This window comes from Enterobacter sp. ECC_219_Taxon_10 (genome assembly GCF_058354905.1).
Genome location: NZ_CM178005.1, coordinates 2,164,016 through 2,220,904, shown reverse-complemented (window position 1 = coordinate 2,220,904; position 56,889 = coordinate 2,164,016). Strand labels below are relative to the sequence as shown.

Sequence of the window (56,889 nt, the reverse complement as noted above, 5' to 3'; positions counted from 1 at the left end):
GAAGCGCCATCGGCCGGGAAGGTGCGATGATCCTGCTTGCCGCCCTCGCCGCCTCCTTTTTCGCCCGTCGTTTTACGCCCAAATCGGAATGGAAGCTCTGGATCGCCTGTGGCGCCGCCGCCGGGATGGCCAGCGCCTACCATGCACCGTTAGCCGGAAGCCTGTTCATCGCTGAGATTCTGTTTGGCACGCTGATGCTGGCCTCGCTCGGTCCGGTGGTGATTGCGGCGGTGGTGGCGCTTCTCACCACGCAGCTTCTGGCTCCGGGCGCCGGTACGCTCTACGCGGTCCATCTGAGCGGCATTCTCACCGCGGCCGATTATGCTCTGCTGGTCGCCATGGGCCTGCTGGCGGGTCTCTGCGGGCCGCTGCTGATGTGGCTGATGGCCTTCAGCCACGGGCTTTTCCTGCGCCTCAGGCTTTCGCCACCGTGGCAGCTGGCGCTCGGCGGCTTGATCGTCGGGCTGCTGTCTCTACTGACGCCGAAGGTGTGGGGGAATGGCTACAGCGTGGTTCAGGCTTTTCTGCTCGCGCCGCCGCTGCTGTCGGTGATTGCCGGGGTGTTCATCTGTAAGCTGCTGGCGGTACTGGCGAGCAGCGGTTCGGGCGCGCCGGGCGGGGTGTTTACGCCCACGTTGTTTGTCGGCATGGCAACGGGGATGCTGTTCGCGCAGCTGTTCGCACTATGGCTGCCGGGCTCTGAGACGGCGATTCTGCTGGGGCTGGCAGGAATGGCAACGCTACTTGCCGCGACCACGCATGCGCCCATTATGTCGGCGCTGATGGTCAGTGAAATGACCGGGCAATATTTTTTACTGCCCGGTTTATTGGTCGCCTGCGTGATGGCGTCCGTGCTGTCGCGGACGTTACGCCACGACTCGATCTACGGTCAACACGCCACCGAGGGCAGAGAGATCGATGTACTGCGCTAGCTCGCGCTGCTCGGCGCGTGGCAGATAAGGCAGCTCGCCCACCAGCGGGCCAGGCAGCTTGGTGCTCAGCACGTCGATGATTTCAGCGTAGTGCGCGAGGCCCGGATTAATGCGGTTTGCCACCCAGCCAATCAGCGGCAGGCCGTCATTGGCAATCGCCTGCGCCGTCAGCAGCGCATGGTTGATGCACCCTTCCTGAATACCCACTACCATCACCACCGGCAGTTGCTCCTGCACGACCCATTCGGAGAGCGGGCGCAGGTCATTCATCAGGCTGCGCCAGCCGCCCGTCCCTTCCACCACCACGTGATCAACCTGCTCGCTCAGGTTCGCCAGCCCGTCGGACAACAGGGAGTAGTTAATCAGGCCGCTGTGCGCCACGCTGCTCTCCTCTTCGCTTAACGCAATGGGATTGACCGCGTGATAAGGCAGTTCCAGCGACGAGACGCTTTGCAGCACCAGGGCGTCTTTATTACGTAATCCCTCTGGCGTCTCTTTACTCCCTTTTGCGACCGGTTTGAACCCTGCAACGCGTCTACCGCTTGCTGCCAGCGCCTGCAGCAATGCGCGGGATACGACGGTCTTGCCGACAGAGGTATCTGTACCAGTAACAAAGAAACGCTTAAGCATGACTCACTCCACCTCTTGGGTATGCTTCGAAAATATAAACCAGGTAAATAATTCAGTGGGGGAAGTCTACGGGATGCGTGCGCTACCCGGCTTGAGATAGCGCAATTTTTCTTACATCAGCGGAAAAGAGTTAACCCTGTAACAGGCGGATAAGCAGCGAGCCGTTATACATGGCATCTTTGACCAGCGCCGCACCGGCCATCGTTCCCTGGTTGGAAAACTGAGTGCTTTCTACCGCAATATTTTTGCTGTAGGCGGGAAGCGACTGCTGCTGAATACAGGCCGTAATCGCCGGAAAAAGGATCTCCGCCGCCTGGCTGAGCGGTGAGCCAATCAGGATTTTTTGCGGGTTAAAGAGGTTCACCATGATAGCCAGAATGCGGCCAACGTTATTCCCCACTCCGGTAATGATGTCCTTCGCCAGCAGATCGCCCTGGCGCGCGGCGGCGCAGAGGGAGTCCACCGTTAAGGGCTGGCCGTGCAGCGAGGAGCTCATGGACTGACTGAGCCGGACCTGCGCCAGTTCCAGCACGCTTTCCACGCTGGCAATCGTCTCCAGACAACCGTGATTCCCGCAGTAGCAGCGCTTACCGTACGGGTCGACTTGGGTGTGGCCGATTTCCACCAGGCTGCTGCTGCCGGCGTGGAGAAGACGACCGTCGGTGATCACCCCCGCCCCGACGTTATGGTCGATGACCACCTGAATGACGTCCCGCGCACCGCGAGACGCGCCAAACAGCGCTTCCGCCATCGTCCAGGCGCTGATGTCGTGCTGAATATAGACCGGCACGCCGGTATGGTTTTTCAGCACCTCACCCAGCGGCATCTCTTTGACGTCGTCGTAAAACGGCATGCGGTGCACAATGCCGTTTTCGGTATCAATAATTCCCGGCATGGTGATGGCAATCGCCGTCAGGCGCTCAAGCCGCTGCTGATGGCGGATAAAGAAGCGATCGATGTGCGAGACAATCGCGTCAAGGAGCGGCTCCTCGGCATTGAGCGGTAGCTCAAGCCGGTCTTCCACCACCAGCTTGCTGCTGAGATCGCGCAGCGCAAGGAAGATCTCTCCGCGGCTAATGCGCAGTGAGAGGTAGTGCCAGGCTTCCGTCTCAACTACCAGCCCGACCGCCGGACGGCCACGGCTGCCCGGCTCCTGAATTTCCGTCTCCTGAACCAGGTGCGCTTCCAGCATTTCGCGGACAATCTTGGTGATACTGGCAGGTGCCAGCTGTGCCAGGCGCGACAGATCGATACGCGAAACCGGACCAAGCTGATCAATCAGGCGATACACCGCGCCAGCATTGGTCTGCTTAATCTGATCAATATGCCCTGGCTGACTATCAGCAACCACCTCGTACTCCCTTATTTTCGAGCTTCGAAATAAACTATTGGCTATGGTGAAGCACTTCCATGGGTGTCGTCAAATATTTACTTAGCCATGTGATTTACCGCACATTTTTACCCGTTTTCCCGGGAAAAATCAGGCTGCGGAGGCCTGGATTAACTGCTGTTTGAAGCGCTGCGCAGCATGACTCTGTTCGCGATGTTTTGACCACACCAGCCACATCTCCGAAACGGCATCCTCTTCGGCAATGGCAACCCAGCGCATTTCGCGCAGCTGTACCCGCTTAAAGGAGGCCGGGAGTATCGACACGCCCAGCCCGGCGGCGACCAGGCCAATAATGGTCATCGCCTCTCCCACTTCCTGGGTAATGACCGGCGCCAGATCGTAGCGGCGCATCAGCCCCAGAATATCGTCATACAGACCCGTTCCGACCTGCGGGTCAAAAAAAACAAACGGCTCTTTTGCCAGCTCTGCCAGCGAGACCGCCGGACGCGACGCCAGCGGGTGATCGAGCGGGATCATGGCCATCAGCGGTTCGCGCAGGATCACCTCCCACGCCAGCGTGTCCGGCAGTTGGGTATTACGCATCAGCCCCAGATCGAGCGCACCTTCATTCAGCGGCGCAATCTGCTCGCGGGTATTAATTTCGCGCGTCTGAATATGCACATCCGGAAAATGACGGCGGAATGACGAGAGCGTCTGCGAGACGGCGCTGATAAACGGCGCGGACGAGGTAAACCCGATTCGCAGCTCTCCGGCTTCCCCGAGATAAAGCCGTTCCGCCCGGGCGGCGGCGTCATCGACCATGCTCAGGATTTGTCGGCTGTCGATCAGAAACTGCTTCCCCGCCGCCGTCAGGCTCACGCTGCGGTTGGTGCGGGCCAGAAGGCGCGCCCCGACCTGCTGTTCCAGGATCTGAATCTGCTGGCTTAAGGGTGGCTGAGAGATATTCAGCCGCGCCGCCGCGCGACCAAAATGCAGCTCCTCAGCGACGGCGACAAAGTAGCGAAGATGACGCAGCTCGATATTCATATTTTTAAGGTATCATTTGAGATTATTAATATATTAGACAGAATATTTACATTTTCCTACCCTGAACAGGTGGTCATACCCGTCACCCGAAATCACGGGGATGTTTAAGCAAGGAAACTGTGTGAGTCGTACAACTACTATTGATATCGATCCGGCAAGAGATATCAATGATTTACCCGGAGCACCGCAGCCGGTCCAGTTCATTAAACGTGGTACCCCCCAGTTTATGCGCGTCACGCTGGCGCTCTTCTCCGCCGGTCTGGCAACATTTGCCCTGCTCTATTGCGTTCAGCCGATCCTGCCCGTTCTCTCTCATGAGTTTGGCGTATCGCCTGCCAGCAGCAGCGTTTCACTCTCTGTTTCTACCGGCATGCTGGCGATTGGCCTGCTTTTTACCGGGCCGCTGTCCGACGCCATTGGCCGTAAACCGGTGATGGTAACCGCCCTGATGCTGGCCTCGGTCTGCACGTTACTCTCGACCATGATGACCAGCTGGCACGGTATTCTGGTAATGCGCGCGCTGATTGGACTCTCGCTCAGCGGCGTAGCGGCGGTCGGGATGACCTACCTCAGCGAGGAGATCCACCCGAGCTTCGTTGCCTTCTCTATGGGGCTCTACATCAGCGGGAACTCGATTGGCGGGATGAGTGGACGCCTGCTGAGCGGGGTCTTCACGGATTTCTTTAGCTGGCGTATTGCGCTGGCGGTAATCGGGTGTTTTGCGCTGGCATCAGCCCTGATGTTCTGGAAAATTCTGCCGGAATCGCGCCATTTCCGCCCGACCTCTTTGCGCCCAAAAACGCTGTTTATCAACTTCCGCCTGCACTGGCGCGACAAAGGTTTGCCGCGACTGTTTCTGATGGGATTCCTGCTGATGGGCTCCTTCGTGACGCTGTTTAACTATATTGGCTATCGCCTGATGCTCTCGCCGTGGCATCTAAACCAGGCCGTTGTAGGTTTGCTTTCCGTGGCCTATCTCACCGGCACGTGGAGCTCGCCGAAAGCCGGGGCGATGACCGCGCGCTTCGGCCGCGGCCCGGTCATGCTGTTCTTCACGGTGGTGATGCTGGTCGGCCTGCTGCTGACGCTCTTCACCTCCCTGTGGCTGATTTTTGCCGGAATGCTGCTCTTCTCCGCAGGATTCTTCGCCGCACACTCGGTCGCCAGCAGCTGGATTGGCCCGCGCGCGCGTCGCGCCAAAGGGCAGGCATCGTCGCTGTATCTGTTTAGCTATTACCTGGGTTCCAGCATCGCCGGGACCCTCGGGGGCGTGTTCTGGCATCACTACGGCTGGAACGGCGTGGGCGGGTTTATCGCGCTGATGCTGTGCGCTGCGCTGCTGGTGGGAGCAAGTCTTCATAAACGTCTGAGATAGTAAGCCTGCGGGCTGATGCCCGGTAGATGAGCGATCCCGATAAACGGCACCAGCGTACTGGTGCCGTTTCACGTTCAGGAATCCCAGGCCTGCTCTATCTTACCGGCTTCAAACTGCGGAGGTGGTTTGCGGAAACGGCGCGTTAGCCATGCCAGGTAAAGGCCCCCCAGCGCCGCCCAGATGAGGCCAAGCGTCAGGGACGTCGCTTCGAGGTTTATCCACAGCACGCCGACCGTTACGGCACCAATGAGTGGCAGCAGGAAATAGTGGAACCGATCTTTCCACGTTTTGTTCAGCCCCTTACGCCGCCAGAAATGGTTGTACACCGAGAGATTAACAAACGTAAATGCCACCAGCGCGCCAAAGTTGATCAGCGCCGTCGCGGTCACGAGATCAAAGTAAAGGGCCGACAGTGCCACTATCCCTACCATAATGACGTTCAGAGCCGGAGTCCGCCATTTCGGATGCACATAGCCAAACACCCGCTCCGGAAAGACGTTGTCACGCCCCATCACATACAACAAGCGTGAGACGCTGGCGTGCGAGGCCAGGCCTGAAGCGAGCGTATTCACAAACGTGGTACACAGAAACACCGACTGGAAGAGCTTGCCGCCTACGTACAGCGCAATTTCCGGCAGCGCGGCGTCCGGGTTCTTGAAACGCGCGATCGTCGGGAAAAAGAGCTGCATGAAAAACGAGGCAACAATGAATATCAGCCCGCCATACAGTGCAGTCAGGAAAATGGCTTTGGGAATCACCCGCGCCGCGTTTGGCGTCTCTTCCGACAGCGTGGTGACCGCGTCAAAGCCGAGGAAAGAGAAGCAGACGATAGTCGCGCCGGTAATAATCGGGATCAGGTGGGCGTTCTCGCTGATAAACGGCTGCAGCGACCAGACGGTGCCGACGCCCTCACCCTTGTGCAGGCCATGCACCACGAGTATGACAAACACCACCATGATGGCGATCTGCACCAGCACAAACAGGGTGTTAAAGTTGGCGACCAAATTAACGCTCTTCAGGTTCGCCAGCGTCAGGATCGTCACAAACCCCACCACCCAGACCCACGGAGGGACTTCCGGGAACAACGCGGAAAGGTAGATCTTCGCCAGCAGCACGTTGATCATCGGCAGGAAGAGATAGTCCAGCAGCGATGACCAGCCGACCATAAAGCCCAGGTGGGGTCCGATCGATTTCTGCGTGTAGGTATACGCAGAGCCCGCTTCCGGGAACTGACGCACCAGTTTGCCGTAGCTGATGGCGGTAAACATGACGCCCGCCAGCGCCAGGAGATACGAGGCGGGCACGTGGCCATTGCTGATACCGGACACAATGCCGAAGGTATCAAACACGGTCATGGGGGTGAGGTAAGCCAGGCCCATCATGACCACCTGCCAGAGCTTGAGGGAACTGCGCAGCCGGGTTCTTCCGGCCATGCCCGGCGAATCAAGAGAGGTGTTAGTCGCCATAAACCGTCCCCCCCATGCTTACCGTGGTTTGCAATCGCGTTGTCCTTAACGCAAACCTGCTTAGCAAAGGGGGTAGTTGTAAAGAACATACGCGATCGTACCAGCGCAGCATCTCTCGCTCGCACTCACAGCAGGCGCCTGACTGGCCCCCTTCGCCCTGCGGATAGTTGAACATCTGCATCATTTCCTACCTCGTCACACAGTGTCGTTAAGAAAATCCCTGTGCCGCCTGCGCTCCATAACGCGACTCCCGGGAGATAGCTGGCATGCCAGCGAACAGTTAGGCCAGGCTCCGCGCAGGCCGTTTGGTGATACGTATGCGATGAAACAAAGCGGCCCCTTACCGGGGCTCGTCATCAGGCGTTTTTCAACATCCACTCAATTTCCGTTTCGGTAATCAGGCGTTCAAACTGCAGTAACTCATCATTTTTGCAGGCGTGATATACGTGGCAGAAACGTTCGCCCAGCCGCTCGCGAAGATGATCGTTTTGCATAAATTCCCACAGCGCATCGCTCTGACGGATCGGGAACGGCAGCCCGTCCTGCTCCAGACCATTGCCTTCCACTTCTTCCTGCAGTGGTAAATCGTTATCCAGCCCATGTAAAATGCCGGCAAAAATCGCCGCCATCACCAGATACGGATTTGCGTCTGCTCCCGCCACCCGGTACTCGACCCGATGGTTATGGCGATCGCCGCAGGGGATACGCAGGGCAACCGTGCGATTATTGTGTCCCCATGATGCCTGCGTCGGCACGTACATTCCCGGCTGGAAACGGCGGTAGGAGTTGACGTTAGGTGCCAGCAGCGCCATGGACGCCGGCATCAGATCGATCATCCCGGCCAGCGCGCGTTTCAGCAGCGCGGAATCCTCGCCGCTGGCGTCTGCGAGCACGTTTTCGCCTCTGTTGTTTTGTATGCTGATGTGAATATGCATCCCGCTGCCCGCATGCTCTTCATACGGCTTTGCCATAAACGTGGCGTGCATCTTATGTTTTTCCGCCATCTGCCTGACGAGACGCTTTAGCGCCAGCGCATCATCGCAGGCGTCGAGCACGTTTTCCGTATGGTGCAGGTTAATCTCAAACTGGCCCGGGGAGGCCTCAGCCACCGCCCCGTCGGCGGGGATCAGCTGCAGCTGCGCCAGCTCGTCAATGTCATTCAGCACGTCAGCAAAGTGGTTCAGGTTATCTACCGAGTAGACCTGGCTCTGCGTGTTACGCACGTCGGTGCCCGGCGCGCAGGGAGGCTGCAGATAGCCGTCGGCATCGCGTTGACGGTCAAGTAAATAGAACTCCAGCTCTACCGCTACCACGGGGAACAGACCGCGCTGGCGCAGCTGCTGCCAGAGTCGGTTGAGTACATTCCGCGGCTCAACGTCAAAGGGAGCGCCATCTTCATCAACCATGGTGAGCTGCACCTGACCAATGTATTCCGGGTCGGCGGCGGACGGTGTCAGGGTGCCCGGTACCGGTACGCAGATACAGTCCGGCTCGCCGAGCTCCTGCCCCAGCCCCGCCTCTTCCACGACGTTACCCAAAATGTCCATGGCGAAAACCGATGCCGGGAAATAGCAGCCTTTTTCAAGCTTGTTCAGTCCGGCAACCGGGATACGTTTGCCGCGAAAACAGCCGTTCAGGTCGGTCAGGAGGACATCAATAAACTGGGTGTCAGGATACTTTTCTAAATAGCGCTTCACTTCCTGCGTAAAGGCGCTGCCCCGCCTCTCGTCCGTGTGCTGCACAAAGTTCTCAACTTCTACGATATTGGTTTCCATGATTTACCACCGTTTTTGGGATTTGCGTTCGCTGCTCTGGACTGTCAAATATAATGTCCACCCTATCGAATCTGTATGCAAATAAAATGTTTGTCAAATGTTAAATTAAGTTTGCAAAAGGCAGATCTCGTTGCTAGATTGAGAAAATATTGAACGAAAAGGCCGTTTCACAGGCGAAAATGGCCTAAATTTAGTCCACTTTGTGAGGGCGATCATGGAAAATATAATGAACAAGCCAGTTATTGGCGTGGTGATGTGCAGAAACAGGCTTAAGGGTCATGAGACCCAGACCCTGCAAGAAAAGTACCTGAATGCCATTATTAACGCGGGGGGCTTACCCATTGCCTTACCGCATGCGCTGGCAGAGCCAGAGCTACTTACCGCTCTGCTGCCCACCCTGGACGGGATTTACCTGCCGGGCAGCCCAAGTAACGTTCAGCCGCACCTTTATGGTGAAAACGGCGATGAGCCTGACGCCGATCCCGGGCGAGATCTTCTGAGTATGGCGCTGATTGGTGCCGCGCTCGAAAGGCGCATCCCCATTTTCGCCATCTGCCGGGGGCTGCAGGAAATGGTTGTTGCGACGGGAGGGACGCTGTATCGCCGCCTGTTCGAGCAGAACGACCTGCTTGAGCACCGGGAAGACCCTGAACTGCCGGTTGAGCTACAATACGCCCCGTCTCATGAAGTTCAGGTTCAGGAGGGAGGACTGCTGTCTCAATTAATACCAGGCTGTAACACATTTTGGGTAAACTCGTTACACGGGCAAGGTGCACGAACGTTAGGACCACGGCTTCGCGTGGAGGCCCGCTCGACGGATGGGCTGGTCGAAGCGGTCAGCGTTCAGGACCACCCTTTTGCCCTCGGCGTGCAATGGCACCCCGAATGGAACAGCAGCGAGTACGCCCTGTCACGCATGTTGTTTGAAGGTTTTATCACCGCCTGTCAAAGCCACATTGCCGAGAAGCAACGGCTTTGACCTCTACCGTAAAGGAAATGCAACTATGAGCGATGACGGACTGGCGCCAGGGAAACGTCTGTCTGAGATCCGCCAGCAGCTGGGTCTCTCGCAGCGGCGTGCCGCCGAACTGTCTGGGTTAACACACAGTGCCATCAGCACCATTGAGCAGGACAAAGTCAGTCCTGCCATCAGTACGCTGCAAAAGCTGCTGAAAGTTTATGGGCTGTCGCTCTCGGAATTCTTTTCGGAACCGGAAAAACCTGATGAACCGCAGGTGGTTATTAATCAGGAAGACCTTATCGAAATAGGCAGTCAGGGGGTTTCGATGAAGCTGGTTCATAACGGAAATCCGAACCGTACGCTGGCGATGATTTTTGAAACTTACCAGCCTGGAACCACGACCGGAGAGAGGATCAAACACCAGGGTGAGGAGATCGGTACGATACTGGAAGGTGAAATAGTGCTGACCATTAATGGCCAGCCTTATCACCTGGTTGCGGGGCAGAGCTATGCCATCAATACCGGCATACCGCACAGCTTCAGCAACACCTCGGCAGGCATCTGCCGCATTATCAGTGCCCACACCCCCACCACGTTCTAATAACCACTCAGTCCCGGCGTAAGCACGCTTACGCCGGGACAAATAAAAACGATCAATGTCGGCATTCAACGGGTTAATTCCCGGGATGCCTCACGGCTTCGTATTGCCTGAAACGGCCATGCCTTTATTTATCTGATTGCGAAAGAAAGGAGTGAATATGCATTTTCAGCACCTGACTTACTGGCAGGATAAAGCAAAAAACAGCGCCATTGAGACCCGGTTATTTATTAACGGTGCCTATTGTGACGCCGCCGATAACGCCACGTTTGAAACCGTCAATCCTGCTACCCAACAGACGCTGGCGAACGTGGCCCGGGGAAAGCAAGCGGACGTGGACCGCGCAGTTCAGGCCGCGCGTGAGGTATTTGAGCGCGGTGACTGGTCGCAGGCGTCTCCGGCGCAGCGCAAGGCCGTGCTGAATAAGCTCGCCGATTTGATGGAACGCCACGGCGAAGAGCTGGCCTTACTGGAAACGCTGGACACCGGTAAACCCATCCGCCACAGCCTGCGCGACGATATTCCCGGCGCGGCTCGCGCCATTCGCTGGTACGCCGAAGCGGCGGATAAAGTCTACGGCGAAGTGGCGCCTACGGGTCCAGGCGAGCTGGCGATGATCGTGCGCGAGCCGATCGGGGTTGTCGCTGCCATCGTCCCCTGGAATTTCCCGCTGCTGCTGGCCTGCTGGAAGCTGGGCCCGGCGCTGATCGCGGGCAACAGCGTGGTATTGAAACCGTCGGAGAAATCGCCCCTCACCGCCCTGCGGCTGGCCGGGCTGGCGAAAGAGGCGGGCCTGCCTGACGGCGTGCTGAATGTGATAAGCGGTTACGGCCACGAAGCGGGCCAGGCGCTGGCACTGCATCCGGAGGTCGAGGTGCTGACGTTTACCGGCTCTACCCGTACCGGCAAGCAGCTGTTGAAGGACGCGGGAGAAAGCAACATGAAGCGCGTCTGGCTGGAGGCGGGCGGCAAGAGCGCCAACATTATCTTTGCCGACTGTCCGGACCTGGACAAGGCCGTGAGCGCGACCGCCGCCGGGATTTTTTATAACCAGGGGCAAGTCTGTATCGCCGGTACCCGCCTGCTGCTCGAAGACAGCATCGCCGATGACTTCCTGGCAAAGCTAAAAGCGCAGGCCCGTCACTGGCAGCCGGGCGATCCGCTCGACCCCGACAGCACGATGGGAATGCTCATCGACGCTGCGCACGCCGATACCGTCCACACGTTTATTCGCGAGGGAACCCGGAAAGGTACGCTGCTGCTGGACGGGCGGGAACAAGCATGGCCTTCCGCAGTGGGTCCCACCATTTTTGTCGACATCGACCCAGCCTCCCCGCTGTGCCGGGAGGAGATTTTTGGGCCGGTGCTGGTCGTCACCCGTTTTAAAACCGAAGAAGAAGCCTTAACGCTGGCCAACGACAGTGAATATGGGCTTGGCGCGGCGGTATGGACCCGCGATCTTTCCCGCGCGCACCGCATGAGCCGCCGCCTGAAGGCAGGCTCGGTCTTCGTCAATAACTATAACGACGGCGATATGACCGTACCCTTTGGCGGCTATAAGCAGAGCGGCAACGGTCGCGACAAGTCCCTGCACGCGCTGGAAAAATTTACCGAACTGAAAACCATCTGGATTGCCCTGGAGCCTCAATCATGACCGAACATACCACCAGCTACTACGCGGCCAGCGCGAACGCTTACGAACCTTTCCCGACGCTAAACGAGTCGATCAGCTGTGACGTGTGCGTGGTGGGCGGCGGCTATACCGGCCTCTCCTCCGCGCTGCATCTCGCCGAAATGGGCTACGACGTGGTGCTCCTTGAAGGAGCGCGCATCGGTTTCGGCGCCAGCGGACGCAACGGCGGCCAGTTGGTTAACTCCTACAGCCGCGATATCGACGTGATTGAGAAAAACTACGGCCCCGATGCCGCCAGAGTCCTCGGGAGCATGATGTTTGAGGGCGGGGAAATCATCCGGGAGCGTATCCAGCGCTACCAGATCCAGTGCGACTATCGTCCCGGCGGGCTGTTTGTGGCGCTAAACCATAAGCAGCTGGAGACGCTGGAGGAGCAAAAAGCCAACTGGGAACGCTACGGTAACACGCAGCTGGAGCTGCTGGACGCTAACGCCATCCGCCGGGAAGTTGACAGCGAACGCTATACCGGCGCGCTGCTGGACCGCAGCGGGGGACACATTCATCCGCTGAACCTGGCAATCGGCGAAGCGGACGCCATTCGCCTCAACGGCGGGCGGGTGTATGAACAGTCCCCGGTGACCGCCATTCAGCACACCAGCCCGGCCGTGGTGAGCACGCAGCATGGCCAGGTGACGGCCCGCTATGTGATCGTCGCCGGGAATGCCTATCTGGGCGATAAGATAGAACCGGAGCTGGCAAAACGCAGCATGCCCTGCGGCACCCAGGTGGTGACCACCGCCCCGCTGCCGGAAGCGGTCGTCCGCACGCTGATCCCCAATAACTACTGCGTGGAGGATTGCAACTACCTGCTGGATTACTACCGTCTCACCGCCGACAACCGCCTGCTGTACGGCGGTGGCGTAGTCTATGGCGCGCGCGATCCGGACGATGTCGTGCGTCTGGTGATGCCAAAGCTGCTGAAAACCTTCCCGCAGCTGGCAGGCGTCAAAATCGACTACCGCTGGACGGGCAACTTCCTGCTGACCCTGTCACGCATGCCGCAGTTTGGTCGTCTGGACAAGAACATCTATTACATGCAGGGCTACAGCGGTCACGGCGTGACCTGCACCCACCTGGCCGGACGGCTGATCTCGGAACTGTTGCGCGGTGACGCTGAGCGCTTTGATGCGTTTGCCAACCTCCCGCACTATCCCTTCCCGGGCGGTCGCAGCCTGCGGATTCCATTTACGGCGATGGGCGCGGCGTACTACAGCCTGCGCGATCGTCTTGGCGTATGATCGTTTCGACAAAAGGGTATCTGACATGAGTAACCAGGAATTTCATCAACGCAGACTTTCTGCCACCCCGCGCGGCGTAGGCGTAATGTGTAATTTCTTTGCCCGCACGGCGGAGAATGCCACCCTCACCGACGTGGAAGGCAATGACTATATTGATTTCGCCGCCGGGATAGCGGTACTGAATACCGGCCATCGTCACCCTGAACTGGTGGCCGCAGTGGAAAAACAGCTTCACCAGTTCACCCACACGGCCTACCAGATTGTGCCGTATGAAAGCTACGTTTCCTTAGCCGAAAAACTTAACGAGCTGGCCCCGGTGCAGGGCCCGGCCAAGACGGCGTTCTTCACAACGGGCGCGGAAGCGGTGGAAAATGCCATTAAAATCGCCCGGGCCCACACCGGCAGACCGGGTGTGATTGCCTTCGGGGGAGGCTTTCATGGCCGAACCTATATGACCATGGCCTTAACCGGCAAGGTCGCGCCCTATAAGCTGGGGTTTGGTCCGTTCCCCGGGTCGGTTTATCACGTGCCGTATCCCTCTGAGCTGCACGGCATTACGACGCAGGATGCCATCACGGCGATAGAGCGCCTGTTCAAAGCGGATATTGAGGCGAAACAGGTGGCGGCGATTATTTTTGAACCCATCCAGGGTGAAGGCGGATTCAACGTCGCCCCGCCAGAGCTGGTGGCCGCCATCCGCCGCATCTGCGATGAGCACGGGATCGTGATGATTGCTGACGAAGTGCAGAGCGGCTTCGCCCGTACGGGTAAACTGTTTGCCATGGAACACTACGCGGACAAGCCCGACCTGATGACGATGGCGAAAAGCCTGGCAGGCGGAATGCCGCTGTCCGGCGTGGTGGGCCGCGCCGAAATCATGGACGCGCCGGCTCCCGGCGGTCTGGGAGGAACCTATGCAGGCAACCCGCTGGCGGTGGCTGCCGCGCACGCGGTGCTGAATATTATCGACAACGAGTCACTGTGCGCCCGCGCCTGCCATCTGGGCGATCGACTGAAAGCCACGCTGGAGGAGATTCAGGGCAGCTTTCCTGCGCTCGTGGCAATAAGGGGAAGAGGATCGATGATTGCGGCGGAGTTTTTTGACCCCGAGAGCCGTGAACCTTCGGCCGCCATCGCGCAGGCGATCCAGCAAAAGGCGCTCGCCCAGGGCCTGCTGTTGTTGATCTGCGGCCAGTACGGCAACGTGATCCGCTTCCTTTATCCGCTGACGATTCCGGATGCCCAGTTCACCCAGGCGCTGGCGATCCTGCAACAGGTTATGCGTGATAAGTCCTGAGTGCCCACCGAAAACCGTCTCCCGGAATGCCGGGGACGGTTTCAACGGAGGAGATCGGCACAGATTTCCTCTGTGTGGGAAATGTTGGGGAATTTGGTCTGTTTCATTGTATGCTCCATGAAACACATCCCTGGCATGAGGAAATAAGAATTGCAAAAAACATCAGCCTATCAATCACTTGTCAAAACCTTCCAGCGTCTCTCCCGCTTCTCGCACCTCTCCTCCATCGCCAACTGGGACATGTTCACCATGATGCCGCCAGGCGGCAGCGCCGCGCGCGGTGAAGCGCTGGCGGAAATGAGCGTTCTGCAACATCAGATCCTGACCGATAAAAAAGTCGGCGATCTGTTAGCGGCCGCAGCAGGAGAAGATCTGAACGACGTTGAACAGGCTAATCTGCGCGAAATGACGCGCCACTACCAGCAGGCGACCCTGCTGCCGGAATCGCTGGTGGAAGCCAAATCGCTCGCGGGAAGCAAATGCGAGCACGCCTGGCGCACACAGCGCCCCGCCAACGACTGGCAGGGCTTTTCCGCCAACCTGAAAGAAGTGGTGAAACTCAGCCGCGAAGAGGCCCGCCTGCGCGCCGAAGCTAAAGGCTGTACGCCATACGACGCGCTGCTGGACATTTTTGAGCCGGACATGACCAGCGCCCGCCTGGACGTGCTGTTTGGCGATATGAAAACCTGGCTGCCGGACCTGCTGGCAAGCGCGGTGGAGAAACAGGCTCAGCGGTCGTTCGTTCCGCCGCAGGGCCCCTTCCCGACGGCAACCCAGCGCGAGCTGGGTCTGGAAGCCATGAAGATGCTCGGCTTCGATTTTAACAGCGGACGGCTGGACGTAAGCGCGCACCCGTTCTGTGGCGGCGTTCCGGAAGACGTGCGGATCACCACACGCTATGATGAAGACGAACTGCTCAGCGCGCTGTTTGGCGTGATCCACGAAACCGGACACGCGCGCTATGAACAAAACCTGCCGCGTACGTGGGCAGGCCAGCCCATCGCCCTCGCCCGCTCAACCGCGATCCATGAATCCCAGAGCCTGTTCTTTGAAATGCAGTTGGGGCGCAGCGAAGCCTTCCTCAAGCACCTCCTCCCTGCGGTACATGCCCGCTTTGGCAGCCAGGCAGCGTTTAGCGAAGAGAACTTTATTGCCTGGAACCAGCGCGTTAAGCCTGGCTATATCCGCGTCGATGCGGACGAAGTGAGCTACCCGGCACACGTGGTGCTGCGCTATGAGATTGAGCGCGCGCTGATCAACGGCGAGATCGAGGTGGACGATATCCCCGCCCTGTGGGATGAAAAAATGCAGGCCTGGCTCGGGTTATCCACCAAAGACAACTACCGCAACGGCTGCATGCAGGATATCCACTGGACCGACGGCGGGTTTGGTTACTTCCCGTCATACACGCTGGGCGCGATGTATGCCGCGCAGCTGTTCCATGCGGCAAAGACCGCGCTTCCGGGACTGCAGGCTTCCATCGCCGAAGGCGATTTTTCCGCCCTCTTTGAGTGGCTGCGTCAGAACATCTGGCAGCACGGCAGCCGCTTCAGCACGTCGCAGTTAATCACCCAGGCGACGGGCGAGGATCTGAATATTCGTTACTTCCGCGAACATCTGACCTCGCGCTATTTGTAATCTGTTTGGCCGGGGGTGAGGGACCTCAAGTAAAAGAGCCGTATGTTCCCCCTCACCCCAGCCCTCTCCCTCAAGGGAGAGGGGGGCGTCCGTGCAGAACCCCGGCCTTGTACATATGGTTACACGCCGATACCAATCACTCACGGAAACCCCGAATTTACAGGGATATAGTTATTTCAACGGCCCCGCAGTGGGGTTAAATGAAAAACCAAATTCGAGGGTATGAACATGAAAAAAGTATTAGCTCTGGTTGTTGCCGCTGCTATGGGTCTGTCTTCTGCTGCGTTCGCTGCTGAAACCACCGCTGCACCAGCGGCTGCGGCACCTGCTGCAACGACCACCGCGGCGCCAGCAAAAACCGTACATCACAAGAAACACCATAAAGCCGCTAAACCGGCTGCAGAACAAAAAGCGCAGGCGGCTAAAAAGCACCACAAAAAAGCCGCTAAACCAGCCGTAGAGCAAAAAGCCCAGGCTGCGAAAAAGCACCACAAAAAAGCCGCTAAACCAGCCGTAGAGCAAAAAGCCCAGGCGGCGAAAAAGCATCACAAAAAAGCAGTAAAACACGAAGCTGCTAAACCAGCTGCACAGCCAGCTGCGTAAGAGTACAAGCTTAACCGTGCCCTGCGGGGCACGTTGGTAAACCGGCGCTGAACCGGAAAAGGTTCTGCGCCGTTTTTTTTATCCGGAGGGCGTATGCTGCGACGCTATCGGTTTGAGCTGATTCTGATCCTGCTTATTTTATGCGCGCTCATCGCAAGCCATTTTTATCTTTCCTGACTGTAGCACGCTGATTTTACTCCCACTTTAGCGCCGTCCCGTCTATAGTATTTTCATAGGGTTCACTTTTAATAATCATAATTACCCCCACCAGAGTGTGATATGCGTAAATCTGTTGTGTTGTTGCTGGGAACGTTTGGCCTTTTTTCTGGATTCTCACAGGCGGATGATGGCGATGATGGTGCCATTAGCGCGAAAGAGCTAAAGACGCTTTTTTTCGGTCATGACGATCGTACTCGCGTCTCCGACCCTACCCAGGCCCCCTGGGATGCGATCGGGCAACTGGAAACCGCCAGCGGTAACCTGTGTACTGCAACCCTGATTACCCCGCAATTAGCTCTGACGGCGGGCCACTGCCTGTTGACGCCGCCCAACGGTAAGCCAGACAAAGCGGTAGCCTTACGATTTGTGTCGCAAAAAGGGATCTGGCGCTATGAAATCCACGGCATTGAAGGCCGGGTTGATCCTTCTCTCGGGAAGCGCCTGAAGCCGGATGGTGACGGCTGGATAGTGCCGCCCGCGGCAGCCTCATGGGATTTTGGCCTGATTATTTTACGCTACCCGCCTTCGGGTATTACGCCGCTGCCCCTGTTTGACGGAGATAAAGCGGCGCTGACCGCCGCGCTGAAAGCCGCCGACCGCAAGGTGACGCAGTCTGGCTATCCGGTCGATCATCTGGATGCGCTCTACACCCACACGGACTGTATCGTGACGGGCTGGGCACAAACCAGCGTGCTTTCGCACCAGTGCGATACGTTGCCGGGCGACAGCGGTTCACCGCTGATGCTGAAAACCGATAACGGCTGGCAGCTGATTGGCGTTCAAAGCTCCGCCCCGGCGGCGAAAGACCGCTGGCGAGCCGATAACCGGGCCCTGTCCGTCACCGGCTTTCGCGATAAGCTGGAAGCGCTGGCTAAAGAGTAAGCCAGCGCAGTTGTCGGTGAGTAAGGGTTACCGATTGATCAGGCGAGTTTTATCATGATCATGCCCGCAAGCAGCAATATCAGCCCTATCCAGCCTTTATTATTTAAACGCTGCCCAAAAAGCACCCACCCGGCGGCCAGGGTGGCGGCGATACCAAAACCGCCCCACAGCGCATAGGCCACTGAAAGATCGATACCTTTGACCGCCTGTGACAGGGCGCTAAACGCTCCCAGCACCGCGGCAATCGACATCAGGCCGTATATTTTACGGCGAAAACCGTCGGAGAATTTCAGCAGAACGTTAGCGAAAATTTCCAGCACGATAGCGAAGCCCAGCCAGGCCGCATGAACCCATTCAAACTGTTGCATGGTTCTGCTCCTTCTGCTGTTTAGTCGGTTTACGGGTACCTGATTTAATCAGCACGATGCCCGCAACCAGCGTCGTTAATCCTGCGATTTTCATTGTTGTTAATGTTTCGTCAAATATCAGGACGCTGAACAGCGTAATCAATAAAATACCAATACCTTCCCACAGCGCATACGCCACACCCAGCGCAATTTTTTTTACCGCAAACGAAAGGAAAATATAAGAAAGTGAAATCATCACCAGCATTAAAATAAAACCGGTATTACCCTCGCTGACGCTTGCCCACTTCATAGACAGCGTGCCGGTAATTTCAGCGACAATCGCCAGAGCTAATAAGATCCAGTAAAACATGTTTTTCTCCTGCTTGAGAATATAATCCATCGTGGCCCGCCGCATGCAGCAAACCCAAAAAATATGAAATTAAATCAGACAGCTAAGCGCGTAGCGCCAGCTCAGGCAGAAGAGATAACTATAGTGCGGTGCGCCAGTGTTGCTCACCAGCAAGCAGGGAGAAGGAGGTGGTAAATACAGCAGTGTTGTTTGAAGAATACGTCCTGAACAAATTGTCCATAAAATTACAATTATCCGCGTTGTTGCTTCTCGTCTTTGCGGATGAAAATTGTCCTCGGTAGTTGAACACGCTAGATTTGTACCATAAGCCAGGATTTTACTCAAAGTCTTTTCAATTCTTTACCCATTCCGTTTGATTTTGGTTAGTTTATTGCAGGGCGTTTACCCTTTATTATGAAGAAAAAGCGTTTTTCGGAGTCACCGTGGCTAAACCCATTATTACCCTGAACGGGATAAAAATTGTCATCATGCTGGGCATGCTGGTGATCATACTGACGGGCGTTCGTTTTGCCGCCGACATCATTGTGCCCTTTATTCTGGCCCTGTTCGTTGCGGTGATCCTTAACCCGTTGGTACAGCGCATGACGCGGCTGCGCATCCCGCGCGTGCTGGCCATTACCCTGCTGATTAGCGTCATTATTTTGGCCATGGTGTTACTGGTTGCTTATCTGGGTACCTCGCTGAACGAACTGGCGCGAACGCTGCCGAAATACCGCTCCTCGCTGGCGATACCGCTGCTGCAGCTTGAGCCCTGGCTACAGCGCGCGGGAATAGAAGTCTCCGTTGAGGAGCTTCTTAAATATATCGACCCTAATGCGGCCATGACGATTGTCACAGGCCTGCTGACGCAGCTTTCCAATGCCATGACCTCCATTTTCCTGCTGTTTTTAACGGTCGTGTTCATGCTGCTGGAGGTGCCACAGCTGCCCGCAAAGTTACAGCAAATTATGGTTCGTCCGGTTGAAGGAATGGGGGCTATTCAGCGCGCGCTGGACAGCGTTTCCCGCTATCTGGTACTGAAAACCGCCATTAGCCTGGTTACCGGGGTGGTGGTCTGGGGAATGCTGGTGGCGCTGGACGTTCGCTTTGCGTTCGTCTGGGGGTTACTGGCGTTTGCGCTCAACTACATTCCCAACATCGGCTCCGTGCTGGCGGCGATCCCCCCTATTCTTCAGGTGCTGGTGTTCAGCGGGTTTTATGATGCGCTGATTCTGCTGGCCGGCTATCTGGCGATTAATCTGGTATTCGGTAATATTCTTGAACCACGAATGATGGGACGCGGGCTGGGGCTTTCGACGCTGGTCGTCTTTTTGTCCCTGATTTTCTGGGGCTGGCTGCTCGGCCCCGTAGGCATGCTGCTCTCCGTTCCGCTGACCATCATCGTGAAGATTGGTCTGGAACAGACGGCGGGCGGGCAAAGCATCGCCGTACTGCTGAGCGATATGAGCCATCAGTAGCCGTCATTCCGCCATCGACAGGAGGGGCTTGCTTGCCCTTCCGCCTTCCCGATAAACCCTGAGCGCCTTCTGCCAGTCCGTCAGAGGGTATACCGTACCGGGGCTGTACTCGCTGGCGCGCATCCGGGGCCAGATTTGATCGAACTCCGCGCGCCACGCCTCAGCGCTGAGCCTGTCCAGATAGTTACGAATATGGAACCACGCCACGCGAGGCAGGGGCCGCTGCTGGCGGAAGGTCTGCCCGGAGAGCAGCCCATAGCAGACAAATATACCCTGCTCAGGCATCACGTTCAGGATCGCTTCCGCAAGCGCCCCGCCGGTTGCATCGTAAACGACGTCGGCACGCGAGGCGACGCTGGCGTTCTTCTGCATGTCATGCTGTGCGACAGGAACAATCCCCATCGCCGCCAGCCGCTCGGCGTGAACGGGCGAACGATGAATACCGTACACCGCGTCTGCCCCCGCCAGACGCGCCCACTGCCCGAGCAGAACGGCGCAATCCGAACCGGCGGCCGTGAGCAGCACCCGCTTTCCCTGCGGTGGATAGTGGGTCAGCATCATCTGCGCCGCCAGAGGATTGATATAGGCCCGCGCGGCCAGGCATGAATCGAGATCGTCCGGAACGGGGATAGCATACTCTGCCGGGCAATCGACATAGCGCTGCCAGGTGCCCTGCCCGCGCAGCGGCAGAACGCGTTTACCCTCCAGATGCGCAAACGACGCGGGCGCCTGAATGACAACGCCGACGCCTTCATACCCCGCGACGGCGGGTAACGGAGTTCTGTGGCGATAGGCGCCGGTAATGGGAATGAGATCGGACGCGTTCACCGGCGCAAACAGCATTCGCACTCGGAGGTGCCCCGGTGCAAGCGCGCCCGTCGACGCGGTTTCAGGTTGCAGAACAGATTCTGGCTCGCCAAAACGGCGATACCAGAGGGCCAGATTTTCCATTACGATCTCACGGCTGACGGCGGAATACCTAATCGCGCCAGCCCATTGCCGGTGCGACATGTTTGAGAATGGACTCAATCACGTGCGCATTGTAATCCACACCAAGTTGGTTCGGTACGGTCAGTAATAATGTATCAGCCTCGGCAATCGCCTCGTCCTTTTTCAACTGCTCTATCAGCTTGTCAGGCTCTGCGGCATAGCTGCGTCCGAAGATCGCGCGCGTTTTCTCATCGAGATACCCCACGCTGTCGCTGTCGTTGCGGCTGGCGCCGAAGTACATCCGGTCGCGGTCGTCCATCAGGGCAAAAATACTGCGGCTGACCGAGACGCGCGGCTCACGCGCATGCCCGGCCTCTTGCCAGGCCTGGCGGTACGCGCGGATCTGTTTTGCCTGTTGAATATGGAACGGCTCGCCGGTTTCATCGTCTTTCAGGGTTGAGCTTTGCAGGTTCATTCCCAGCTTTGCGGCCCATACGGCCGTCGCATTCGAACCGGCACCCCACCAGATACGCTCCCGCAAACCTTCTGAATAAGGCTCCAGGCGCAGCAGCCCCGGAGGATTTGGGAACATCGGCTGTGGATTCGGCTTTGCAAACCCTTCGCCGCGCAGTACCTCAAGCAGCACCTCGGTATGACGGCGCGCCATGTCCGCTTCGTTTTCCCCTTCCTGCGGGACATAGCCGAAATGACGCCAGCCATCAATGACCTGCTCCGGGGAGCCCCGGCTGATGCCAAGCTGTAAACGACCGCCGGAAATCAGATCCGCCGCGCCCGCATCTTCAGCCATGTACATCGGATTTTCATAGCGCATATCAATCACGCCGGTACCGATTTCGATGGTTTTCGTTTTGGCGCCGATTGCGGCCAGCAGGGGGAACGGCGAGCTAAGCTGTCGGGCAAAGTGGTGCACGCGGAAATACGCGCCGTCTGCCCCCAGCTCTTCGGCCGCCACGGCCAGGTCGATGGACTGCAGCAGCGTATCAGCCGCCGAACGCGTGCCGGACTGCGGAGAAGGCGTCCAGTGACCAAATGATAAAAACCCGATCTTTTTCATAACAGTGTGTCCTGATAATGCGTTGCGTTCTCTCTACTTTACGCATTACCCGGTGAGAATAAATGCCGTTTATTTAACGGAAAGCGTCAAATAAATTGACGGAATTGAGCGGTTCGTCATTCCGCTTCATAATGGGATATAATATCCCCCACTTTTTTCATGGCAGGTAAAACCGGCAATGGCTCTGATCCCTAAAAACTACGCGCGACTGGAAAGCGGCTATCGCGAAAAAGCATTAAAAATCTATCCCTGGGTCTGCGGACGCTGCTCGCGGGAGTTCGTCTATTCCAACCTGCGTGAATTGACGGTTCACCATATCGATCACGACCATACCAACAACCCGGAAGATGGCAGCAACTGGGAGCTGCTGTGCCTGTTTTGCCATGATCACGAACATTCGAAATACACCGAAGCGGATCAGTACGGCACCACTGTGGTCGCCGGTGAAGACGCCCAAAAAGACGTGGGCGTCGCCACGTTTAACCCGTTTGCCGATTTAAAAGCGATGATGGATAAGAAGAAATAATCCCCTCGCCCACATCGCGCTCCGCGAATTAGAATGTCCAGGTGATAGCGGCGGTTGCAGACCCCTCATTGCGCCGCATCACAATCGGGCTATCATTGGCATGGTCGCCAAGCCAGGTATAGTCCGCACTCAGCACCGTCCCCCAGTGGGCATCGAACTGATGGCTCCAGGTCAGACTGGTTTCGACGCCATAAAATCCACCCGGCGCTGAATAGCGGCGATATCCGCTGCGGCGGCTCTGCTGCTCGCTGACCCCATACCAGGTATTCAGATAATGGCTGTCGCCAAACAGGGCCGCAGACTGAAAGGCGACCGTATCCTGGTTATTTTGTACGGGGACTAGCGTCACGGAGGCCTGATAGCTGGCCCCCTGGCTGTCCGTTAAAGGCAGCGTCGCTTTCCCCTCCACACTCAGCCAGGGCGCGGCCTGCCAGCCCACTGCAAGGCCGGTATTCAGGGTGGTATCAATGTCCCCCATCCCTTTCAGATTGTTTGCGCCCTCACGCCAGCCAGAATTTTTCTCAGCCCTTCCGAAGTCATAGCCCAGCGTGTGTTCGAAGTACCAACCGCTGTCGTTTTGCAGGTCATATCCCACCCCTTTTTGCGCATCAATAAAGAAAGCGCCTTTACGACCCTGCAGCACTGGAACCACCTGCCACACCTGCTTGTCTGAGCCTGAGTAACGTGGGGCATACTGTCCCCCCAGCCCGACGGTTAAGGAATCGGACGCGGAGCCATCATCCGCCTGCGCGCCGGACGTCACGACCATCAGAAGCGGGACGGACATATACAGGACTTTTTTTATCGCTATCATACTGCTCTCCATACAGACGCTGGCGTCACCTGATACAGGGGCGGCCACATAATGTTGGCGCAGTATGATTTGGCTGAATCAATGAATCGTCGGGATAGTGTTAAGAAATGGTCAAGGTGAACGGATGTTGTCCAGAAGAGTGCTGATTATTGAAGATGACGCCGATGCGGCTGGCGTGCTCGAAGCCTATTTACGGCGTGAAAATTACGACGTGACCATTACCGGAGACGGTCTTTCCGGGTTGGATATGGCGCAGCGGTGGAAGCCCGACCTCATCCTGCTGGACGTGATGCTGCCGGGGCTTAACGGCACCGAGGTGCTGGCTGGTGTGCGCCGTAAAAGCGATGTGCCGGTGATTATGGTCACGGCCATGGGGGATACCCCCGACCGCATTGGGGCCCTGCGGTACGGTGCCGATGATTACGTTGTGAAGCCTTATCATCCGGGGGAAGTGGTGGCTCGGGTACAGGCGGTGCTGCGGCGCAGCAGTAAAAAAGAGACAGACGAAGCGATCCTTCGCTGGCAAACGCTGGAGGTGGATGTGGGCGCCATTGTGGCGAGCGTGGATAACGGCAGCGACGCGCCTGTGATGCTCGATCTTACGCCAACGGAATTCTCGATTCTGGCAACGCTGCTGCGTTCTCCTGCGCACCCGTTCTCCCGCCAGTATTTACTGGAACACTGCTTGCCGGAAAGCGAGGCGCTGGAGCGCGTGGTGGACACCCATATTTATAACCTGCGTAAAAAACTCGAAGTGGCGGGTATTTCCGGCGTGCTGATCAACGTTCGCGGCGTGGGTTACAGGTTCAGACAGCCATGATAAAAAACCGGCACTCGTCTCTGTGGCGCTGGATTTGCGCCCGCATCTTAGCGCTGGCCATCGGCAGCGTGATCGTCATTGCCACCTGCATGTGGCTACGTTATGCGGTGCAGAACTACTGGATAATGGGCAAAATGCCAGCGGCGGTCCGGCAGGAGTTTCTTACGCTCAGCCAGAACCCGCAGGCCAATCCGGCCCGCTTCCACACGATTGTGGACACCTGGTGGGGCCTGAGCTACTCCACGCCGTCTATCGCCTCAGCCGACTGGGTCACGGTGGCCCTGCTGGTGCTGGTAATGATCCCGTTTATTGTGGTGATGGGGCTAAAACACGCCCGGCCGCTGGCGCAGCAGTTCAGCCGCCTTCGCGATGCAGCAAAGGATGTCGCCGACGGGCAGTTTGGCCGTCAGGCAGAGCTCATCAAGGATGCACCGGCGGAAATGGTCAGCTTTGCGACCGATTTTAACTCCATGACGGGGCAACTCGCCCGCTATGAAAAAGAGCTCCGCGCCTCACACGTCGCGATGGCGCACGAGCTGCGCTCGCCCCTGACGGCCGCCATTGGGCGTCTGCAAGGCATGTTAGACGGCGTGTTTGATGCCAGCCCGGCGCAGCTGGGCATGGTGATGAAACAGCTCCAGCACCTCAACCGCCTCACCGATGAGCTCCACCTTCTCTCGTTGGCCGACGCGGGTAACCTTGTGCTGGAGGACCAGCCGTTCTGTCTGGATGAGCTGATTCAGGAGCGGGCAGCCTGGATCATGCCCCAGGCTGATGCGCATAATTTCCGGATAATCCTTCGTAACCCGCGTACCTGCCCCTTCAGAGGCGATGCGTTCCGCCTGGGACAGGTCGTTACTATCCTCATGGAAAATGCGCTACGTTACGGACGCGATGGCGGCCACCTTGAGGTGGCACTGTACTACGCACGCGGGCATTACACCCTTGAATTTACCGATGACGGGCCGGGCGTATCGCCCCAGTTTTTACCGGAAATGTTTAAACGTTTTAGCCGCGAGGAGCAGTCCCGCGCGCGGCATTCCGGCGGCAGCGGCCTCGGCTTGTCCATCGCACGGGCGATTTGTCAGGCGCATGGGGGTGAGATTAGCGCGTCATTACCGGAAACCGGCGGCCTCGCCGTGCGCATTTTGCTGCCCTGGCATCCGTCCGATAATGAAAATCGCCACTCTTGATAAAGCCTTGACAGAACATCGAATCTTTCTCGACGTAGCGCGCATTTAATAACGCCATTCCCTTTATGGAGCGGCGTTATGTCAGACGAATTTTTTCTCTCCCTCCGCCACTGCCTGCATCATTTGTACGGCGTGGCGCGCACCCTTTCCTGGCTGCATTTTCTTCCCCTGGCCCTGCTTGCGCTGGCGATTTTTCCGCTGACCGGCTGTGGTGATAAACACGAAAATAAGCCCGTTCCTGCACGGGCGGTACGCTACGTCGTCGTTGGCACCGATCAAACCCTTCCCGCGCTGGAAAGAACCGGTGAGATCCATGCCCACGATGAAACGACCCTGAGCTTTCGTACCGGGGGTCGGATACTGACGCGCAGCGTTGATATTGGCGACCGGGTCACTGCCGGACAACTGCTGGCCACGCTTGACAATACGACCGGGCAGAATCAGCTCGACAGCGCTGAGGCCGACTATGAAGGCGCCAAAGCCTCCGCGCAGGTCGCCGCGCTTAACGTCAGTCGAATGCAAAAACTCATGCCAACGGGGGCAATAGCCCGCACGCAGCTCGACAGCGCCCGTGCGGACTGGCTTGTCGCCCGCGCGCGCTTAAAAAGCAGCGAGGCCGCGCGGCGAAATGCCCGCGAAAGCCTCGGCTGGACGCGCCTGATCGCGCCACAAGCGGGCATCATCACGGCCGTGAACGCCTCTGCGGGACAGGTTGTCAGCGACGGTCAGTCCGTGCTGACGCTGGCGACCGGGGAAGAACGCGATGTGATGTTTGATATTGCCACTCCCGATGCGTTCCCGCCTCTTGATAAGGCGGTGTTGCGGGTTTCCCTTCTCAGCGACCCGTCAGTACAGGCGTCTGCCGTGCTGCGGGATATCACCCCGCAGGCCGATCCTCAGACCCGCACCTGGCGCGTCAGAGCCACCCTGCAAAACCCGCCGTCGGCCATGGCGCTGGGTGCCAGCGTTACCGTCACGTTGCCATCGTCAGCCCCGCACGGGTACACCCTTCCCGCATCCGCGCTGACCCGTGCCGGCGACAAACCGGCGGTTTTTGTGATTACCCCGCAGTCGCGGGCGCAGCTGCGCGTGGTGGTACCCGCGAGCTATACGGCTACCTCCGTCATGATTGCCTCCGGCCTTGAGCCCGGCGATCGGGTGATTACCGCGGGCGTGAGCACATTGCGGTCCGGCGAGCCGGTGATGGCCGGAGAGGTTCAGCCATGAACACAGGACAGGAAGCCAAATTTAACCTCTCCGCCTGGGCGCTGAAGAACCAGCAGATGGTCAGCTTTTTTATGCTGCTGGTGATTGCGATGGGCGTGTTCTGCTATGAGAAGTTGCCGCGTAACGAAGATCCGGCTTTTACCATTAAAACGGCCGTCGTCTCCGCGCAGTGGCCGGGAGCATCCGTGGCGGATACCACCCGCCTGCTGACCGATACGCTTGAAAAAAAGCTGCAGGAAACACCCTGGCTGGACTATCTCGAAAGTGAAACCCGGGCCGGACGCACCGTTATCCATGTCAACCTCCGTGACGATACGCCCCCGCAAAGCGTGCCGGACATCTGGTATCAGGTTCGCAAAAAAATGCAGGACATCGCGCCGTCCCTGCCTGAAGGGGTGCAGGTTCCTGCCGTGGACGACGAATTTGACGACACGTTCGGCACAATTTATGCCTTTATTCCCGAAGGTTTCACCCTGCGGGAGGTGCGGGATCGCGTAGAGACCTTACGACGCGAGCTTATGTCCCTGCCGGATATGGGCAAAACAACCCTGCTGGGCGAACAGCAGGAGCAGTGGGTTCTCGCCTTTTCTCCAGCACGCCTGGCCGGGATGGGGCTCGATATTCAGACGATCGCCGACGCCCTCCGGGCGCAGAACGCGGTTGTCCCGGCAGGCACTATGCGTACCGGACAGGAGAACATGGCGATAAAAGTCAGCGGGGCGCTCACGACCGAAGAGAGTTTACGGGCCGTCACGCTGCACGTGAACAATCGCTATATACCGCTGACCGACATTGCCACCGTCACCCGGGAAATCGCCGAGCCACCGGCCCCGGCCTACCGGGTGAACGGCAAACCGGCTATCGGGCTGGCGGTGTCGATGGCGCCAACGGGCAACATGCTGCGTTTCGGTGCTGCGCTGAACGCCAGAATGGCGGCCCTCAGCGCCGGGCTGCCGCACGGTATCGAGATGGTGAAAGTCGCCGATCAGTCAGCGGTGGTCAGTGACGCGGTAAGTGGGTTTATCCGGGTGCTTATCGAAGCCGTTATTATCGTGCTGGCGGTTTCATTTGTCTCACTGGGTTTACGGGCCGGGCTGGTGGTGGCGACGGCCATCCCGCTGGTGCTCGCCATGACGTTTGCCGGCATGATGTTCGCCGGCATTGGCCTTCAGCGCATCTCGCTCGGGGCGCTGATTATTGCCCTGGGCCTGCTGGTGGATGACGCCATGATCGCCGTCGAAACGATGGTCTCCCGGCTGGAAGCGGGGGATTCCCGTCGGCATGCGGCCACCCATGCATTCAAAACGACGGCCTTCCCGATGCTCACCGGTACCCTGGTGATGATTGCCGGTTTTATTCCCGTTGGTTTTGCGGCCTCCAGCGCCGGTGAATACTGTTTTTCCCTGTTTGCCGTGGTGCTCATTGCCCTGCTCTGTTCCTGGGCTGTCGCGATCCTGTTTTCGCCGCTGACGGGTACGTGGCTGCTGCCGGAAAAAGTCAGACATCACGCGGCGGGCCCCGGAAGGATCGCGCGCGGGTACGGACGGCTTTTACGCCTGGCACTGCGCCACCGGCTCGCTACCGTACTGATTGCGCTTTTCGCGCTGGGGCTGTCAGCGTACGGCACGACATTTATGCAGGGCGAGTTCTTCCCCGCCTCGGACCGGCCTGAGCTGCTGGTCAGCCTGACGCTTCCGGCCAACGCGTCGCAGGCGGAAACGCTAAGAGAGGTGGAAAAGCTGGAAAAGGCGCTGGCAGGCAACGGCAACATCAATCGCTATTCGACGTACGTCGGGTCCGGCGCCATCCGTTTTTACCTGCCGATGGACGTGCTGCTGGAAAATGAAAATATCGCCCAGATGGTTGTGGTGGCTAAGGATCTTGAGGCGCGGGATCGTCTGCATGCGCAGCTCAACAGGATCATGGCGACGCAGTTTAGCGATATCATCACGCGCGTGTCGCCCCTTGAGCTGGGGCCCCCCGTCGGCTGGCCAATCAAATACCGGGTGAGCGGGCCTGACTATCTGCAGGTTCGGGCGTTTGCGAACCGTCTCACGGACGCGATTGGGCAGTCCCCGTTCTCACGCGACGTTAACCAGACGGCCGGAGAGCCGGAGAGGGTCATAACCCTTGAGGTGAATCAGACGGCGGCCAGGGCGGCGGGAATATCATCAGAGAGCCTCGCCCGCACGATGAATACCGTCTGGTCCGGCAGCGTTGTCACGTCTATCAGGGATAACGACCGCCTTGTCGACGTGGTGCTCCGGGCCACGGACGATGCACGTCACAGCACCGCCACCCTCTCCTCGCTCACGATCCAGGGGAATGACGGTAAAAAAATTCCGCTCAGCGCCGTCGCGACGCCGGTCTGGGGCGTGGACGATCCGGTCATCTGGCGTCGGCAACGCGTGCCCTTTATCACGGTGCAAACGGATCTTGCCCCGGGGCTGAAGGCTGAAGCGGTATCTGCAGCGCTGCGTCCGGCGGTCGATAAACTTCGCGCGAGCCTGCCGGCAGGTTACAGCATTGAAGAAGGCGGCGCGGTTGCCGAATCGGATAAGGGGAACAGCTCCGTCTTCACCGTTCTTCCGGTGACGCTGGTCATCATGCTGTTGCTGCTGATGCTTCAGTTGCGGCGATATTCCCGGATGCTGCTGGCACTCCTGATGGCCCCGTTTGGTTTACCGGGGATCGTGCTGGCTATGCTGCCCGGCGGAACGCCGATGGGGTTTGTCGCGCTGCTGGGCGTCATCGCACTGGCGGGGATGATCGTGCGTAACGCGGTGATATTGATTAGCGAGGTTGACAGCAATCTTGCTCAGGGGATGACAAACGATGCCGCGATTATGGCGGCTGCGGAACACCGGGCCAGGCCCATCTGTCTGACCGCCTGTGCCGCCATTCTGGGCATGATCCCCATTTCTCACCAGGTATTCTGGGGCCCAATGGCCTATGCCATTATCGGCGGGCTGCTGTCTGCGACGCTGGTGACGCTGACCGTGTTACCCACGTCGTTTAGCCTGCTGTTACAGTGGGGAGATCAGCGCAACGCCACAGAAGACGGACTGCGCTGAGGCTCCACCGTTTCCCGGCTGATTACGCGGCGGTCAGCGCAAAACGGTCTTTCAGGACCTGGTGGATTTCCTCCTCCGCCAGTTGCCGCGTTTCAGTGCCGTTCGCCGTGATGGTTTTCAGCACATCGCCCAGTAAAATCAGGCGTCCTTCAGGGCGATGCTGCACCACCACCCGCTTCTGCACAAAGATCGCATTCGGGTGCGTGGAGTTAAGGTAGTTGGCCGGAACAAAATCAATCCATTCCTGAGGCGTGAGATCAAAGCCATACTGCCGGGCCCATTCTCCCTCCACCTTCGCCTCAAGCAGATATTCGCCCTCCGCGCTGCGGCTTAGTCGAAACGTGTCGAAATCCTGCGTGATATCCACATCAAGCGTGTCCAGCGCCATCGGCGCACGAATACCGTAGCTGCCAAACCCGAGGTCGCAAAGCCACAGTCGGCTATCTACCTCAGCGATGAGCGCCATATGGGTTTTAGGTCGCCGCACGGGGTAGAACATCGGCCGCGCCGCCACGAAACGGTAAGGTATCCCTAACGCCGCCAGCGCCATGGCAAAAAGCCCGTTCACCTCATAGCAGTAGCCGCCGCGCCCCTGCGTTAACACCTTATCGGCAATGTCGTCTGGCGCCAGCGAGACAATTTTACCCGCCTGCACGTCCAGATTCTCAAAGGGAACGGAAAAGAGCTGATGGCGCATCAGCGCATGCAGAGTGGCCGTATCGGCAGTCGCCGGTCCGGTGTAGTTTATGCGTTTGAAATAGGTGGAAATGTTGAAATTATCGCTGTGCATAATGCCTCCTTGTCCTGAACATGCCGGACACTATAGATGGCGTGCATCATTGGCTGTATAGTCAGTTTTATCGAAAATTAGCCTGAACAGATCCCCATGTCCGCCCCGTCCCAGTCGTCCCCACACTATCGCCGAATTGCTGAGATGCTGCGCCTCACGCTGACCTCTGGCGCGCTGCGCGCCGGTGACAGGATGATCTCCGCACGTAAACTGGCCGAGCGCGAGCACGTTAGCCTTCCGACGGCGCTGGAGGCCCTTCGCTGCCTTGAGGCTGAAGGGCTGATTGTTGCGCGCCCGCGTTCAGGTTATTACATCCGCCAGACCAGCCTGCCTCCGCGCGTGGAGCCCGCACGTTCCTCACCTGGCCCGGTTCCCGTCACCATGTCCGCCGTGGCCCGGTCGCTGTTCAGCAGTGCAGAAGCCAGGCTGATCCCGCTGGGCGCCGCCCTGCCCGATCCCGCGTGGCTGCCGGGAGATGCGCTGCAGCGGGCTCTGCACTCTGCGGGTCGTCGTCTGGACGCGCATGGACAGAGCTACAGCCTGCCTCCGGGAAGAGGGGATTTGCGAAGTAAGATTGCCGCGCGTTCTGCACAGTGGGGAGCCCGGTTCGGCGCAGACGATCTGATTATTACCGCAGGTGCGACGCAGGCGCTGCGCCTGGCCCTTCGGGCCGTGTGTCAGCCAGGTGATGTCGTGGCGATTGAGGAGCCCGCCTACTTTGGCACGCTCCTGCTGCTGGAGGATTTAGGCCTGAAGGCCTTAGCTATCCCCACCGACCCTGTCGAAGGCCTGCTGCTGGAACCGCTGGCAGACGCCATTCGCTGCCACCGCCCTGCTGCGGTTCTGGCCTCGCCCACCGTGCAAAACCCGTTGGGTGCCAGCATGCCCGTCGCGCGCAAGCAGGAACTGGTTGCCCTGCTTGAAGAGGCAGAAATTCCTTTGATTGAGGATGATGTTTACGGTGACCTGGTCGGCGAGGGGCAACGTCCTCCGGCCTGCAAGGCGTTCGACCAGAGCGGGAATGTGATTTACTGCAGTTCCCTGTCAAAAACGCTTGCGCCGGGCTGGCGAATCGGCTGGATTGCCGCCGGACGCTACCACCCGCAGGTCTTACAGGCCCGCATGGTCGGAGACTGGGCCGGCACGCCGCTGCTGGAAGCCGCAACCAGCGAGATGCTGGCAAGCGGCGACTACGATCGCCATCTCCGGAGGCTAAAGCGCCGGGTCGCAGAGGGGATCCACGCCGTTGTCGCGCGGGTCGAGGCCAGCTTCCCACCCGGCACGCGCGTTAGCGTACCCGCAGCCGGTTTCCTGCTGTGGGTAGAACTGCCTCAGCAGGTCAGTGCGCTGGAGGTGCACCGTCGCGCGCTGGCGCTGGGCATCGGCGTCAGCCCTGGCCCCCTGTTTTCCCCGAGATCAGAGTTAACGCATTTTCTGCGGCTGAACTGCGCAAACGAACCCACGCCCCGCCTGCTGAACGCCGTGGACCAGATTGGCGCGCTGTGTCACGAGCTGGCCGCTTTCACACCAGACTCTCCAGCCACTCGGTAAAGACCCGCACCTTGCGGGAGAGGTGACGGTGTGGATAGAGCAGCGACAGCTTGCGGTCGGGCGAGCGATAGTCTGGCAAGACTTCAACCAGAAGACCGCGGTCAATGTAAGGCTGGAGAAAAAGATTCATCCCCTGCATTAACCCCAGCCCGGCAAGGCCAGCCGCAATGTAGGCTTCGGAGTTATCCACGACAAGCTTACCGGGCAGGGTAATCTCCGCGATGCCTTCCGGCGTGGTAAACGTCCACGGCTGAATGTGTCTGCTGCGGTTATTAATCCAGTTGATGGCCTGATGTTTGCGTAAATCATCCGGCGTTTCTGGCGTACCGTGTTTTGCCAGCCAGGCCGGGCTGGCGCAGGTCGTGATGTTGATGTTCCCGATTTTACGCGCGATATACTCGCCGTCCTCCAGCTCTCCCACCCGCAGCACGCAGTCAAGACCGTCCCTGAGCATATCCCGACGGCGGTCAGAGCTGCTCAGAATGATGTCGATTTCAGGATGCTGCCGATAAAAATCAGGCAGATTAGGGATCACCCGCAGCGTTGCAAAAGAGACCGGCATATCCACACGCAGCTGACCGTGTATTGCCCGGTCCGTACCAAACGACTCCAGTAATTCGTCCGCCTGCGCCAGCAGAGGTTTACTCCGGCGATAAAACGCATCGCCATCCGGCGTCAGACTGATTCGACGCGTTGTTCGCTGCAGCAAACGCGTGCCGCTGTGCTGCTCCAGAAGCTGTAACGCTTTGGTGACCGCCGGGCGATGGACCTGCAGATTTTCCGCAGCCTGGGTCAGGCTCCCCGACTCGACAATTTCAATAAAAATTCGAATAGCTTCAAAGAGGTTTATTTGCATAAGGGATGCTTTTGCCGCGATCAGAATAACGTTATTGTTATTAATTTTATAACAGTGATGAATTTTTTTGGCTATTTTTCCTAACAATCCTGCGCCCTACACTCTTCCCCATTCAAACGTAAGGGAGAGTCTGCTATGAAAAATAACCGTATTTGTCAGATCCTGGGTATCGAAAAACCTGTTATTCAGGGGCCGTTATCCTGGCTCACGGATGCCCGCCTGGTCGCCGCGGTCAGCAATGCCGGCGGGCTCGGCGTGCTGGGGCCCAATGCCGGTTTAACCGCCGACACGGCGGTCTCCACGCCGGAAGAGACCGCCGAAAAAATGCGCGAAGAAATTCGTAAAACCAAACGGCTGACCGAAAAACCGTTTGGCGTGAACCTGATCCCCACGGCCGTTAATGACGTCTGGACTGGGCCTATTCTTCAGGTGGTGAAAGACGAAGGCGTCAGGGCCGTGGTGTATACGGGCTACGGGGAAGGCAGCATTATTCCCGCGCTGTTCAGCGAGTTAAAAGAGGCGGGTATCGCCATTATCTACCGCGACATCAATCCAACGCCGGAGAACACCCGCCTCGCAGAAGAAATGGGGGCTGACATTATTGTTGCTACCGGTTTTGATGAGGGCGGAACGTTACCCGCAACGGTGCTTGGCACCTTTTCCATCGTGCCGCTGATTGCCGATGCCGTGAAGCACATCCCGGTGATGGCCGCGGGCGGCATTACCGATAATCGCACCGCCAGAGCGGCCCATGCATTAGGCGCGGAAGGCGTGTTTGCCGGGTCGGTCTTTATCAGCACGGAAGAAAGCCGCGTGCCGCAGGGAGTCAAAGAGAAAATTGTTGCTGCCAACGGTCTCGATTTGCTGCTTTTCCGCACCGTGCCCCATTACTACCGCGCTCTTCCCGGCAAGCTGGCGGAAAAACTGGCGTCGATGGATAAAGCAGGCGCAAGCAACGAAGCGCTGGGCAAGGCGATGGGAGGATTACGGGGTCTGCGCCTGGGCATGCTGGAAGATAATACCGATGAAGGCTATATCGCGCTCGGCACGGGGATTGGGAACATCCGCAGCGTGAAAAGCGTGGCCGAGGTTGTTAATGCCTTAACGGTTGAGTAAATCCCCCGGCGTCCTGGCTTGCACCTGGACGCCCAGATTTATCAGGGAATAATCCGCGCCGCTCTCAGCTGCGCGAACAGGCTGAAAAACATCTCATCCGTCGCCTGCATCCGCGTGAAGCCCGACCGCCGCAGCTTGCTCCCGTCACCAAACATGTCGTAGTTCCAGCTGAAGACGAAATCGGCAAACTGCCCATCGCTCAGCTGCAAAATATCCGCTTCCACCAGCCCTTCCCCGGCAAGATCGCGCCATACGCCGCGATAGTCCGTAAACAACTGGTGAAACGACAGCCTCACCGGCGGCGCAGAGTCCAGTTCAAACCAGCGGGCAATGCGCGGCCACAGCTCGCTCCAGCGCCAGATATCGCCATTATTCACGTTGAACGCCTGATTATGTGCCGCCGGTGACGTGGCCGCCCACAGCGTGGCCTCCGCCAGCAGTCCGGCATCGGTATAATCCACAATGCTGTGCCAGGTCTGTTCCGAACCGGGAAAACGCAGCGGTAACCCCAGCGCCTTACACAAAGAGGCATAGAGGGCGATACTCAGCGCAAGGTTCATGGTATTACCGGGCACCGCGCTTCCCACCACGCCCGGCCGAATGGCATTCCAGTGCCAGCGTTTTCCACGCTGATACTGGCTGAGCCACGCGAGCTGCGCGGCGTTAAATTCGGCACCGGGCACGCCAGGATCGCTTTCGCGAGCCGGAGTTTTAAACGGCCCCAGGTGTGCGCCATACACTTTGTAGCCCTGCATCAGGCTGACCGTCTGCAAAGGTGCCGTTTTTTCGAGGGTGCTGACCAGGTTACGCAGCATAGTGACGTTCGGCTCAACCATCTCTGTCCAGTTCGCGGCGTTCACCCAGGCGCTGTAAAAGAGATGGGTAACCCTGCTCAGCGATTGCAGCGCCCGCGCGCTGTCCTTAGCATCCAGCAAATCGACGTTCACCACTGGAATGCCGTCAGGATGGGATAACGCCTGACGGCTCAGGCCGATCGCTTCCCATCCATTGTGCAGAAGCGTTTTAACAAGCTGTCTGCCGACAATTCCGCTCGCGCCCGCGACCAGGGCGACATTTTGTTGCTGCATCTTATCCATCGTGTTTCTCCAGAAAGGGTGACAGATGCAGTGTCATATATTATTTTTTTAGTGAATATCCCCTCCATCCGATAGCACTTATCAGAAAAACCATTAAATGAATAATAAGCTCAACGCCATTTCCACCTTTCTTTGCGTCGCGGACGCAGGCTCTTTTTCTGCCGCAGCCCGTCGGAGCGGGATGAAGCAGTCCGCCGTCAGCCAGCAGATCGCCGCCCTTGAACAAGAACTGGGCGTGGTGTTACTGCACCGAACAACGCGTGCAATGAAGCTGACCGAACAGGGAGAACGTTACCGCCGCGACATGCAGCTGCTGCTGGACGCCATGCGGGAAGCGGAGGGACGGCTGGCGCCGGTCGATCATCAATTTCAGGGAAGCGTTCATGTCCAGCTGCCGAGCGGCCTGGGGCAGATCGTCTTGCCACATCTACTGGAGCTGCAGCGCCTGCATCCAGAATTACATCTCAGGCTTTCTCTTGATGACCGCCTTGCAGACCTGGTGACGGAGGGCGTGGACGTCGCGATTAGGCTGGGCAGTGAGCCCCCGCAGGCGCATGCGGCCCGCGTGCTGGCGCGTATTGAAAGCGCGCTGTTTGCCGCCCCCGGCTTTCAGGCGGTGCACGACGTGAGCGAGCTGACCACGCTGCCCCACGTGCGCTTTAGCGGCATCCCGCTGGATGCCCCCCTGCGGCTCATCACGGATGAAGAAGCGATCGAAGTAAAAGTGAATACCGTTTTCCGCGCCAACACCAGCGACGCGCTGCTACGGGCGCTGGAGGCGGGCATCGGTATCGGCGGTATGCAGCGACCGCTTGCGGCCAGGGCGCTGAAAACCGGCACGCTGGTGCCGGTATTGCCCGACTGGCGGTTGCCCGATCGCGTTCTCTATGCCGTCTATCCTGACGCCCGCTTTATTCCGCAACGCGTGCGAAGCGTCGTCGGCGTGATTGAGCAATTGCTGATTGAGATCGCGGAGCACGCCCCCGCAAAATAACCGCATCCTACCGCGCCACCGGTAAATCCGCGTACCGCGTCGTATAAGCCGGCGACAGCATCTCACGCTTCATCGCCCAGGATTTCTCAATCCCCTGCCCGGCAAACCATATCTTCCCTTTGCCGGAATGATTCAGGCTGTCGATCGTCTCCATCAGCGCCGCACTGTTGGCGCTCGGGCGGTTATCGTCAAACAAGTTAAGCTGAGCGACGCCGCTGCTGAAAAAGTCCGCCAGCATGACCCCGGCTTTCATATAGCGATACCCGTCAAGCCAGATACGCCCCAGCGCCTCCGTGGCGGCGCGGATGATATCGCGCGAGTCATTGGTGGGCGTCATCAGGGTGACGGAAGCCTGATTGCCGTAATAAATTTCGTTGTCCGCGTGCGGGCTGGTGCGTACAAACACGCTGATAAAACGACAGTATTGATGCTCGCCGCGCAGTTTCTCTGCTGCGCGTTCCGCATAGGCGCAAATGGCCTGGTGCATCTCCTCGTACTGCGTAATACGGTGTCCAAACGAGCGGCTACAGATAATTTGCTGCTTCGTAGGGGTAAACTCTTCCAGATCGAGGCAGGGCTCACCGCGAAGCTCGCGTGCCGTGCGCTCCATAACCACGTTAAAATGTTTGCGGATGACCCAGGATGACGCTTCCGCCAGCTCCAGCGCCGTGGTAATCCCCATCGCGTTGAGCTTTTTCGTGATGCGTCGTCCTACTCCCCACACCTCCTCCACCGGAACCTTTGCCAGCAGCTTACGCTGCCGTTCACGATCCGAGAGATCGACCACGCCCCCGGTGGCTGACCACCGCTTCGCCGCATAGTTGGCCAGCTTCGCCAGCGTTTTGGTCGGCGCAATCCCGACGCCAACGGTTAAGCCAGTGTTTTTGAAGACCTGCGTACGCATCTGATGACCGAATGCTTCCAGCGACAGGCAGTTGCTGACACCCGAAACGTTCACAAATGCTTCATCAATGGAGTAGATCTCAATGGCCGGCGCGAGATCGGTCAGCGTTTGCATCACCCGGCTGCTGAGGTCGGCATACAGCGCATAGTTCGAGCTAAAGACGTAAACCCGCGACGGATAACCCTTCTCTTTGAATTTAAAATAGGGCTCCCCCATTTTTATGCCGAACTGCTTTGCCTCTCGCGACAACGAAATAATGCAGCCGTCGTTATTGGACACCACCACGATGGGTTTACCCACCAGATCGGGGCGAAACACCCTCTCGCAGGAGGCATAGAAACTATTCACATCAACCAGCGCGAACATGTTTATGCGTTTTAAGCGTATGAGTGACGACACCGAAGATTTGCAGCTCCTCTTCGGACTGAAAGGCGATCGGCTGATAGCGGGCATTACGCGGCAACAGTCGCAGAACCGGACGGGTCTGTAGCTCTTTCACCGTGAACTCACCGGCGACCGACGCCACAACGATATCCCCATGTTCAGCATTCAACGAACGGTCGACCACCAGCAGATCGCCGTCGCTAATCCCCGCGTCGATCATGGAGTCCCCGCTCACTTTGATAAAGTAAGTCGCACTGGGGTGCCTGACTGCCAGCCGGTTAAGATCGAGACGATCCTCCACATAATCCTGCGCAGGGCTTGGGAAGCCACAGGCAACGCGCTCAAGATAGAGAGGTAATTCAATAGGTTGTTTTGGATGATAAGAAAAGAGAGTGTCCATAAATGCCTTTCTCGCCAGATACTGTATATAAACACAGTATTACGGATTCCGGCACAGGATCAAGGTCATTTCCGACAAAGACCGCAAACGCCTTGAAGTTTGAGCGGATTTAATTCAGCAACCTCTTGTGCGGGCGGTCGCAGATGGGTTAAACAGAAGTCATAAGAAAGTCATTCAAACACTTTAAAATCACTTTAAGTGAAAAACGAAAGATCGACAAATCACTACAGAAACACTATCAATTGACTTTTATATAAGAGTGACGCATATTTTAGGGCACGAATTATCAAGACTTTTGGAGGACGTTTTCTATGCCAGCCCGTGACTATCCCGACAAGCGAGTTGCCCGTGGTTTAGCAAAGGAGGCCGATCTCAGGATGTTGAGCGCCCGCATTGAGCCTGAGCTGATGGAATACATCAGAATCACCGCCTTTGAGACGCGTAAAAGCAAGCAGGAGATTGTGGCAGAAGCGTTAGCGCTTCACAGACAGCAAAGTCAATGCGGAGTCTGATCGAGCAAAGTCTGGAGGTGTCCTTCCGACTTTGCCCATGCCGTGATTAACCCATCAGAGCATTCAGTTTTTCAAGTGCTTCAGGCGGCAATTGCACCTCTCCCGCCGCAAGGTTTTGCCGCAGATGCGCCACGGATGAAGTACCGGGGATCAGCAGGATGTTCGGCGACCGTTGCAACAGCCATGCAAGCGCAACCTGCATCGCCGTTGCGCCCAGGGAATCCGCGACGGCCTGCAGGCCGGTAGATTGCAGTGGCGTAAAGCCTCCCAGTGGGAAGAACGGCACATACGCAATCCCCTGCTGCGCCAGTAAATCTACCAGCGCATCGTCGCCGCGGTTCACAATGTTGTACATGTTCTGCACGCAGACGACCTGCACCATCTTCCGCGCTTCCGCCACCTGCGTGGCCGTGACGTTACTCAGGCCAATGTGGCGCACCAGGCCTTGCTGCTGTAATTCTGCGAGGGTGGAAAGCGGTTCAGCAATCGATCCCTCCGCAGGGCCGTGTGCGCTAAACATGATCCGCAGATTCACCACGTCCAGCACATCCAGCTTCAGATTACGCAGGTTGTCATGCACCGCCTGAGTCAGTTCCTGCGCGGAAAAAGCGGGCAGCCAGGCCCCTTTGTCATCACGGCGGGCGCCGATCTTGGTGACGAGGGTGAGATCGTCCCGGTAAGGATGAAGCGCCTCGCGGATCAGCTGGTTCGTCACATGCGGACCATAAAAATCGCTGGTATCAATATGGTTCACGCCCGCCGCCACGGCTTCGCGCAGCACGTCCAACGCGGCTTGTTTATCCTTCGGCGGGCCAAACACGCCCGGCCCGGCAAGCTGCATCGCCCCGTAGCCCAGTCGTTTAACCGTTCGCGTTCCGAGCGCGTACGTCCCGCTTTTATCAATGCTGCTCATATTAACCTTCCTCATCAAAATGATCCGGATTTACAACAGGTTCCTGACCGAAGCCCTAAGTTAAGCGCGAGTTAAATTAAAGTTTAAATTCTATACGACGATAGTATTGGTGTACCTCTGCATCTTTTCTAACGGACGACCGCTATGCTGAAAAATCTGCACGTGATTACCGGAATTATCTTTGCCCTCACCATATTCTGTCTGCTGCAAGTTGTCACGGGAGGGTTGTTCTACTCTGCCGTCAGCAACGATCGCCATAACTTCCAGAACTCCGGCGTGCTGAATGCCCAGCAGGAAAGCCTGAGCGACAGCGTGAACACGCTGGTGAAAACGCGCGTCACCGTCACCCGCGTGGCAATTCGCTACCTGAAAAACCAGCGCGATCCGGCATCCCTTGCCGCAATTAACAAACTGCTCGGCACCGCAGGCGACTCTCTGGCTAAAGCGGAAACCTATAACAAAGAATGGCAGAAAATGCCGCAGGTTAACGGCCAGAATGCGGCGTTAACCGACGAGATGCAGAAATCCTGGAATCAGATGCATGAAGTGATGCGTTTGTCGATTGAGTATCTGCGTGCCGACAACTATCAGGCCTATGGCGATCTGGACGCTCAGCAGGCTCAGGACGATATGGAAGCGGTCTACAACCGCTGGCGCGCCGAAAACAACACGCTGCTGAAAGCGGCAACCGAAGAGAACCAGAGCAGCTTCACCCAGATGCAGTGGACGCTGGCAGCTATTTTCCTGGCCGTTATTGCCGTTCTGGTGGTGATCTGGCAGGGTTTACAGCACCTGCTGTTAAAACCGCTCAACGCCATCATGAACCATATTCGCGCCATTGCCGGAGGCGACCTGACGCAGAATATCGCCCTCTCTGGCCGCAATGAAATGGGTCAGCTGGCCGCCGGCCTGCATGAGATGCAGCAATCGCTGGTAACCACCGTCAGCGCCGTGCGCGGTAGCACCGATTCCATCTACACCGGCGCGGGTGAAATTGCCGCAGGGAGCAACGATCTCTCCGCCCGCACCGAAGAGCAGGCTGCCTCGCTCGAAGAAACTGCCGCCAGCATGGAAGAGCTGACCGCGACGGTTAAACAGAACTCCGATAACGCCCGTCAGGCGACGTTGCTGGCGAAGAACGCCTCTGAAACAGCGGCTCGCGGCGGCCACGTCGTGGATAACGTGGTTCGCACCATGAACGAAATTGCCAACAGTTCGCAGCAAATCGCCCATATTACCGGCGTGATTGATAGCATTGCGTTCCAGACCAACATTCTGGCGCTTAACGCCGCGGTGGAAGCCGCGCGCGCCGGCGAGCAAGGCCGCGGGTTTGCGGTTGTCGCCGGTGAAGTCCGTACGCTGGCCAGCCGCAGCGCGCAGGCGGCGAAAGAGATTAAAGGGCTTATCGAGAACTCCGTCAGCCGGGTGAACACCGGTTCTGAGCAGGTCAGCGAGGCTGGCACCACCATGAAGGAGATTGTCGCCGCCGTCACCCGCGTGACCGATATCATGGGCGAGATTTCGTCCGCGTCCGACGAGCAGAGCCGCGGTATTGAGCAGGTGAGCCTCGCCGTGTCGCAGATGGACAGCGTGACGCAGCAAAACGCCGCGCTGGTGCAGCAGTCCGCCACGGCGGCAGCGGCGCTGGAAGACCAGTCCGAACAGCTGCGCCAGGCCGTGGCCGCGTTTCGCCTGAACGGTAAAGTCAACGCCACCGCCCCGCGCCCGGCCAACGTTAAAACGCCGCAGCTGCTGCGTCCGGCAACGGCAACCGCCACCCCCGACAGTAACTGGGAAACGTTTTAAGCCTCAGGCGGGCGAAGATATCGCCCGCTAGCGGCTGCGCTTGGCGTGCCGCTCCCAGTTGTCCTGTTTTGCTTCATCGGATTTTCGCAGGGAAACATAGCATGCCCCGCTGCCGCCGTGATGCGGCAGCGCCACGCAGAAAGCCTGCACTTCCTCGAACTCGGTTAACCAGCGAGCAAGATAGCTGCGCACCACATTAGGGTGCGAATTCTGCTCGCGCCCTTTCCCGTGAATGACGATCAGGTTACGTAGTCCGTCACGACTGGCCTGACGAATAAAGGAATACAGCATCTGGCGGCAGCGTTCAGCAGGCTGGCGCAACAGATTCAGGCTGGCCTGTCGGGAGTATTTACCCGAACGCAGCTTATCAATAACGCCCTGCTGAACGCCTTCGCGCTGAAAAGCCAGCGGCTCGTCAAGGGGCAATAGCTCAAGGAAACCCAGGGTCAGAAAGTTGTCGAGCTGTTCGGTATCGATGTCCTGGCGAGCCCGGGTATTACGGCTTTGCTGCCAGTGGATATCGGTGCAGCGCTTCAGGGGCTGGACATCCTCCATGGCGTCAAGAAAAAGAGATTTGTCGTCAGGGTTCATGGAAATCCTCCGGCTACATCTGAGAGACGTACTATACCCATAGAGGATAACGGGCTCAATGACAAACGGGTACATGGAGAAGAGCGGTTTAATTACCGGGGAAGCCATATTTTAAAAGCGCTAAACATATTTGCGGAATGATTATCTTTAACAAGGCTTAACTAAAATTTTACGACACTTAAAATTCAAATTTAAGTTAAAATTTTGTGAATTCAATCAGTAAACACGCTGTCATTTTCCGGCGCGTATGCTATATATAAAAAACCTGCTGTAAGGGAAAAAAGCAAAGTGGGCTTGCGAAAGGAAGCACTGCTGTGTGTTCATGGGCCTGACGATGTCGGCAGGCCCAGTTTTTTTCGCTGCTATTTATAACGATTTATTGCATGCTGTTTTGTCAAAGTCAACGTAGCGTACATCCCCCTTGACATACATGGTAAATTCTTGCCTGACCAGTTTGTCTTTCCACTGACAGAAAGAACCATCATTTTTTACTTTTTTGATAAGTATATCTCTATTGTATAACTGCGCCTGGCGGGTTGGCCAGATACTGGCATTTAAAATAAAGGTATTATGCAAAATATATTTTGTATAGGGGAAATTAGCGCGAACGTTGCTCGCCTGACGTAGCCAGACACGATCTTTCGCGTAATATGGTGCAACCAAAAATATTTTCTCAGGCAATGTATCATTGACCGGGTAGTTTAAAATTACGTCAAGCAACCGATCTTCATACTGATATTGTGCCAGAATAGCGCCGGTAATCGCCGCATTAAGGCTTGCCATCAACGTAAAGAAAATTACCCAGCCCACGCAAAGATATTTAAGCATTATCTTCGGCAGATAAAGCAATGGGAAGAACCAAATAAGCATCACGAACTGGTTCCCCGCCATCGCCCTTCCCGCATAAAGAGGAGCACGCAACAGTGCCTGGGGTAGCAACGCCATCAGCAGTCCAAGCACGCAGGATAACAAATAGATCGTTAGACAGAGCCATCTGTTACGCTGAATACGCGTTGCCGCCACGATCACACCCGCGATGGAAAACATAAATAATATGATGAGAACCACTCCGGCCGTACCGTAAAATGGCGAAAAAAACACATCCAGAAGATACCGGAGATGAGTAGAAACCTGCGCAGGGAAAATAATACTCAGCGTCAGCATTTTGCTGTGAATTAATACGTACTCCCTTAGCGGCAGCAGCAGAATAAATACTTTATACGTAACAAATCCAGCAAATAACGTAATGATGACATTCCCGGCGTGCTGCCGCGTGGCAAGACTTAAGGTTCCGGTGTCAAAAAACTCTTTTAACAGAAAAACCGCGATAATCAAAAACGAGGCAACCAGGAAAAGCTGATAAAAACAGAGAGAAAGAAAATAGCAGCCATAGAAGAACAGATAGCCGCGCCAGTTACGTTTACCAATAAATGGAAGCGCAGTCAGAAGCAATGCGGCTCCCATTGACACTGAGTCAAAGCTGTACTGGATACAATGAATAAACCAGGGAGAGAAGACGACCGTCAGGCAGACCAGAAAACCGCTCCATGTCGCTTCCTTGATGATTCTTTGATAGACAATCCACGCTACGCTCGCCACGCACATAGCGCTAATGAGTTTGGTTAACGGTGCAAGGTTAATAGCCACAACGTCGGTTGAACGACCGATCCACCCGGAGAGCAAGCGAATGAGGATTTCCGCGGCCGGACGACCGCTGTCAGCATATTCACCTAAACCTGTGAATTCGTACCTGCCGTAACCTAATGCATTACGCCCAATATCATCATTGAACAGATAGGTTTGGCTCAGAGCGGGGAAAAAATAAATAAAAGCACAAAGTGCGAATAACCCCAACATTGCCGCATTATTTTTTAACATCATCACACCCTTCACTTCCTTGCTTAAGAATATAACGCGGGCGACCTTTTACCTCGATAAAAATCCTGCCGATATATTCACCCAGTACACCAATACTGACTAGCTGCACGCCGCCAATAAATAAAATCGCCACCATTAATGATGGATAGCCTGGGACATCATTTCCCCAGATGAGTTTATCGATAATCATCCATAGAGCGTAAGTCATAGAAAGGGTGGCGATAAAAAAACCCAGGTAAGTCCATAGCTGGAGCGGAAAAATGGAAAATGAGGTAATGCCTTCCACCGCCAGCCTCCATAATTTCCAACCGTTGAATTTGCTGATCCCCGTACGGCGGGGATCACGGGAATAAGCCACAACCGTGGTTTTTCCTCCTGTCCACGAAAGCAAGCCTTTCATAAAAAGCGTTCTTTCTGGTAATTGAAGAATCGCGTTTACCGTCTCACGTGACAGGAGCCTGAAATCGCCAACGTTCTCCACAATGCCTGGTGAGCTAATTTGATTATGTGCTCGATAAAACCACTGTGCCGTTTTTCGTTTTAGCCAGGTATCACATCGGCGATCGATGCGCTGGGCAAGCACGGTATCAAACCCGTCCTGCCAGCGCGAAATAAGCGCAGGTATGACGTGAACAGGATCCTGTAAATCTACATCAACAGGGATCACCGCGTCGCCCGTTGCCGCCCGCAACCCGGCCAACAGTGCAGCCTCTTTGCCAAAGTTACGGCTAAACTCGACAAGACGAACGCTGCCGGGAAACGTTTCCCGGCGGATCGCCTGGACAGTATTATCGCGACTACCGTCGTCGACAAAAATCAGTTCAAGCGAGTAATGAGCCAGGAGGGGCTCGCATCGCAGCGCGTTGAAAAACAGTGGAATAGCCTGTTCCTCATTAAAAACGGGAATCACAAGTGAGATAACCATATTCAATCCCTGAATATAAAACGTTTAGAAAGTAAAAAGCCGAGCACCATGCTGACAGAAGAGAACGTGAGTAACGTGAATAAAGCGGGAAGTCCGGCAACCTCCGCCAGCTTGCCCGTCAACCACGCCAGACACGCCATCGCCATGACAAAAAGCAGATATTTATGTAAGGTCCTTTTTTTTTTGAACGTCCAGGTAGCGTTAGCAACAAAACTAAATGATGCCGCAACAAAAAAAGCAGTTACGTTAGCCAGGCTTTGCGAAAATGAAAATAAAAAAAAGGTCAGGAGAAATACAGCGGCATGAATAGCGGTATTCAGCACACCGACGGAGACAAACCGAATGAATAAATATAAGGACGCACGCATAATTAATCCCAGACACAATTATCCATAGTATATGCTAACGCCTTCGGAAATTATTCCTCCTGCATGTAAATATAATCTGAAAAACTACCCCTCTTGTTCCCTCGCAACATCTTGAACATCCCGAAATTTCCCGACATGATAATGGCTTTGGTTATTCAGGTATCGCTTATGCTAACGCTATTGCAGGAATTGATCCCCACGCCGCTGGGGCCGCTATGGGTCATATGTGATGAACAGTACCGCTTAAGAGCTGTAGAGTGGCAAGAGCACAGCGATCGCATGGAGGTGCTGCTCGCCATCCATTACAGTAAAGAAGGCTATCAGCGCCGGAATGCGGTTAACCCGGGGGGGTTGTGCGATAAGCTCAGCGCCTATTTCGAAGGCGATCTCAGCATCATTGATACTCTGCCAACCGCCACAGCAGGCACGCCTTTTCAGCGGGAAGTGTGGCAGGCGCTGCGGTCGATTCCGTGCGGGCAGGTCATGCATTATGGTCAGCTCGCGGAGCAGCTAGGTCGCGCGGGCGCCGCACGCGCGGTGGGTGCTGCCAATGGCTCCAACCCTGTCAGCATTGTGGTTCCCTGCCATCGGGTCATCGGCCGCAACGGCACCATGACCGGCTATGCCGGCGGCGTGCAGCGAAAAGAGTGGTTGCTGCGTCACGAAGGGTATCTCTTACTCTAGTTCCCAGGCTTTTTGTGCTTAATTTTCTACCGGTTAGACTAAAAATCCATAATCAAGCTGTGGAATTTCAAGAAGATGGCGACACAATGTCGCCACTTGTCCTTATTGAGGGTTTGTCAGGCTTACGTACTTACCAAAAAGATGTTAAAATTGACCAATATCAATTAAGGCTTGAGCAAACCTATGATCCCGGAAAAGCGAATTATACGACGCATTCAGTCTGGCGGTTGTGCTATCCATTGCCAGGATTGCAGCATCAGCCAGCTCTGTATCCCGTTTACCCTGAATGAGCATGAACTCGATCAGCTTGATAACATCATCGAGCGCAAAAAGCCTATTCAGAAAGGGCAGACGCTGTTTAAAGCGGGAGACGAACTGAAATCGCTCTATGCAATCCGTTCTGGCACCATCAAGAGCTACACCATCACCGAACAGGGTGACGAGCAGATCACCGGCTTCCATCTGGCTGGCGATCTGGTGGGCTTTGATGCCATCGGCACTGGCCACCACCCGAGCTTTGCTCAGGCACTCGAAACCTCGATGGTTTGCGAAATCCCGTTTGAAACCCTGGACGATCTGTCCGGCAAGATGCCTAATCTGCGTCAGCAGATGATGCGTCTGATGAGCGGTGAGATCAAAGGCGATCAGGACATGATTCTGCTGCTTTCCAAAAAGAATGCAGAAGAGCGCCTGGCCGCGTTTATCTATAACCTCTCCCGCCGCTTCGCCGAGCGCGGTTTCTCGCCGCGTGAGTTCCGTCTGACTATGACCCGTGGCGATATCGGTAACTACCTGGGCCTGACCGTGGAAACCATCAGCCGTCTGCTGGGCCGTTTCCAGAAGAGCGGTATGCTGGCCGTTAAGGGTAAATACATCACTATCGAAAACGGTGAAGCGCTGGCCGTTCTTGCCGGGCACGCCCGCAACGTGGCATAACTCTCCGCATGCTGATAACCAGACTGATAAATTCACGTGATTTATTGGTCTGGTATAATCGCCCCCGTTTCAAGACATTTTCACCGTAGCACGTCCCTACACAGCGCCTGAAAGGTTGTCGTTGAGGTTATGAATTGAGAGAAAGTTTGTTTTTCGTTTCAGTCGTGATTGCCTCTGTGACCTTTATCTTCATCTGGATCATGCTTGTCGGCCCAATGAAGGGGGAGGAAAAAACCTACGTTCAGGATTCCACGACCTTTGCGATAGCGGTAATGGTGCTGCTGTTCATTGCGTTTATCGCGGTGACAACCACCGTGCTTTTCCTCTGATAAATTTTCATGAATTATTGATCTGGCAAAAGCTCCCCTCTGTTTCATTCAGGATATATAGGTTACTCTTTTAATTACAGACTGTGGTGACAGTAGTAAGGAGACCTGTATGGCAAAGTATCAAAACATGCTGGTGGCTATCGATCCGAATCAGGACGATCAGCCGGCATTACGACGTGCTGTGTATTTACATCAACGGATTGGTGGCAAAATCAAAGCGTTTTTGCCGATCTATGACTTCTCGTATGAGATGACCACCCTTCTGTCGCCTGACGAGCGCACCGCTATGCGTCAGGGCGTCATCAGCCAGCGTACCGCGTGGATCCGTGAACAGGCGAAGTATTACCTGGAAGCGGGTGTGCCTATTGATATTAAAGTGGTCTGGCATAACCGACCTTTTGAAGCCATTATCCAGGAAGTGGTTGCCGGCGGGCACGACCTGCTGCTGAAGATGGCGCACCAGCACGACAAGCTGGAATCCGTGATCTTCACCCCGACCGACTGGCATTTGCTGCGCAAATGCCCTTGCCCGGTCTGGATGGTGAAAGACCAGCCGTGGCCTGAAGGCGGGAAAGCCGTTGTGGCGGTGAACCTCGCGAGCGAAGAGGATTATCACAATTCGCTCAACGAAAAGCTGGTGAAGGAGACCATCCAGCTTGCTGACCAGGTCAACCACACCGAAGTGCATCTGGTGGGTGCCTATCCGGTTACCCCGATCAATATCGCCATCGAGCTGCCGGAATTTGACCCTAGCGTCTATAACGACGCCATCCGCGGCCAGCATCTGCTGGCGATGAAAGCGCTGCGCCAGAAGTTCAGCATCGACGAAAACATGACGCACGTGGAAAAAGGGCTGCCTGAAGAGGTGATCCCGGATTTAGCCGAGCATCTGCAGGCCGGGATTGTGGTCCTGGGAACCATTGGCCGGACCGGTATTTCTGCCGCTTTCCTCGGCAACACTGCCGAACAGGTGATCGACCATCTGCGCTGCGACCTGCTGGTGATTAAGCCGGATGAGTATCAGACGCCGATTGAGCTGGACGACCCGGAAGACGATTAACGTAATTTAAAAGCCCGCCGCTCCGGCGGGCTTTTCTCATCAGCTCTCCATTACCGGCTTCGGCTGTTCACCTGACTCCTCCTGCATCCACGGCGCGTGCAATACCATGCTGGGCAGCGCCAGCTTAATCTCCTGGGCGTTCAGCCCTTCAAGAATACGGATATTGATCTCCTGCTGGATGTCCATGTATTTGTTGTAATCCGCGGTATTAACAATATGGACGACTTCAAACGTCAGGCGGTCGCGGTCGAATCCGAGAAAATGGGCGCGATCAAATTTTGTCTCACCGACATCGGTAATGATCTGCCTGACCATATCCCCCACGTAGCGGAGCTTATCGGGCGGCGTGTCGCTGGCAACGCCAAAGGTAAAGACGATGCGGCGCGTCTGCATGCGTTTGTAGTTGTGAAGCGTCTGCTGAAGCAAAATGGCGTTGCCGCAGACGATCTGCTCTCCGCTCAGGCTGCGGATACGGGTCGTTTTCAGGCCAATGTGCTCTACCGTCCCCGCCACGTCGTTGAACACCACGAAATCGCCAATTTCGAACGGTTTATCAAAGCCGATAGAAAGCGAGGCAAACACGTCGCTCAGAATCGTTTGTACGGCAAGGGCAATGGCAATACCCCCTACCCCAAGGCTGGCAACCAGAGCAGTGATGTTGACGCCCGCGTTAGCAAGGATAGACAGCAGCATCACTGACCAGACGATGGCACGGAGAATAAGCCCCGTGATCACCAGCGTAACCGGGTTTTTATGGCTTCCCGGCGCCAGCATGACGTGACGAAGCCACGACACGACCCCCTGATCCATCCACAGCGCAACCTGGATGGCGAAGACCAGGAACCAGGCGTGGCTGACGGTGCCAAAAAGATGATCGGGCAGGTCAACGAAACGCAGGCTGAGGAGCAGTGCCACCACAAACAGCAGGAAACGGCTGGTGCGGTTAAGCATATCCGTCAGGATAAAACGCATCCGGTTGGTGGCCGGGTGCTTGTCGCCCCAGGTGGTGATGCCTTTCTTAACGAACGCGATCAGGCGCGTCAGCAGCCAGTACACCAGCAGCGTCACAAAGACAACCGTGGCGGCGCCTATCCAGAATGTCGGCGTCATCATCAACGCGATGAAGTCGAAGCGGGACAGAAATTGCATTACACCTCCTCGTATTACACAAAGGGTAAAGTATAGACAGAGGAGAAAAGCTGACCGCAGAAATAAGAAAACCGCCCCTAAGGGCGGTTTGTCAGGAGAAAGCGAATTACAGCGCTTTCAGAATCGCATCCACGCTGGCCTTGGCGTCGCCAAACAGCATGTGGGTGTTCTCTTTGAAGAACAGCGGGTTCTGTACCCCGGCATAGCCGGTGTTCATGGAACGCTTGAAGACAATGACGTTCTGCGCCTTCCACACTTCCAGAACCGGCATCCCGGCGATTGGGCTACCCGGATCGTCCTGTGCAGCAGGGTTAACGGTGTCGTTGGCGCCAATGACCAGCACGGTGTCGGTGTCGGCGAAATCATCGTTGATCTCATCCATTTCCAGCACGATGTCGTAAGGCACTTTCGCTTCCGCCAGCAGCACGTTCATGTGGCCCGGCAGACGCCCTGCCACCGGATGAATACCAAAGCGAACCTTGATGCCTCGCGCGCGCAGCTTCTCGGTGATTTCCGCCACCGGATACTGCGCCTGTGCCACCGCCATGCCGTAGCCCGGGGTGATGATCACGGAATGCGAGTTTTTCAGCATCTCTGCGGTATCTTCCGCAGAAATTTCACGGTGCTCACCCACTTCTTCATCCGCACTGGAAGAAGACCCATCGGTCCCGAAACCACCGGCGATAACGCTGATGAACGAGCGGTTCATCGCCTTACACATGATGTAAGACAGGATCGCACCGGAAGAACCCACCAGCGCACCGGTGACGATCAGCAGGTCGTTGCTCAGCATAAAGCCCGCCGCCGCCGCTGCCCAACCGGAGTAGGAGTTCAGCATTGAGACAACCACCGGCATATCCGCACCGCCGATGGACGCCACCAGATGCCAGCCGAACGCCAGCGCGATGATGGTCATCACCAGCAACGCCAGCACCTGCAGGCCCACGCTTTCGGTACGCACGAAGACCACCAGCAGCACAAACGACACCACCAGCGCCGCCAGGTTCAGCTTGTGACGGTTAGGCAGCATCAGCGGTTTAGAAGAGATCTTACCGCGCAGCTTGCCGAACGCCACGATAGAACCGGTGAAGGTCACTGCACCGATGAAAATGCCGAGGAACACTTCGGTCAGATGAATGTTGACCAGAATCGGTTCCATGCCCGGTTCGTGATACAGGTAGCTGTTGAAGCCCACCAGCACCGCCGCCAGCCCCACGAAGCTGTGCAGAATCGCCACCAGCTCAGGCATCTCGGTCATTTCAACGCGCTTCGCCAGGCGAATACCAATCGCGCCGCCGATGATCATCGCCACCAGGATCCACGCCACGTTGCCGGTATCCGGCCCGAAGATGGTGGCAATCAGCGCAATCGCCATCCCGGCGATACCAAAGTTATTTCCCTGCTGAGACGTTTCGTGTTTGGAAAGCCCCGCCAGACTGAAAATAAACAGGATTGCAGCAACAATGTATGCGGCTGTGACTAATCCTCCAGACATATGCTACCCCTTAGCCTTTACGAAACATTTTCAGCATGCGCTGAGTCACGGTGAAACCACCGAAAATATTGATACTGGCGATCAGCACCGCGATAAAGCTCAGGAAGCTGATCCAGCCGCCGTGTCCAATCTGCAGTAACGCCCCCACTACGATGATCCCCGAGATGGCGTTAGTGACCGACATCAGCGGCGTATGCAGCGCGTGGGAGACGTTCCACACCACGTAATAACCTACGACGCAGGAGAGTGCGAAGACGGTAAAGTGGCCGAGGAACTCTTTCGGCGCAACGTCAGCCAACCAGCCGAACAGAATGATAACCAGCGCCATGATGGCGTATTTACGCCACGGTGAAGCCGGTTTAGCAGGTTCTTTTGGCTCGGGTGCCGCTTTCTGCGCCGCCTGAGGCTGAGCAGAAACCTGAATAGGCGGCGCAGGCCAGGTAATTTCACCTTCGCGTACCACGGTGACGCCGCGCACCACCACGTCATCAAAATCAACGGTGATGTTGCCGTCTTTCTCTTTGCAAAGCAGCTTCAGCAGGTTAACCAGGTTGGTACCGTACAGCTGGGAAGACTGGGTTGGCAGGCGGCCAGGGAGATCGGTATAGCCGATAACCTTCACGCCGTTAGCGGTCGTGGTCACCTGATTGGCAACGGTATACTCGCAGTTACCGCCGTTTTGCGCCGCCAGGTCGACAATCACGCTGCCCGGCTTCATGGAGTCCACCATCTCGCGGGTGATCAGCTTCGGCGCGGGTTTACCCGGAATAAGCGCGGTGGTAACAATAATGTCGACGTCTTTCGCCTGCGCGGCAAAGAGTTCCATTTCGGCTTTGATAAAGGCTTCTGACATCACCTTCGCATAGCCATCACCGCTGCCCGCTTCTTCCTTAAAGTCCAGCTCAAGGAATTCGGCCCCCATACTCTGAACCTGTTCCTTCACTTCGGGACGGGTGTCGAACGCGCGCACGATAGCGCCCAGGCTGTTTGCCGCACCGATTGCAGCAAGACCCGCCACGCCCGCGCCAATCACCATCACTTTCGCCGGCGGGACTTTCCCCGCCGCGGTGATTTGACCGGTAAAGAAGCGTCCAAATTCGTGAGCGGCTTCGACAATGGCGCGGTAGCCGGCAATGTTTGCCATGGAGCTGAGCGCATCCAGCGACTGCGCGCGCGAAATACGCGGCACGGAGTCCATCGCCATCACGGTCACGCCACGGGCCGCCAGCTTCTCCATCAGTTCAGGATTTTGTGCAGGCCAGACGAAGCTCACCAACGTTGTTCCCGGATTCAGCAGCGCAATCTCGCTCTCTTCCGGCGCGTTGACCTTCAGAATCACGGGAGACTGCCAGACTTCAGCACCGTCCACCACTTCTGCGCCAGCCTGAATAAAGGCCTCGTCATCGAAACTCGCCAGTTTGCCTGCGCCGCTTTCAACCGCGACGGTAAAACCCAGCTTAAGCAGTTGCTCCACCGTTTTCGGTGTTGCCGCTACGCGGGTTTCATTGGCTAACCGTTCTTTTGGTACCCCAATACGCATAGTTTTCCCTTCCATCGGTTTTTGATGATGGTTTGTCGATAAATGCCCGCGGTTTGTATCAATTTTCGCCAGTATGATAGCGACGAGAAATGAGTACCCCCGCAAAATAAAACAGTAACAAACTGTCTATAACCTACTGAAAATAGCGCTTGTGATCTACCGCCAGAAAACACTATTTCTTACTTTATCTGTGAAAAATAAGCGATCGGCGTCACTGACAGTGATATTTACCTTAAATTCATCGCCAGAACCGATAAATCGCGCAAGCGAAGCGGTAAAAACATGATATAGCGCCATAAGAGAACAAGTTATTAACATTAAATTAACTTGTAAAAGTCATATGCTTTATCAGTTTTGCTTGTCAAACGCCTGTTTTTTCAACATATCACTAAATGTTATCGAATTCGGTAATTCAGTGAGCACAGGCTGTGAAAAATGGCGCAGACAGCGACGGGTTTTAAATGCCATAATCGGGACCGTCTCAAATAAACAACAATACCAGTACATGGTTTGCGCAAGGCGAAGGATTATTTTTATGAAGCTTAAGAACACACTCCTGGCGTCCGCACTTCTCTGTGCGACCGCCCTGTCTGCGAATGCCGCAACAGAGTTAACGCCGGAGCAAGCGGCAGCATTAAAACCTTTTGACCATACGGTCATTGTGGGTCGTTATAATTCTATTGGCGATGCCGTCGCCGCCGCATCAAAAGCCGCTGATAAAAACGGGGCGGCCTCGTTTTACGTTGTTGACCAGTCCGATTACGGCAACAGCGGTAACCAGCGCGTGACCATTGCGCTATATAAAGATAATGCGCCAAAGGCTGACGCACCGAAAAACCGCGTGATCAACGGTATCGTTGAGCTGCCGAAAGATCAGGCCATTGAGCTGGAACCTTACGACACCGTTACCGTTCAGGGCTTCTATCGCAGCCAGCCTGAAGTGAACGATGCCATCACCAAAGCCGCAAAAGAGAAAGGTGCCTACTCTTTCTATATCGTGCGTCAGGTGGATGCTAACCAGGGTGGCAACCAGCGCATTACCGCATTCATCTACAAAGAAGATGCGAAAAAACGCGTTCTGCAGAGCCCGGATGCCATCCCTGCGGATTCTGAAGCGGGTCGCGCGGCGATAGCCAAAGGCGGCGAAGAAGCGAAGAAAGTTGAAATTCCAGGCGTCGCGACCTCTGCGGCGCCAAGCGCTGAAGTGGGCCGTTTCTTTGAAACACAATCCACGAAAGGTGGCCGCTACTCCGTTACGCTGCCGGACGGCTCTAAAATTGAAGAGCTGAACAAAGCCACTGCCGCGCAAATGGTGCCGTTCGACAGCATCAAGTTCACCGGCAACTACGGCAATATGACGGAAGTCTCCTACCAGGTCGCGAAGCGTGCGGCGAAGAAAGGGGCGAAGTATTACCACATCACCCGCCAGTGGCAGGAACGTGGCAACAACGTGACCATCAGCGCCGATCTGTACAAGTAACAAAATCGTTGACGAAAGGCGGCGCAATGCCGCCTTTTTTTGTTACTTTTTTCGAATTTCTGCCACACATCATTGCATGCTTTCGTTACACTCCGTAAAATCCCGCGCCTTAGTGTGATCCACCATTTTTATGCGCCTTAGCGAAATAATTATTCTGGATTGGGACTTTTCATAACAGGAAGCCAATGGAAAAGAAACTTGGCCTGAGTGCTCTGACTGCACTCGTTTTAAGCTCAATGCTGGGTGCGGGCGTATTCAGTTTACCGCAGAACATGGCGGCCGTTGCAAGCCCTGCCGCCCTGCTCATTGGCTGGGGCATTACCGGTGTCGGGATATTGCTGCTGGCATTCGCCATGCTGCTGCTGACCCGCGTTCGCCCGGATCTGGACGGCGGCATTTTCACCTATGCACGTGAAGGTTTTGGCGAGCTGATTGGCTTCTGCTCCGCCTGGGGCTACTGGCTGTGCGCGGTCATCGCCAACGTCTCTTATCTGGTGATTGTCTTCTCGGCGCTCAGTTTCTTTACCGATACCCCTGAGCTGCGCCTGTTTGGCGACGGCAATACCTGGCAGTCTATCGTCGGCGCCTCGGCGCTGCTGTGGATTGTTCACTGGCTGATTTTGCGCGGCGTCCAGACCGCCGCCAGCATCAACCTGGTAGCGACGCTGGCGAAACTGGTGCCGCTTGGCCTGTTCATCGTGCTGGCCTTCATTGCGTTCCGTCTCGACGTGTTTACGCTTGATTTCAGCGGAATTGCGCTTGGCGTTCCGGTCTGGGAACAGGTGAAAAACACGATGCTGATTACCCTGTGGGTGTTTATCGGCGTTGAAGGCGCGGTGGTGGTTTCTGCCCGCGCGCGTAATAAACGCGATGTGGGCCGCGCCACGCTGCTGGCCGTCCTGGCGGCGCTGGGCGTGTATCTGCTGGTAACGCTGCTGTCGCTGGGCGTGGTGGCGCGTCCTGAACTGGCCGAAATGCGTAACCCGTCGATGGCAGGCCTGATGGTGAAAATGCTCGGCCCCTGGGGCGACGTGGTGATTGCCGCAGGGCTGATCGTCTCCGTCTGCGGCGCTTACCTGAGCTGGACCATCATGGCGGCTGAAGTGCCGTTCCTGGCCGCGACGCACAAGGCGTTTCCACGCCTGTTTGCCCGACAAAACAAAAATAATGCACCATCAGCCTCACTCTGGCTGACCAACATCAGCGTTCAGGTCTGCCTGGTGCTGATCTGGCTCACAGGTTCAGACTATAACACCCTGCTGACCATCGCCTCCGAGATGATTCTGGTACCCTATTTCTTAGTGGGTGCGTATTTGTTAAAAATCGCCACGCGTCCGGCGCACTATGTCGTGGGCGTTGGGGCCTGTATTTACGGCCTGTGGTTGTTGTATGCTTCCGGGCCGATGCATCTGCTGCTGTCGGTAGTGCTGTATGCGCCGGGCCTGCTGGTATTTATCTACGCCCGCCGCACGCATCAGCTGGAGAACGCGCTGAAACGCCGTGAAATGGCCTTAATCGGGCTGTTACTGGTTGCTGCCGTACCGGCAACCTGGATGTTAATGGGATAGCACAGTCTTTCCCATTGTTGAACTGTAAAGGAGAATACGATGGGAAATGCACCGCTTCGCCCAATATTGATCACCGGTGGAGGCCGCCGTATCGGCCTCGCCCTCGCCCATCACTTTCTCAACCTTCGCCATCCGGTCATTGTCAGCTACCGTACGGAATACCCGTCGATTGAGGGGTTGCGCAAAGCCGGAGCGGTTTGCATTCAGGCTGATTTTTCCACCGATGAAGGCATCCTGGCCTTTGCGGAGCAGGTGAAATCCACCGCGACGGGGCTGCGCGCTGTGATCCATAACGCCAGCGCCTGGTGTGCAGAGAAGCCCGGCACGTCCCTCAGCGATACGCTATCCGCCATGCTGCAGATCCACGTCAACGCCCCTTATCTGCTTAACCACGCCCTGCAGGATCTGCTGCGCGGTCACGGCCATGCGGCGGGTGACATTATCCACTTCACCGATTATGTGGTTGAGCGCGGCAGCGACAAGCACATCGCTTATGCGGCCAGTAAAGCCGCGCTGGACAACATGACGCGCTCCTTTGCCCGCAAGCTTGCGCCCGAGGTGAAGGTGAACGCCATCGCCCCGGCGATGATTTTGTTTAACGAAAACGATGATGCGGAGTACCGCCAGCAGGCGCTGAATAAGTCGCTGATGAAAATTGCCCCAGGCGAGAAAGAGGTGATCGACCTTGTGGATTACCTCCTCACCAGCTGCTATGTCACCGGCAGAACCTTTGCCGTGGACGGTGGACGCCCGCTGCGCTAGTGAAAGCGGCTCCAGAAGGATATTAACATCCAGGCGCTGAGTGCCCAGCAGATCACCGCCCCGCCCAGCGCCAGGGGAAGCCGCAGAAAACCGGTGAAATACCACAGAGAAAGCAGGTAGAGAAAATATGGGATGATCGACCACATGCCAAACACAATGGTCGTACGTAACGCCTCCGTGCCCCGTTCAGAAGCCACAATATAGTGGGCAATCAGCGCGAAGGTCGGGAACAGCGGGATCAGCCCGGCAATATAGTAGTTTTTGGTTTTTGCCAGAATGCCAATCAATAACACCACCAGCGCCCCCAGCGCGGCTTTGATCACCAGCCCCATATTTTTCCCTATAACAATCAAGTAACAATAGACGTCAGAATAACGGAAGCGGCGTTAATTTTGAAAGATTAATGGAAGGTTAAGGTTCCGCGGTGTATGTTGGCTTTTTTCACGAAAACAGACGTTGTATGAATAAGATTGTTTATGTTGAAGACGAACCCGAAGTCGGGCAATTGATCGCCGCCTATCTGGGTAAACATGATATGGACGTCATTGTTGAGCCTCGCGGCGATCGTGCCGAAGAGGTGGTCGTCCGTGAAAATCCGGATTTAGTGCTGCTGGACATCATGCTGCCAGGCAAAGACGGCATGACGCTCTGCCGTGACCTGCGCGCCCGCTGGGACGGCCCTATCGTTCTGCTCACCTCACTGGACAGCGATATGAACCATATTCTGTCGCTGGAGATGGGCGCCAATGATTACATTCTGAAGACCACACCGCCTGCCGTCCTGCTGGCCCGCCTGCGCCTGCATTTGCGCCAGCACGCCAGTATCGAACGCGAAGCGCCCGCACCGTCTCTGACGCCTCACAAAGCGATGCGCTTCGGTACGCTGTCTATTGACCCGGTTAACCGCCAGGTCCTGCTTTCCGGCGAGCTTATCGCCCTCTCCACCGCAGACTTTGACCTGCTTTGGGAGCTGGCAACGCATGCCGGGCAAATCATGGACCGCGACGCGCTGCTGAAAAACCTCCGTGGCGTGAGCTATGACGGAATGGATCGCAGCGTTGACGTAGCGATTTCGCGTCTGCGCAAAAAATTGCAGGATAACGCCACCGAGCCCTACCGCATTAAAACCGTGCGTAATAAGGGGTATCTGTTTGCCCCGCACGCCTGGGAAACCTGATAAAAGATAACGTGCGCGAAATGAAGGCATTACCCGTCGATGTCCCCTTTTTCGCGCGTTAGTTTGCCAGTTTGCGCAACAATTAACTTGATAAGCCCGCGAACTAA

55 protein-coding genes (1 of these 55 running past the window's edge) are annotated in these 56,889 nt (G+C 56.6%); 30 read left to right on the top strand and 25 right to left on the bottom strand.

Going from position 1 to position 56,889, the window contains the following annotated elements:
- On the top strand, positions 1-932 hold the 3' portion of the coding sequence (clcB, locus tag AC4ICF_RS10655; RefSeq protein WP_316379020.1) for a voltage-gated ClC-type chloride channel ClcB. Its footprint begins 379 nt before the window's first position; 932 of the gene's 1,311 nt are visible here — the last part of the coding sequence; its start codon lies beyond the left edge, outside the window; the stop codon is at positions 930-932.
- On the opposite strand, the gene bioD is transcribed toward clcB, so the two are convergent.
- The 3 genes from bioD to AC4ICF_RS10640 all read right to left on the bottom strand — a co-directional run bounded on the left by bioD (position 867) and on the right by AC4ICF_RS10640 (position 3,939).
- Complete coding sequence (bioD, locus tag AC4ICF_RS10650; protein ID WP_116340249.1) at positions 867-1,562, bottom strand: dethiobiotin synthase; 696 nt, start codon at positions 1,560-1,562, stop codon at positions 867-869. The genes clcB and bioD overlap by 66 nt on opposite strands.
- 130 nt (positions 1,563-1,692) lie before the next feature.
- Positions 1,693-2,913, bottom strand: a complete 1,221-nt coding sequence (gene mlc / locus AC4ICF_RS10645; RefSeq protein WP_045401244.1) for a sugar metabolism global transcriptional regulator Mlc — start codon at positions 2,911-2,913, stop codon at positions 1,693-1,695.
- A gap of 129 nt (positions 2,914-3,042) precedes the next feature.
- Entirely contained in the window at positions 3,043-3,939 is an 897-nt protein-coding gene (locus AC4ICF_RS10640; protein ID WP_116340251.1) for a LysR family transcriptional regulator, read from the bottom strand.
- 121 nt (positions 3,940-4,060) lie between these two features.
- On the opposite strand from AC4ICF_RS10640, the gene AC4ICF_RS10635 reads away from it, so the two are divergent.
- The gene (locus AC4ICF_RS10635; protein ID WP_316379019.1) at positions 4,061-5,314 is read left to right on the top strand and encodes an MFS transporter; all 1,254 of its coding nucleotides are present in this window, start codon (positions 4,061-4,063) and stop codon (positions 5,312-5,314) included.
- A 74-nt stretch (positions 5,315-5,388) separates the two neighbouring features.
- Here the strand turns inward: AC4ICF_RS10635 and AC4ICF_RS10630 are convergent, their stop codons facing one another.
- Together AC4ICF_RS10630 and AC4ICF_RS10625 are read right to left on the bottom strand one after the other, a co-directional pair.
- Complete coding sequence (locus tag AC4ICF_RS10630; protein ID WP_316379018.1) at positions 5,389-6,780, bottom strand: APC family permease; 1,392 nt, start codon at positions 6,778-6,780, stop codon at positions 5,389-5,391.
- A 356-nt stretch (positions 6,781-7,136) separates the two neighbouring features.
- Positions 7,137-8,555 (bottom strand): glutamine synthetase family protein, encoded by a 1,419-nt coding sequence (locus AC4ICF_RS10625; RefSeq protein WP_302218665.1) that lies wholly within the window; start codon positions 8,553-8,555, stop codon positions 7,137-7,139.
- 214 nt (positions 8,556-8,769) lie between these two features.
- On the opposite strand from AC4ICF_RS10625, the gene puuD reads away from it, so the two are divergent.
- The 9 genes from puuD (at position 8,770) to AC4ICF_RS10580 (ending at position 17,684) form a co-directional block, all read left to right on the top strand.
- Complete coding sequence (puuD, locus tag AC4ICF_RS10620) at positions 8,770-9,534, top strand: gamma-glutamyl-gamma-aminobutyrate hydrolase (protein WP_302218667.1); 765 nt, start codon at positions 8,770-8,772, stop codon at positions 9,532-9,534.
- 25 nt (positions 9,535-9,559) lie between these two features.
- The gene (gene puuR / locus AC4ICF_RS10615; protein WP_013096835.1) at positions 9,560-10,117 is read left to right on the top strand and encodes an HTH-type transcriptional regulator PuuR; all 558 of its coding nucleotides are present in this window, start codon (positions 9,560-9,562) and stop codon (positions 10,115-10,117) included.
- 157 nt (positions 10,118-10,274) lie between these two features.
- Positions 10,275-11,768 carry an aldehyde dehydrogenase PuuC gene (puuC, locus tag AC4ICF_RS10610; RefSeq protein ID WP_316379017.1) on the top strand — a complete coding sequence of 498 codons (1,494 nt, stop codon included), beginning with the start codon at positions 10,275-10,277 and terminating at the stop codon, positions 11,766-11,768.
- Positions 11,765-13,045 carry an NAD(P)/FAD-dependent oxidoreductase gene (locus AC4ICF_RS10605; RefSeq protein WP_316379016.1) on the top strand — a complete coding sequence of 427 codons (1,281 nt, stop codon included), beginning with the start codon at positions 11,765-11,767 and terminating at the stop codon, positions 13,043-13,045. Before puuC ends, AC4ICF_RS10605 begins: the two co-directional genes overlap by 4 nt.
- Positions 13,046-13,070: 25 nt before the next feature.
- Entirely contained in the window at positions 13,071-14,342 is a 1,272-nt protein-coding gene (puuE, locus tag AC4ICF_RS10600; protein ID WP_233002442.1) for a 4-aminobutyrate transaminase, read from the top strand.
- 150 nt (positions 14,343-14,492) lie between these two features.
- Positions 14,493-15,980 (top strand): carboxypeptidase M32, encoded by a 1,488-nt coding sequence (locus AC4ICF_RS10595; protein ID WP_316379014.1) that lies wholly within the window; start codon positions 14,493-14,495, stop codon positions 15,978-15,980.
- A gap of 228 nt (positions 15,981-16,208) precedes the next feature.
- Positions 16,209-16,583 carry an acid resistance repetitive basic protein Asr gene (asr, locus tag AC4ICF_RS10590; protein ID WP_032642591.1) on the top strand — a complete coding sequence of 125 codons (375 nt, stop codon included), beginning with the start codon at positions 16,209-16,211 and terminating at the stop codon, positions 16,581-16,583.
- A gap of 93 nt (positions 16,584-16,676) precedes the next feature.
- Positions 16,677-16,760 (top strand): small membrane protein YdgU, encoded by an 84-nt coding sequence (gene ydgU, locus AC4ICF_RS10585; RefSeq protein ID WP_021241182.1) that lies wholly within the window; start codon positions 16,677-16,679, stop codon positions 16,758-16,760.
- Between the two features lie 102 nt (positions 16,761-16,862).
- Complete coding sequence (locus AC4ICF_RS10580; protein ID WP_163329111.1) at positions 16,863-17,684, top strand: trypsin-like serine peptidase; 822 nt, start codon at positions 16,863-16,865, stop codon at positions 17,682-17,684.
- Positions 17,685-17,722: 38 nt separating this feature from the next.
- Here the strand turns inward: AC4ICF_RS10580 and mdtI are convergent, their stop codons facing one another.
- The 3 genes from mdtI to AC4ICF_RS10565 form a co-directional block, all read right to left on the bottom strand.
- The gene (gene mdtI / locus AC4ICF_RS10575; RefSeq protein ID WP_116340271.1) at positions 17,723-18,052 is read right to left on the bottom strand and encodes a multidrug/spermidine efflux SMR transporter subunit MdtI; all 330 of its coding nucleotides are present in this window, start codon (positions 18,050-18,052) and stop codon (positions 17,723-17,725) included.
- Positions 18,039-18,401, bottom strand: a complete 363-nt coding sequence (gene mdtJ, locus AC4ICF_RS10570) for a multidrug/spermidine efflux SMR transporter subunit MdtJ (RefSeq protein ID WP_116341143.1) — start codon at positions 18,399-18,401, stop codon at positions 18,039-18,041. Before mdtJ ends, mdtI begins: the two co-directional genes overlap by 14 nt.
- A 118-nt stretch (positions 18,402-18,519) precedes the next feature.
- Positions 18,520-18,690 (bottom strand): protein YdgV, encoded by a 171-nt coding sequence (locus tag AC4ICF_RS10565; RefSeq protein ID WP_420094871.1) that lies wholly within the window; start codon positions 18,688-18,690, stop codon positions 18,520-18,522.
- A gap of 133 nt (positions 18,691-18,823) precedes the next feature.
- On the opposite strand from AC4ICF_RS10565, the gene AC4ICF_RS10560 reads away from it, so the two are divergent.
- Entirely contained in the window at positions 18,824-19,858 is a 1,035-nt protein-coding gene (locus AC4ICF_RS10560) for an AI-2E family transporter (RefSeq protein ID WP_316379013.1), read from the top strand.
- 3 nt (positions 19,859-19,861) lie between these two features.
- Here the strand turns inward: AC4ICF_RS10560 and AC4ICF_RS10555 are convergent, their stop codons facing one another.
- Both AC4ICF_RS10555 and AC4ICF_RS10550 read right to left on the bottom strand, forming a co-directional pair.
- Entirely contained in the window at positions 19,862-20,809 is a 948-nt protein-coding gene (locus AC4ICF_RS10555) for a zinc-dependent alcohol dehydrogenase family protein (RefSeq protein WP_316379012.1), read from the bottom strand.
- Between the two features lie 28 nt (positions 20,810-20,837).
- On the bottom strand, positions 20,838-21,863 hold the full coding sequence (locus AC4ICF_RS10550; protein WP_163329107.1) for an LLM class flavin-dependent oxidoreductase: 1,026 nt from the start codon (positions 21,861-21,863) through the stop codon (positions 20,838-20,840).
- A 178-nt stretch (positions 21,864-22,041) separates the two neighbouring features.
- Between AC4ICF_RS10550 and yajD the strand changes: the two genes are divergently transcribed.
- Complete coding sequence (gene yajD, locus AC4ICF_RS10545; RefSeq protein WP_003857471.1) at positions 22,042-22,389, top strand: HNH nuclease YajD; 348 nt, start codon at positions 22,042-22,044, stop codon at positions 22,387-22,389.
- 28 nt (positions 22,390-22,417) lie between these two features.
- Here yajD and AC4ICF_RS10540 read toward each other — a convergent pair whose 3' ends face one another.
- Positions 22,418-23,203, bottom strand: a complete 786-nt coding sequence (locus AC4ICF_RS10540; protein ID WP_192981452.1) for a MipA/OmpV family protein — start codon at positions 23,201-23,203, stop codon at positions 22,418-22,420.
- 124 nt (positions 23,204-23,327) lie between these two features.
- Here AC4ICF_RS10540 and AC4ICF_RS10535 point away from each other — a divergent pair, with 124 nt between their 5' ends.
- The 4 genes from AC4ICF_RS10535 (at position 23,328) to AC4ICF_RS10520 (ending at position 29,517) form a co-directional block, all read left to right on the top strand.
- Positions 23,328-24,023: a response regulator gene (locus AC4ICF_RS10535; RefSeq protein WP_316379011.1), complete on the top strand. Its 696-nt coding sequence runs from the start codon at positions 23,328-23,330 to the stop codon at positions 24,021-24,023.
- A complete protein-coding gene (locus AC4ICF_RS10530; RefSeq protein WP_192981456.1) occupies positions 24,020-25,216 on the top strand; it encodes a sensor histidine kinase in 1,197 nt (398 codons plus the stop codon). Before AC4ICF_RS10535 ends, AC4ICF_RS10530 begins: the two co-directional genes overlap by 4 nt.
- Before the next feature lie 78 nt (positions 25,217-25,294).
- A complete protein-coding gene (locus tag AC4ICF_RS10525) occupies positions 25,295-26,443 on the top strand; it encodes an efflux RND transporter periplasmic adaptor subunit (RefSeq protein WP_316379010.1) in 1,149 nt (382 codons plus the stop codon).
- Positions 26,440-29,517, top strand: a complete 3,078-nt coding sequence (locus AC4ICF_RS10520; RefSeq protein WP_316379009.1) for an efflux RND transporter permease subunit — start codon at positions 26,440-26,442, stop codon at positions 29,515-29,517. The genes AC4ICF_RS10525 and AC4ICF_RS10520 overlap by 4 nt, the downstream gene beginning before the upstream one ends.
- 22 nt (positions 29,518-29,539) lie before the next feature.
- Here the strand turns inward: AC4ICF_RS10520 and AC4ICF_RS10515 are convergent, their stop codons facing one another.
- Positions 29,540-30,307: an arylamine N-acetyltransferase family protein gene (locus AC4ICF_RS10515; protein WP_316379008.1), complete on the bottom strand. Its 768-nt coding sequence runs from the start codon at positions 30,305-30,307 to the stop codon at positions 29,540-29,542.
- A 96-nt stretch (positions 30,308-30,403) separates the two neighbouring features.
- On the opposite strand from AC4ICF_RS10515, the gene AC4ICF_RS10510 reads away from it, so the two are divergent.
- Complete coding sequence (locus AC4ICF_RS10510; RefSeq protein WP_316379007.1) at positions 30,404-31,858, top strand: aminotransferase-like domain-containing protein; 1,455 nt, start codon at positions 30,404-30,406, stop codon at positions 31,856-31,858.
- Here AC4ICF_RS10510 and AC4ICF_RS10505 read toward each other — a convergent pair.
- Positions 31,830-32,714 (bottom strand): LysR family transcriptional regulator, encoded by an 885-nt coding sequence (locus tag AC4ICF_RS10505; protein ID WP_116341146.1) that lies wholly within the window; start codon positions 32,712-32,714, stop codon positions 31,830-31,832. The genes AC4ICF_RS10510 and AC4ICF_RS10505 overlap by 29 nt on opposite strands.
- Before the next feature lie 135 nt (positions 32,715-32,849).
- Here AC4ICF_RS10505 and AC4ICF_RS10500 point away from each other — a divergent pair, with 135 nt between their 5' ends.
- On the top strand, positions 32,850-33,830 hold the full coding sequence (locus AC4ICF_RS10500) for an NAD(P)H-dependent flavin oxidoreductase (protein ID WP_166710934.1): 981 nt from the start codon (positions 32,850-32,852) through the stop codon (positions 33,828-33,830).
- A 41-nt stretch (positions 33,831-33,871) separates the two neighbouring features.
- Here AC4ICF_RS10500 and AC4ICF_RS10495 read toward each other — a convergent pair whose 3' ends face one another.
- Positions 33,872-34,927, bottom strand: coding sequence for an SDR family oxidoreductase (locus AC4ICF_RS10495; RefSeq protein WP_316379004.1), 1,056 nt, complete (start codon positions 34,925-34,927; stop codon positions 33,872-33,874).
- Positions 34,928-35,024: 97 nt separating this feature from the next.
- On the opposite strand from AC4ICF_RS10495, the gene AC4ICF_RS10490 reads away from it, so the two are divergent.
- On the top strand, positions 35,025-35,921 hold the full coding sequence (locus tag AC4ICF_RS10490) for a LysR family transcriptional regulator (protein WP_192981468.1): 897 nt from the start codon (positions 35,025-35,027) through the stop codon (positions 35,919-35,921).
- 7 nt (positions 35,922-35,928) lie between these two features.
- Here the strand turns inward: AC4ICF_RS10490 and umuC are convergent, their stop codons facing one another.
- Together umuC and umuD are read right to left on the bottom strand one after the other, a co-directional pair.
- Positions 35,929-37,191 carry a translesion error-prone DNA polymerase V subunit UmuC gene (gene umuC, locus AC4ICF_RS10485; RefSeq protein WP_116340289.1) on the bottom strand — a complete coding sequence of 421 codons (1,263 nt, stop codon included), beginning with the start codon at positions 37,189-37,191 and terminating at the stop codon, positions 35,929-35,931.
- Positions 37,175-37,609, bottom strand: coding sequence for a translesion error-prone DNA polymerase V autoproteolytic subunit (umuD, locus tag AC4ICF_RS10480; protein WP_116340291.1), 435 nt, complete (start codon positions 37,607-37,609; stop codon positions 37,175-37,177). Before umuD ends, umuC begins: the two co-directional genes overlap by 17 nt.
- 311 nt (positions 37,610-37,920) lie before the next feature.
- On the opposite strand from umuD, the gene AC4ICF_RS10475 reads away from it, so the two are divergent.
- Positions 37,921-38,121 (top strand): hypothetical protein, encoded by a 201-nt coding sequence (locus tag AC4ICF_RS10475; protein WP_192981471.1) that lies wholly within the window; start codon positions 37,921-37,923, stop codon positions 38,119-38,121.
- A 46-nt stretch (positions 38,122-38,167) separates the two neighbouring features.
- Here AC4ICF_RS10475 and AC4ICF_RS10470 read toward each other — a convergent pair whose 3' ends face one another.
- A complete protein-coding gene (locus tag AC4ICF_RS10470) occupies positions 38,168-39,034 on the bottom strand; it encodes an aldo/keto reductase family oxidoreductase (protein WP_028012953.1) in 867 nt (288 codons plus the stop codon).
- Between the two features lie 144 nt (positions 39,035-39,178).
- Here AC4ICF_RS10470 and tcp point away from each other — a divergent pair, with 144 nt between their 5' ends.
- A complete protein-coding gene (tcp, locus tag AC4ICF_RS10465; RefSeq protein WP_116340293.1) occupies positions 39,179-40,840 on the top strand; it encodes a methyl-accepting chemotaxis citrate transducer in 1,662 nt (553 codons plus the stop codon).
- 27 nt (positions 40,841-40,867) lie between these two features.
- Here tcp and smrA read toward each other — a convergent pair whose 3' ends face one another.
- The 4 genes from smrA to AC4ICF_RS10445 form a co-directional block, all read right to left on the bottom strand.
- A complete protein-coding gene (gene smrA, locus AC4ICF_RS10460; protein ID WP_116340295.1) occupies positions 40,868-41,431 on the bottom strand; it encodes a DNA endonuclease SmrA in 564 nt (187 codons plus the stop codon).
- 366 nt (positions 41,432-41,797) lie between these two features.
- Positions 41,798-43,312 carry a glucosyltransferase domain-containing protein gene (locus tag AC4ICF_RS10455; RefSeq protein WP_316379301.1) on the bottom strand — a complete coding sequence of 505 codons (1,515 nt, stop codon included), beginning with the start codon at positions 43,310-43,312 and terminating at the stop codon, positions 41,798-41,800.
- On the bottom strand, positions 43,296-44,234 hold the full coding sequence (locus tag AC4ICF_RS10450; protein ID WP_269837395.1) for a glycosyltransferase family 2 protein: 939 nt from the start codon (positions 44,232-44,234) through the stop codon (positions 43,296-43,298). The genes AC4ICF_RS10455 and AC4ICF_RS10450 overlap by 17 nt, the downstream gene beginning before the upstream one ends.
- Positions 44,235-44,236: 2 nt before the next feature.
- The gene (locus AC4ICF_RS10445; protein WP_316379002.1) at positions 44,237-44,602 is read right to left on the bottom strand and encodes a GtrA family protein; all 366 of its coding nucleotides are present in this window, start codon (positions 44,600-44,602) and stop codon (positions 44,237-44,239) included.
- A 168-nt stretch (positions 44,603-44,770) separates the two neighbouring features.
- On the opposite strand from AC4ICF_RS10445, the gene ogt reads away from it, so the two are divergent.
- The 4 genes from ogt (at position 44,771) to uspE (ending at position 47,611) form a co-directional block, all read left to right on the top strand.
- On the top strand, positions 44,771-45,286 hold the full coding sequence (ogt, locus tag AC4ICF_RS10440) for a methylated-DNA--[protein]-cysteine S-methyltransferase (protein ID WP_233002432.1): 516 nt from the start codon (positions 44,771-44,773) through the stop codon (positions 45,284-45,286).
- Positions 45,287-45,469: 183 nt separating this feature from the next.
- Complete coding sequence (gene fnr / locus AC4ICF_RS10435) at positions 45,470-46,222, top strand: fumarate/nitrate reduction transcriptional regulator Fnr (protein WP_006174991.1); 753 nt, start codon at positions 45,470-45,472, stop codon at positions 46,220-46,222.
- A gap of 146 nt (positions 46,223-46,368) precedes the next feature.
- Complete coding sequence (locus tag AC4ICF_RS10430) at positions 46,369-46,551, top strand: hypothetical protein (protein WP_014883604.1); 183 nt, start codon at positions 46,369-46,371, stop codon at positions 46,549-46,551.
- A gap of 109 nt (positions 46,552-46,660) precedes the next feature.
- Positions 46,661-47,611, top strand: coding sequence for a universal stress protein UspE (gene uspE / locus AC4ICF_RS10425; RefSeq protein WP_028012944.1), 951 nt, complete (start codon positions 46,661-46,663; stop codon positions 47,609-47,611).
- Positions 47,612-47,650: 39 nt separating this feature from the next.
- Here the strand turns inward: uspE and AC4ICF_RS10420 are convergent, their stop codons facing one another.
- The 3 genes from AC4ICF_RS10420 to pntA form a co-directional block, all read right to left on the bottom strand.
- Positions 47,651-48,760, bottom strand: coding sequence for a mechanosensitive ion channel family protein (locus AC4ICF_RS10420; RefSeq protein WP_316379001.1), 1,110 nt, complete (start codon positions 48,758-48,760; stop codon positions 47,651-47,653).
- 106 nt (positions 48,761-48,866) lie between these two features.
- Positions 48,867-50,255 carry a Re/Si-specific NAD(P)(+) transhydrogenase subunit beta gene (gene pntB / locus AC4ICF_RS10415; protein WP_163329070.1) on the bottom strand — a complete coding sequence of 463 codons (1,389 nt, stop codon included), beginning with the start codon at positions 50,253-50,255 and terminating at the stop codon, positions 48,867-48,869.
- Positions 50,256-50,265: 10 nt separating this feature from the next.
- Entirely contained in the window at positions 50,266-51,795 is a 1,530-nt protein-coding gene (pntA, locus tag AC4ICF_RS10410) for a Re/Si-specific NAD(P)(+) transhydrogenase subunit alpha (protein WP_163329068.1), read from the bottom strand.
- A 535-nt stretch (positions 51,796-52,330) separates the two neighbouring features.
- On the opposite strand from pntA, the gene ydgH reads away from it, so the two are divergent.
- The 3 genes from ydgH to folM all read left to right on the top strand — a co-directional run bounded on the left by ydgH (position 52,331) and on the right by folM (position 55,605).
- Positions 52,331-53,275: a DUF1471 family protein YdgH gene (gene ydgH, locus AC4ICF_RS10405; RefSeq protein WP_316379000.1), complete on the top strand. Its 945-nt coding sequence runs from the start codon at positions 52,331-52,333 to the stop codon at positions 53,273-53,275.
- A 185-nt stretch (positions 53,276-53,460) separates the two neighbouring features.
- On the top strand, positions 53,461-54,843 hold the full coding sequence (locus AC4ICF_RS10400; protein WP_116340315.1) for an amino acid permease: 1,383 nt from the start codon (positions 53,461-53,463) through the stop codon (positions 54,841-54,843).
- Positions 54,844-54,882: 39 nt separating this feature from the next.
- Positions 54,883-55,605 (top strand): dihydromonapterin reductase, encoded by a 723-nt coding sequence (gene folM / locus AC4ICF_RS10395; protein ID WP_061098394.1) that lies wholly within the window; start codon positions 54,883-54,885, stop codon positions 55,603-55,605.
- On the opposite strand, the gene AC4ICF_RS10390 is transcribed toward folM, so the two are convergent.
- Positions 55,602-55,937, bottom strand: coding sequence for a GlpM family protein (locus tag AC4ICF_RS10390; protein ID WP_316378999.1), 336 nt, complete (start codon positions 55,935-55,937; stop codon positions 55,602-55,604). The two genes, folM and AC4ICF_RS10390, sit on opposite strands and share 4 nt — an antisense overlap.
- 128 nt (positions 55,938-56,065) lie before the next feature.
- On the opposite strand from AC4ICF_RS10390, the gene rstA reads away from it, so the two are divergent.
- Positions 56,066-56,782, top strand: coding sequence for a two-component system response regulator RstA (gene rstA / locus AC4ICF_RS10385; protein WP_116340319.1), 717 nt, complete (start codon positions 56,066-56,068; stop codon positions 56,780-56,782).
- The last annotated feature ends 107 nt before the right edge of the window (positions 56,783-56,889 follow it).

Coding starts and splice junctions, on each gene's coding strand:
- rstA (WP_116340319.1), top strand. CDS start 56,066: ATGAATAAGATTGTTTATGTTGAAGACGAACCCGAAGTCGGGCAATTG.
- AC4ICF_RS10555 (WP_316379012.1), bottom strand. CDS start 20,809: ATGGAAAATCTGGCCCTCTGGTATCGCCGTTTTGGCGAGCCAGAATCT.
- AC4ICF_RS10535 (WP_316379011.1), top strand. CDS start 23,328: ATGTTGTCCAGAAGAGTGCTGATTATTGAAGATGACGCCGATGCGGCT.
- pntB (WP_163329070.1), bottom strand. CDS start 50,255: ATGTCTGGAGGATTAGTCACAGCCGCATACATTGTTGCTGCAATCCTG.
- tcp (WP_116340293.1), top strand. CDS start 39,179: ATGCTGAAAAATCTGCACGTGATTACCGGAATTATCTTTGCCCTCACC.
- AC4ICF_RS10490 (WP_192981468.1), top strand. CDS start 35,025: ATGAATAATAAGCTCAACGCCATTTCCACCTTTCTTTGCGTCGCGGAC.
- AC4ICF_RS10475 (WP_192981471.1), top strand. CDS start 37,921: ATGCCAGCCCGTGACTATCCCGACAAGCGAGTTGCCCGTGGTTTAGCA.
- pntA (WP_163329068.1), bottom strand. CDS start 51,795: ATGCGTATTGGGGTACCAAAAGAACGGTTAGCCAATGAAACCCGCGTA.
- fnr (WP_006174991.1), top strand. CDS start 45,470: ATGATCCCGGAAAAGCGAATTATACGACGCATTCAGTCTGGCGGTTGT.
- AC4ICF_RS10470 (WP_028012953.1), bottom strand. CDS start 39,034: ATGAGCAGCATTGATAAAAGCGGGACGTACGCGCTCGGAACGCGAACG.
- AC4ICF_RS10630 (WP_316379018.1), bottom strand. CDS start 6,780: ATGGCGACTAACACCTCTCTTGATTCGCCGGGCATGGCCGGAAGAACC.
- ogt (WP_233002432.1), top strand. CDS start 44,771: ATGCTAACGCTATTGCAGGAATTGATCCCCACGCCGCTGGGGCCGCTA.
- AC4ICF_RS10550 (WP_163329107.1), bottom strand. CDS start 21,863: ATGAAAAAGATCGGGTTTTTATCATTTGGTCACTGGACGCCTTCTCCG.
- mdtJ (WP_116341143.1), bottom strand. CDS start 18,401: ATGTTTTACTGGATCTTATTAGCTCTGGCGATTGTCGCTGAAATTACC.
- folM (WP_061098394.1), top strand. CDS start 54,883: ATGGGAAATGCACCGCTTCGCCCAATATTGATCACCGGTGGAGGCCGC.
- AC4ICF_RS10530 (WP_192981456.1), top strand. CDS start 24,020: ATGATAAAAAACCGGCACTCGTCTCTGTGGCGCTGGATTTGCGCCCGC.
- puuE (WP_233002442.1), top strand. CDS start 13,071: ATGAGTAACCAGGAATTTCATCAACGCAGACTTTCTGCCACCCCGCGC.
- AC4ICF_RS10450 (WP_269837395.1), bottom strand. CDS start 44,234: ATGGTTATCTCACTTGTGATTCCCGTTTTTAATGAGGAACAGGCTATT.
- ydgH (WP_316379000.1), top strand. CDS start 52,331: ATGAAGCTTAAGAACACACTCCTGGCGTCCGCACTTCTCTGTGCGACC.
- AC4ICF_RS10525 (WP_316379010.1), top strand. CDS start 25,295: ATGTCAGACGAATTTTTTCTCTCCCTCCGCCACTGCCTGCATCATTTG.
- AC4ICF_RS10400 (WP_116340315.1), top strand. CDS start 53,461: ATGGAAAAGAAACTTGGCCTGAGTGCTCTGACTGCACTCGTTTTAAGC.
- AC4ICF_RS10640 (WP_116340251.1), bottom strand. CDS start 3,939: ATGAATATCGAGCTGCGTCATCTTCGCTACTTTGTCGCCGTCGCTGAG.
- AC4ICF_RS10445 (WP_316379002.1), bottom strand. CDS start 44,602: ATGCGTGCGTCCTTATATTTATTCATTCGGTTTGTCTCCGTCGGTGTG.
- AC4ICF_RS10580 (WP_163329111.1), top strand. CDS start 16,863: ATGCGTAAATCTGTTGTGTTGTTGCTGGGAACGTTTGGCCTTTTTTCT.
- AC4ICF_RS10625 (WP_302218665.1), bottom strand. CDS start 8,555: ATGGAAACCAATATCGTAGAAGTTGAGAACTTTGTGCAGCACACGGAC.
- AC4ICF_RS10455 (WP_316379301.1), bottom strand. CDS start 43,312: ATGATGTTAAAAAATAATGCGGCAATGTTGGGGTTATTCGCACTTTGT.
- umuC (WP_116340289.1), bottom strand. CDS start 37,191: ATGTTCGCGCTGGTTGATGTGAATAGTTTCTATGCCTCCTGCGAGAGG.
- AC4ICF_RS10520 (WP_316379009.1), top strand. CDS start 26,440: ATGAACACAGGACAGGAAGCCAAATTTAACCTCTCCGCCTGGGCGCTG.
- puuR (WP_013096835.1), top strand. CDS start 9,560: ATGAGCGATGACGGACTGGCGCCAGGGAAACGTCTGTCTGAGATCCGC.
- AC4ICF_RS10390 (WP_316378999.1), bottom strand. CDS start 55,937: ATGGGGCTGGTGATCAAAGCCGCGCTGGGGGCGCTGGTGGTGTTATTG.
- AC4ICF_RS10500 (WP_166710934.1), top strand. CDS start 32,850: ATGAAAAATAACCGTATTTGTCAGATCCTGGGTATCGAAAAACCTGTT.
- AC4ICF_RS10420 (WP_316379001.1), bottom strand. CDS start 48,760: ATGCAATTTCTGTCCCGCTTCGACTTCATCGCGTTGATGATGACGCCG.
- smrA (WP_116340295.1), bottom strand. CDS start 41,431: ATGAACCCTGACGACAAATCTCTTTTTCTTGACGCCATGGAGGATGTC.
- uspE (WP_028012944.1), top strand. CDS start 46,661: ATGGCAAAGTATCAAAACATGCTGGTGGCTATCGATCCGAATCAGGAC.
- AC4ICF_RS10605 (WP_316379016.1), top strand. CDS start 11,765: ATGACCGAACATACCACCAGCTACTACGCGGCCAGCGCGAACGCTTAC.
- AC4ICF_RS10505 (WP_116341146.1), bottom strand. CDS start 32,714: ATGCAAATAAACCTCTTTGAAGCTATTCGAATTTTTATTGAAATTGTC.
- AC4ICF_RS10495 (WP_316379004.1), bottom strand. CDS start 34,927: ATGGATAAGATGCAGCAACAAAATGTCGCCCTGGTCGCGGGCGCGAGC.
- umuD (WP_116340291.1), bottom strand. CDS start 37,609: ATGGACACTCTCTTTTCTTATCATCCAAAACAACCTATTGAATTACCT.
- asr (WP_032642591.1), top strand. CDS start 16,209: ATGAAAAAAGTATTAGCTCTGGTTGTTGCCGCTGCTATGGGTCTGTCT.
- bioD (WP_116340249.1), bottom strand. CDS start 1,562: ATGCTTAAGCGTTTCTTTGTTACTGGTACAGATACCTCTGTCGGCAAG.
- puuC (WP_316379017.1), top strand. CDS start 10,275: ATGCATTTTCAGCACCTGACTTACTGGCAGGATAAAGCAAAAAACAGC.
- ydgU (WP_021241182.1), top strand. CDS start 16,677: ATGCTGCGACGCTATCGGTTTGAGCTGATTCTGATCCTGCTTATTTTA.
- mdtI (WP_116340271.1), bottom strand. CDS start 18,052: ATGCAACAGTTTGAATGGGTTCATGCGGCCTGGCTGGGCTTCGCTATC.
- puuD (WP_302218667.1), top strand. CDS start 8,770: ATGGAAAATATAATGAACAAGCCAGTTATTGGCGTGGTGATGTGCAGA.
- AC4ICF_RS10510 (WP_316379007.1), top strand. CDS start 30,404: ATGTCCGCCCCGTCCCAGTCGTCCCCACACTATCGCCGAATTGCTGAG.
- yajD (WP_003857471.1), top strand. CDS start 22,042: ATGGCTCTGATCCCTAAAAACTACGCGCGACTGGAAAGCGGCTATCGC.
- AC4ICF_RS10540 (WP_192981452.1), bottom strand. CDS start 23,203: ATGATAGCGATAAAAAAAGTCCTGTATATGTCCGTCCCGCTTCTGATG.
- AC4ICF_RS10515 (WP_316379008.1), bottom strand. CDS start 30,307: ATGCACAGCGATAATTTCAACATTTCCACCTATTTCAAACGCATAAAC.